Here is a 57,191-nt window from a genome sequence, read left to right on the forward strand (position 1 = left end):
TGACTGGTCCGAACGACCCGTCAACCGCGCACGAGTGTGCAGCACCTAGTCGAAGGAGGGGTCCTCGGTCCGGGTGCGCTTGAGCTCGAAGAAGTGCGGGTACGACGCCAGCGCGACGGTGCCGTCCCAGACCTTGCCCGCGTCCTCGCCGCGCGGGATGCGCGAGAGCACGGGCCCGAAGAACGCGACGCCGTTGACGTGGATGGTCGGGGTGCCGACGTCGGGGCCGACGGCGTCCATGCCCGCCTTGTGGCTGGCGCGCAGTTCCTCGTCGTAGTCGCCCGACTCGGCCGCCGCGGCCAGTTCCGCGGGCAGGCCGACCTCCTCGAGGGCCTCCGCGATGACGACGGGCAGATCCTTGTTGCCCTGGTCGTGGATGCGCGTGCCCATCGCCGTGTACAGCGGCAGCAGCACTTTGTCGCCGTGGTCGCGGGCCGCGGCGATCGCCACCCGGACCGGCCCCCACGCGCGCACCATCAGTTCCTGGTACTCCTCGGGCAGGTCGCGGCCCTCGTTGAGCACGGCCAGGCTCATCACGTGGAAGTTGGCGTCGATGTCGCGGACCTTCTCGACCTCGAGGATCCAGCGCGAGGTGATCCAGCACCACGGGCAGAGCGGGTCGAACCAAAAGTCGGCGGTGTCCTTGGCGGTCACGGGCTGGTCTCCTGTCATCTGCATCGTCGGGGCGAACCACCCCGACGCGGGTCGGTACGAACTCGAGACACGGGTCTCCTGCCATGCCAACCTGCCACGGCCCCGATTCCTTCCCGCACCACCGGGTGCGCCGCTCTCGGTCCACGGGCCGCCCACGGGCAGTAGGGTCGGGACGAAGGCCCGTTCGGATCCGATCGTTCGCCAGCACCTGGGGAAACGGAGCGTGACGCGATGTCATCGAACCGCACATTTGTCATCGTCGGCGGCGGCCTGGCCGGCGCGAAGACGGCGGAAGCCCTCCGTGAGAAGGACTTCGACGGGTCGATCGTGCTGCTGAGCGAGGAGGACCACCTCCCCTACGAACGTCCGCCGCTGTCCAAGGAACACATGGCGGGCAAGAAGTCGCTCGCGGAGTTCACCGTCCACCACGGCGACTGGTACCGCGACCACCACGTCGACCTGCGGCTCGGCACCACGGCCACCGCCCTGGACCGCGACGCCCACCTGGTCACCCTCCCCGACGGCTCGACGCTGGGTTACGACAAGCTCGCGCTGGCCACCGGGTCCCGCTCCCGGCGCCCCCCGATCCCGGGCGCCGACGCCGACGGAGTCCACTTCCTGCGCACCGTCGAGGAGTCCGACGCCCTGCTCGACGCCCTGTCCCCCGGCGCACGGCTGGTGGTGATCGGTGCGGGCTGGATCGGGCTCGAGGTCACCGCCGTCGCCCGCGACCGTGGCGTGATCGTCACCGTCCTCGAGGCGGCCGAACTGCCGTTGCTCGCCGCCCTGGGCGCCGAGATGGGCACCGTGTTCGCCGAGATGCACCGCGAGCACGGCGTCGACCTCCGGTTCCAGGCCCGGGTCGAGGAGATCACCACCGCCGACGGCCGGGCCACGGGCGTACGGCTGGCCTCCGGTGACGTGCTGGCCGCCGACGCGGTCCTCGTCGCCGTGGGCGCGCAACCGAACATCGAACTGGCCGAGTCGGCCGGACTGACGATGGACGGCGGCGTGGTCGTCGACTCCGCGCTGCGGACCAGCGACCCGGACATCGTCGCGGTCGGCGACATCGCCGCGCACTTCCACCCGGTGCTCGACACCCGAATCCGCGTGGAGCACTGGGCCAATGCGCTCAACCAGCCGGCGGCGGCCGCGGCGACCATGCTCGGTCACCCCACCGACTACACGAACCTGCCGTATTTCTTCACCGACCAGTACGACCTCGGCATGGAGTACGTCGGCTACGCACCCCACTACGCCCGGATCGTGGTGCGCGGCGACGTCGCCCGACGCGAGTTCGTCGCGTTCTGGCTCGACGGCGACCACCGGGTCCTGGCCGCGATGAACGTCAACGTCTGGGATGTCGGCGACGTGGTACGGGCCCTGATCCTCGGCCGGATGCCGGTCGACCCGGTGGCGCTGTCCGATCCGAACGTGCCGCTCACCGAGGTCGCCGCCTGAGAGTCGGCGCGAGCGGTCGTGGGGTCCGGCGCGTCGTGATGGGATGGAGGCGTACACCTTTCCCGACCCCGAGGAGCGTCCGACGTGGCCCCACCGAACCTGACCCGCGACCAGGCAGCGCAGCGCGCGGAGCTGTTGACGGTCGACAACTACCGCATCGAGCTGGACCTGACCGACGGCAACGGGGCCCCGGGCGAGCACACCTTCCGCTCCCGCACCACGGTCACGTTCGGCGCGAAGGCCGGCGGCTCGACGTTCGTGGACCTCATCGCCCAGACCGTGCGCGGCGCCACCCTCAACGGGCGCGCGGTGGACGTGAGCGGGTACGACGAGTCCACCGGCATCACGTTGACGGACCTGGCCGAGCGCAACGAGCTGACCGTGGAGGCCGACTGCGTCTACTCGCACACCGGTGAGGGCCTGCACCGCTTCGTCGACCCCACCGACCAGTCCGTCTACCTGTACTCGCAGTTCGAGACGGCCGACGCCAAGCGGATGTTCGCCTGCTTCGACCAGCCGGACCTCAAGGCCACCTTCGACGTTCGGGTCACCGCGCCCACCGAGTGGCAGGTGATCTCCAACTCCGCCGTGGTCGAGACCCTGGCCGCGACACCCGGCGAGCACCACTTCCGCACCACGCCGAGGATGAGCACCTACCTGGTCGCCCTGATCGCCGGCCCGTACGCGCAGTGGAGCGACAGCTACTCCGACGAGCACGGCCACGTCCCGCTGGGCATCTACTGCCGCGCCTCGCTCGCCGAGCACATGGACGCCGAGCGGTTGTTCACCGAGACCAAGCAGGGTTTCGAGTTCTACCACCGCAACTTCGGGGTGCCGTACGCGTTCGGCAAGTACGACCAGCTGTTCGTGCCCGAGTTCAACGCGGGCGCGATGGAGAACGCCGGCGCGGTGACCTTCCTGGAGGACTACGTCTTCCGGTCCAAGGTCACCCGGGCGTCCTACGAACGGCGCGCGGAGACGGTGCTGCACGAGATGGCGCACATGTGGTTCGGCGACCTGGTGACCATGACCTGGTGGGACGACCTGTGGCTCAACGAGTCGTTCGCGACGTTCGCCTCGGTGCTGTGCCAGAGCGAGGCCACCGAGTACACCAACGCCTGGACGACCTTCGCGAACGTGGAGAAGTCCTGGGCGTACCGGCAGGACCAGCTGCCCTCTACGCACCCGATCGCCGCCGACATCCCGGACCTGGCCGCCGTGGAGGTGAACTTCGACGGCATCACCTACGCCAAGGGCGCCAGCGTGCTCAAGCAGCTGGTCGCGTACGTCGGCCTGGAGCCGTTCCTGGCCGGCCTGCGCGCCTACTTCGCCGAGCACGCCTTCGGCAACGCCACCTTCGACGACCTGCTCGCGGCGCTCGAGAAGTCCTCGGGCCGCGACCTGTCCGAGTGGGGCGCGCAGTGGCTCAAGACCACCGGCCTGAACATCCTGCGGCCGGAGTTCACCGTCGACGAGCAGGGCCGGTTCACCTCGTTCGCGGTGCTGCAGGACGGCGCCGCGCCGGGTGCGGGCGAGACCCGGGTGCACCGGCTGGCCGTCGGCATCTACGACGACTCGGACACCGGGAAGCTGGTCCGGACCGAACGCATCGAGCTGGACGTCGAGGGCCCGCGCACCGAGGTGCCGGAGCTGGTCGGCGTCGCCCGCGGCAAGCTGATCCTGGTCAACGACGACGACCTCACCTACTGCTCGGTGCGCCTCGACGCCGAGTCGCTGTCCACCCTGATCGAGCGGATCGGCGACATCGCCGACCCCCTGCCCCGCACCCTCGCCTGGTCCGCGGCCTGGGAGATGACCCGGCAGGCCGAGCTCAAGGCCCGGGACTTCGTGGCGCTGGTACAGCGCGGCATCGGCGCCGAGACCGAGGTCGGCGTCGTGCAGCGGCTGCTGATGCAGGCGCACACCGCGCTGAGCAGCTACGCCGAGCCGGACTGGGCCGCCGAGACCGGCTGGCCCGGCTTCGCGAACCGGCTGCTGGAACTGGCCCGCGAGGCCGAGGCGGGCTCCGACCACCAGCTCGCGTTCGTCAACGCGCTGACCGGCGCGCAGCTGTCCGCCTGGCACACCGAGGTGCTGACGGAACTGCTCGACGCGGACCCGGCCGGCCTCGGCCTGCCGGGCCTGACGGTGGACACCGACCTGCGCTGGCGGCTGGTGCACGCGCTGGCCGCGGCCGGCGAGGTGGACGCGGAGTCGGTGGCGTCGCCCTTCATCGACGCCGAGGCGCAGCGTGACCCGACCGCGGCCGGGTCACGTCATGCGGCCGCCGCGCGGGCGTTGCGGCCGCAGGCGGAGGCCAAGGCGCTGGCCTGGGCGACGGTCGTCGACGACGACTCGGTCCCGAACATCACCGCCCGCGCCATCATCGGCGGGTTCGCCGGACCGGGGCAGGACGCGGTGCTCGAGCCGTACCTGACCCGCTACTTCGCGGACATCCCCGGCGTGTGGGAACGACGCTCGAGTGAGGTCGCGCAGACGGTGGTGATCGGTCTGTACCCGGCGTGGGCGATCAGCGAGGCGGCGGTCGGCGCGGCGGACGAGTTCCTCGCCGGTGAGCACCCGCCGGCGCTGCGGCGGCTGGTGGTCGAGGGCCGGGCCGGGATCGTGCGGTCGCTCGCGGCGCGGGCGTTCGACGCCGGCTGACCCCACAGACGCCGGTGACCGAATGCCGCATTCGTTCAGCTCAGCTGAATGAATGCGACATTCGGTCACATGGGGGGTGGGGACTGAACGTCCCCTCTAGCTAATAGAACTACGGGCGGGCGATGGCCGCGCTCATCACCCGGATCGCGCTGATCAGGCCGTCGACCAGGTCGGCCTCGCCGAACGAGGAGACCGCCGCGGTCACGCCGAGCTGCGCGACCCGGTCGGTGACCCGGTCTGCCACGGCCCTGCCCGCACGGATCTCCACGGCGCGCTGGTTCGGCGACACCGCGATGAGCACCGAACGCTCGGCCTCGGGCGTCGTCGGGAACAGCTCCTCCGCGCCGGCCGCCGGGTCGTCGCCGAGCGGGCCGATGTACGCGTTGAAACGCACCTTGGTCGCGCGGGTCGCGTCGGTCATGGCGTCGTCGAGCGCCACCAGCTCGTCCACGGTGAACGGCAGGTCGTCGTACGGCTCGCCGATGCGGTGCACCGACGAGACGCGACCACTGGCGGTCAACACGGACCCCACCGGGAGGTCGGCCTCGATCACTGCCGGGAAACGGTTACCACCTGCCACTTGCCGTACCTCCGATCAGATCTGCGGAACCGGCCTCGATGGCCGCATGTCCACCGTGGTGACCGGCAACGGTCACCTCGTCGACTGCGGACCACAACACCGGCTTGTGCGTCCATTCCTTGTCCAGCGAGTAGTGCTCGGGCGTCGTGCCCGCCACCGGCTTGGCAAGGTAGGACAGTCCCGCGATGATCGCCGTGATGACCACGGGGATCGCTACGAAGATCAGCACTGTCTCAAGAATGCTCACGAGGCAAACGGTAGCCCAGTCGGCGGCAATTCGTACCGTCGGGGCCAACTCCGCGCGAGCCGCCTACGCCGCGCCCTCACCCAGGTAGCGCAACCACACCGGGTCGAGCTCCTTGTTGTCCGCGAGCAACCGCCAGTGCTGCCCCTTCGGCGGCACCAATGTGGCTCGCAGCGTCCAGCCGAGCTCGCTGAGCAGCTTGTCGGCCTTGCGGTGGTTGCACGGCGCGCAGCACGCGACGCAGTTCTCCCAGGAATGGCCGCCGCCTCGGCTGCGCGGGACCACGTGGTCGATGGTCTCGGCCTTGTCGCCGCAGTAGGCGCAGCGGAAGCGGTCCCGGTGCATCAGCGCGGCGCGGGTCAAGGGGATCCGGGCCCGGTACGGGACGCGCACGTAGGTGCGCAGCCGGATCACGGACGGCACCTGCAGCGAGTACTCGGCGGAGTGGATGACCTGGCCCAGCGGGTCCTCGTGGACGGCGTCGGCCTTGGCGCAGACCAGCAGGACGACGGCCCGACGGACGGGCAGTGCGGTGAGCGGTTCGTAGGTGGCGTTGAGCAGCAGCACCCGGCGTTTCACCCAGGCGGGTACCGCGTCCTCGCCCAGGTCCGAGGGTCTGGCGCCCTCGTTGATCAATTGCAGCGGAGAAGCCCCCGGTCCCCGTGACATGCGGGAAGCGGTGGGCTCGAGTTGTCGATGCGCGCGTGCGCCCTGTCGGTGCTTCATGCGACCTCCGGAAACAAGTGCCTCCAAGTTGACCACGGATGACGGCCGTGCGCACGCCCATTTTTGACATCGGACACCGGACATCGGGTGAACACTGGGCAACGACCGTGTCACCGGCGCGGCACGTCACCACCACAATCCACACGTCACCACCCCACCCCACAGGCCGGCGCTACGACCCATGGGCACTGGCTTCGACACCGCACCCGGTGGCAGGCACAATGGTGACGCCATGACTGAACCCGAGATGAGCTTCTACGACGCAGTCGGCGGTGCCGAGACGTTCCGCCGGCTCACCGCCCGGTTCTACGAGGAGGTGGCCAAGGACGAGATCGTCCGGCCGCTGTACCCGGAAGAGGACCTCGGCCCCGCCGAACGCCGCATGCGGTTGTTCCTCGAGCAGTACTGGGGCGGCCCGCGCACCTACTCCGACGAGCGCGGCCACCCGCGGCTGCGGCTGCGCCACCAGCCGTTCCGGATCGGCCCGATCGAGCGGGACGCCTGGCTGCGGTGCATGCACGTCGCGATCGCGTCGATCGAGCCGGAGATCCTCGGCGACGCGCACCGCCGCGCCCTCACCGACTACATGGACATGGCGGCCGCGTCGATGGTGAACGCGCCGATCTGACCGACTACGCCCGCGCGGTGCCGCTCGGGTCGTGGCGGCAGCGGGTGTTTGGCACTATGTGAACCTGTGAGCACCGAGGAGAACGCGCCGCAGGCGGCAGAACCGTGGTGGACGAATGCGGTGTTCTACCAGATCTACCCGCGCTCGTTCTCCGACTCGAACGGCGACGGGGTCGGTGACCTGGGCGGCGTCCGGGAGCGGCTCGGCTACCTCGAACTGCTCGGTGTCGACGCCCTCTGGCTGAGCCCGGTGATGCGCTCGCCGATGGCCGACCACGGCTACGACGTCTCCGACCCCCGCGACATCGACCCGCTGTTCGGCGACCTGGACGTCATGACGGCGCTCGTCGAGGAGGCGCACGCCCGCAAGATCAAGGTCACCATGGACCTGGTGCCCAACCACACCAGCTCCGAGCACCCGTGGTTCCGGGCGGCGCTGGCGGCCTCCCCGGGCAGCCCGGAGCGTGCCCGCTACCTGTTCCGCGACGGCCGCGGCCCGGACGGCGCCGAGCCGCCGAACAACTGGCCGAGCATCTTCGGCGGCCCGGCCTGGACCCGGGTCACCGAGGCCGACGGCTCGCCCGGCCAGTGGTACCTGCACATCTTCGCCCGCGAACAGCCCGACCTGAACTGGGACAACCCGGAGGTCGCGGAGGACCTGGCGAAGACCCTGCGGTTCTGGCTGGACCGCGGCGTGGACGGCTTCCGCATCGACGTCGCGCACGGCATGGCCAAGCCCGAGGGCCTGCCGGACCACGACTGGGACACCAACCGGCTGATGCGCAACGACGACGACGATCCGCGGTTCAACAACCCCGGCGTCCACGAGATCCACCGCGGGCTCCGCACGGTGATGGACGAGTACCCGGGCACGGTGGCCGTCGGCGAGATCTGGGTCCGCGACAACGAGCGGTTCGGCCAGTACATCCGCCCGGACGAGCTCCACCTGGGCTTCAACTTCCGGCTCGCCGAGGCCGAGTTCGGCGCCGAGCCGGTGCGGGCGGCGATCGAGAACTCGATGGCCGCGGTCGCCGGCGTCGGCGGCACGCCCACCTGGACGCTGTCCAACCACGACGTCGAACGCGAGGTCACCCGCTACGGCGGCGGCCGGGTCGGCACGGACCGGGCGCGGGCGATGGCACTGGTCGAACTGGCGCTGCCGGGTGCCACGTTCGTCTACAACGGGGCGGAGCTGGGACTGCCGAACGTGGACCTGCCCGACGCGGCACTGCAGGACCCGGTCTGGGAGCGGTCCGGGCACACCGAGCGCGGCCGGGACGGCTGCCGGGTGCCGCTGCCCTGGGAGGGCGGCGCACCGCCGTTCGGGTTCACCTCCGGCGCCTCGCCGTGGCTCCCGATGCCGCCCGAGTGGGCCCCGCTCACCGTCGAGGCCCAGCTCGAGGACCTGGGATCGATGCTGACGCTCTACCGCACCGCGCTGGACCTGCGGGCCACCCGCCCGGAGTTCAGCGGAGCCGAGATCGACTGGTACGGAAGCCCTCCCAGCTGCCTGGCGTTCCGTCGGCGCGGCGGACTCATCTGCGCGCTCAACGCCTCCGATGCGCCCATCCCGATGCCGCCGGGCGAGGTACTGCTCGCCAGTGTCCCGCTGACGGCCGGCGAACTCCCGCCGAACGCGGCGGTCTGGCTGGTCTGAGACGCCGGGCCCCGGACCCGACCGGGCCGGGGAGCCCGGTCAGGTCGGTCGGGGTGCGGTCAGATGACGGTCAGCGGCAGCGATCCGCCGCGCCGGGCGAACACCGAACCGAAGCGGGCATCGAGCCGGAGCCAGCTCTTGGTCACCCGGATCCGCACCGTCTCGTCCGCGTCGATCCGCGCCAGGTCGGCGTCCAACGCCAGCGGCGCCGCACCGGCGTGCGGGATGAATCCCATTGCCGCCAATGCGAACACCGTGCGCATCGACACCGCGACCTGCTCCCCCGCGCCGTCGACGGTGAGTACGTCCTGCGCGAGCAGGGACGCGGGCGGGCCCTGGCTGCTGCCGAAGTCCTTGGCCACCGCCACGCCCTGCTGCGCCAACTCCACGAGCACCCGCGCCGGCACGTCGTCGACGTGCACGAATCCCTCGACCGGCGGCAACGCACCCTGCCAGGCCGAGTCCATCGAGAAACCCGGGTCGACGTGGGCACCCGTCGCCTCGGTCAGCGCGCGCAGCAGCGTGTCACCGGCCGCCGTGGTGTCTGCGGGTGCGACCCGTCCGGACACCACCCGCGCCGCGAGGGCATCGAAACCCGTTGTCGCCCAGGCCTCCAACAGATCCTCGCCGCGCTGGCGCAGTCGCACGACCACGGCCTCGTCCAACCTGATCGCCCGGGCGAGGAAGGTCGCGAGGTTCTCCCGCTCACCCCGGTCCGGGACGGTCAGGCCGCGTTCATGCACGCTTCCAGCTCTCCAGGTAGCCGCGCTCGCCGGCCGTGAGCCGACGCAGGCGCTGGGTGTCGATGTCGAACGCCGCAATCTGGGTGGACGCCACGATCGCCGGCGCCGACGCCGGGTCCGCACCGCCCGCCCGCACCTCGTACCCGATGGTGAAGTCGACCGCGCGCACCGACTCGATCCACATCAACACGTCGAGCGGGCCGTCGTCGTGCCGCAACTGGCCGCGGTAACGCACGTGCAGGTCCGCGATCACCGCGCCCTCCCGCAGTGACACCGTCGGCCGCCCCTCCTCGAACAGCCAGGGGATGCGAGCCTCCTCGAGCAGCGTCACCATGCGGGCGTGGTTGATGTGCTGGAAAACGTCCATGTCGGACCACCGCACCCCGACCTTCGTGTGGAAGCCCACCGCTCCCTCCGTCGTGGTGCCTACAGCCTCGACAGTCATCGAGTTCCTTCCGATCGGGTGCCCGCTCCGCGCACCATGCTCCGTACCTGACGCGCCGCCACCGAGAGCGTCGCCAGGTCCAGCGTCCCAGACTCGATGATCTCGGTGAGCGCGGCCCGTGCCCTGGCGAGCCGGGACGAATTCGTGGACTCCCAGTCCGCGATCTTCTCGGCCGCGCTCTCGTCCGGTTCGCCCGCGACGAGTACGTCCATGGTCAGCGACCGCAACGAACCGTACAGGTCGTCGCGCAACGCCAGCCGGGCCAGCGAGTGCCACCGGTCGCCGCGTTCGAGACCCGATACGGCCGTGAGCAGTTCGTCGATCCCGAGGTGCTCGTCGAGCGCGTAGTACAGCTGCCCGACCTCGTCGTGCTCACGTTCGGTGATGTCCGCGATATCAATGATGTCGAGCACCGGGAACACGTCGAGCAGCCGGTACACCCGCTCCGCCAGCTCGTGCGGGCAGCCCCGCTCGATCACTCCCGCCATCCGGGCGTCGAGGTAGGTCACGTGGTGCCCGGTCAGCCAGCCCGCGATCCGCGGGGTCAGCGCCCGCACCCGCGCGGCGTACCGGTTGATCTCGGCGCCGACGGCCACCGGCTGCGGACGGTTGGACAGCAGCCAGCGTGAGGCCCGGTCGAGCAGCCGGCACGACTCCAGGGTCAGCTCGTCGCTGACGGTGGAATCGACCGGCGCCGAGCCGATCTCGACCCACACCGCACGCAGGTCGAAGATCTCGGCGGCGGCGCTGAAGGCGCGGGTGGCGTCGGTGCTGTTGGCCCCGGCCTCCTCACGGAGCCGGTACACGTAACTGATGCCGCCCCGGTCGACGGTCTCGTTGGCCAGCAGGGTGGCCACGATCTGCCGCCGCAGCCGGTGCCCCCGGATCTGCGCGGCGAACCGGTCCCGCAACGGGACCGGGAAGTACCGGGGCAGGCGGCCGGCGTAGGTGTCGCTGTCGGGAAGCTCGCTGGCGAGCAGGTCGTCCTTGAGCTCGAGCTTCACATGGGCCAGCAGGGTGGCCAGTTCCGGTGAGGTGAGACCGATCCCGGCGGTGCGGCGTCGGGCGATCTCCGCGGTCGTGGGCAGCGCCTCGAGCTCCCGGTCCAGGCCCCGCTTGCTCTCCAGCCGATCGATCAGGCGCTCGTGCACCGAGAGCATCAACGGCGCGTCCGCCCGAGAGGCCCCCATCAACTCGTTCTGCAGGACGTTGTCGGCAAGCACCAGCCGGGTGACCTCGTCGGTCATCGAGGCGAGCAGCTCGTTGCGCTCCTGCCTCGGCAGCGCGCCGGTGTGCACGGCCGCGTCCAGCAGGATCTTGATGTTCACCTCGTGGTCGGAGCAGTCCACACCGGCGGAGTTGTCCACCGCGTCGGTGTTGATCCGGCCGCCGGCCAGGTCGTACTCGATGCGCCCGCGCGAGGTGAACCCGAGGTTGCCGCCCTCACCCACCACCCGCGCCCGCAGCTCGCCGCCGTCGACCCGGACCCCGTCGTTCGACTTGTCCCCCACCTGCGCGTCGGTCTCGTCGGCCGCCTTCACGTAGGTCCCGATACCGCCGTTCCACAACAGGTCCACCGGAGCCCGCAGGATCGCGCGCACCAGCTCGGGCGGGGACAGCTCGACGACCTCGTCGTCCAGTCCGAGCACCGCGCGCGCCTCGGCACTGATCGGGACCGACTTGCGGGTGCGTTCCCAGACCCCGCCGCCCGCACCGATCAGCGAGGCGTCGTAGTCCGCCCACGAGGACCGCGGCAACCCGAACAGCCGCTGCCGCTCGGCGAAGGAGCTCTCCGGCGCCGGGCTCGGGTCCAGGAAGATGTGCCGGTGGTCGAACGCCGCGACCAGGCGGATGTGCCGGCTGAGCAGCATCCCGTTCCCGAACACGTCGCCGCTCATGTCACCGATGCCGGCCACCGTGAAGTCCTCGGCGGCGGTGTCGAGCCCCAACTCCCGGAAGTGCCGCTTGACCGACTCCCAGGCGCCCCGTGCGGTGATGCCCATCGCCTTGTGGTCGTACCCGACCGAGCCGCCCGAGGCGAACGCGTCGCCGAGCCAGTAGTCGTACTGCGCCGCAACGTCGTTGGCGAGATCGGAGAAGGCCGCGGTGCCCTTGTCTGCCGCCACCACCAGGTAGGTGTCGTCGCCGTCGCGCCGCACCACCCGCGGTGCGGGCAGCACCGCGCCGCTCGCCCGGTCGACGTTGTCGGTGACGTCGAGCAGTCCGGAGACGAACAGCCGGTAGCACGCCTGCCCCTCGGCGAGGGCCGCCTGCCGGTCCGCCCCGGCGTCCCCGGTGGGCGCGGGCGGACGCTTCACCACGAACCCGCCCTTCGCGCCGACGGGCACGATCACCGCGTTCTTCACCGCCTGCGCCTTGACCAGCCCGAGCACCTCGGTGCGGAAGTCCTCCCGACGGTCGGACCAGCGCAGCCCGCCGCGGGCCACCGGGCCGAACCGCAGGTGCACGCCCTCGACCCGCGGCGAGTAGACGAACACCTCGAAACGCGGACGCGGCCTGGGCAGGTCGGCGATCTGGCTCGGATCGAGCTTGAACACCAGGACGTCCCGGTACGCGGCGTCGGCGTCGGTGACGTAGGCGTTGGTGCGCAGCGTCGCCAGGACCAGCCCGAGCATGCCGCGCAGGATGCGGTCCTCGTCGAGGCTGACGACGGCGTCGATCCGGGACCGCAGTTCGGCGACCAGGGTCTCGGCACGGTCCGCGGACGCCGCGTCGGGGTCGAAGATCGCACGGAACAAATCGCTGAGCAGTCTGGTGGTGTGCGCGTGGTCGACCAGCACACCCTCGATGTGGAACTGGCTGTACGGGAACCTGGCCTGCCGCAGGTACTTTGCGTATGCCCGCAGGACCACCGCCTGCCGCCACTCGAGGCCCGACCGCAGCACCAACTCGTTGAACCGGTCCGGCTCGGACCGACCCTGCCAGACCGAGGTGAACGCCTCGGTGAAGCGTCGCTGCAACTCGCGGGCCGCCACCGACTCGTCCAGGTCGTCGGCCTCGTCGAGTTCCCGGTCCAGGTCCTCCTCCACCGACGAGTCGATCAGTTCCGGGGCCGCGGAAAGACCGAAATCGTAGATCCAGCACCGTATTCCGTCGGGCCGGGTCACCTCGTAGGGTCGCTCGTCGATCACCTCGACGCCGAGGGACTGGAGCACCGGCAGCACCTGACTCAGGGACACCCCGTCCCCGCCCGCGATGTACAGCGTGAACCGCCACTGGCCGGGCGCGGCGTTGCGCCGGCGGTAGAGCTGCAGGTCGATCGCGTCCCCCGTCAGCGCCTCGAGTCGGACGATGTCGTGGGTGGCCCGGGCCTGGTCGAAGTCCTCCTTGTAGCCCTCGGGCAGCGCCGTGGCGTACCGCTGAGCGGTCAGCGTCGTCACTCGCGGCTCGTCCACCGTCGCGTCCATCAGATCGTCGTCCCAGGCCCGGGTCGCCGCCGCGAGCAGGCCCTCGATGCGTTCCCGGTTCTTTGCCGAGACATCCACCGCCGCACCGTCTTCCATGGTCCGGCGGATCGTGAAGTGCACCATCGCGAGGTCGGACTCGGTGACCCGCACGCTGTACTCGAGGCTGGCGCCGCGCAGCTCGCGCATCAGGATCGACTGCATCGCCAGGCGGGCCCGGGTGTTGTACCGGTCCCGGGACAGGTACACCAGCGCCGAGGTGAAGTGTCCGTAGTGGTCGTCGCGCAGGAACAACCGAGCCTGCCGGCGCACGCCGATGGCCAGCACCGACAGCACCGTCTCGTACAGCGTGTCCTCGTCGCTGGCGAACAGTTCCGCGCGGGGGAAGGACTGGATCACCTCGAGCATCGCCTGACCGGAGAACGAGTGCAGGTCGAAGCCGGCCCGCTCGATCACCGAGTGGGCCCGCCGGGCGATCACCGGGATGTCGAGGATGTTCTCGTGCAGCGCGGTGACCGTGAACACACCGAGGAAGCGGTGTTCGCCGACGGTCCGTCCGTCCTCCCCCAGCGCGGTGACCGCGACGAAGAACGGGTACACCGATCGGTGCACGGTCGCCGGGGCGGGCCCCTGCGAGAACATCAGCAGCGGGCGCTCCGGCCAGAGCACCGGCGCGGGCAGGTCGATGCCGTGGTCGGTGAGGGTGTGGGAGCCGAGCACTCCGAGTCCGCTGTCGGGGACGATGTGGGCCCGCGGGCGGACGGTGCCGGTGGTGTCCTCGAACTCGTAGCGCCGGTAGCCGAGCAGGGCGAAGTTTCCGCCCGCGAGCCAGTGCAGCAGCTCCGCGCAGTCCCGGACGTCGTCCTCCGGGTACCGGCAGTCCCCGCGGTCCGCGTGGGCCTCGAGTTCCTCGGCGAGCGCGAGCTGGCTGTAGCGCATCGCATCGGTGTCCGCGATCACCTGACGGACGTCGAGCAACACGTCGTGGACCGCCTCGCCGATCTGCCCGAGCAGGGCCGCGTCCGTGGCGGGGTGCAACTGCAGGTGCATCCACGACTCCGACCACAGCGACCCGTCCGTGCCGGTGTCGGAGCCCGCCTCCTCGGCGGCCGACGCGCCGTTGACCAGGACGTCCTCGAGGTCGCCGGCGGGGCCGCGTCGCACCCGCAGGACGGGGTGCACGATCTCCACGACGGTGACGCCGAGCCTGGTGAGCAACGCGGTCACCGACTCGACCAGCATCGGCATGTCATCGGTGGCGATCTGCACGGCCGGAGACCCGACCGCGGGGGTGAACACCCGGGACAGCGACTGGCCCGGCCGGCGGTGGCGCGCGAACATCAGATGCTCGCGGAACCCGCGCATCGCGTCGTCCGAGACCACGCCCCCGGTCCAGGCGAAATCGGTGTTGCGGAAGTAGGCGGCCGCCACCTCCTCCAGGTGGGAGACGAGGGCCGCGGGCAGGCTCATCGCCCACTGCTCGTCGAAACGATCTGCCGATACGGTCATCGCGGGCCACTCCCTGGTCGATGTGACAGGTGTGCTCCGCTGAGCCTAGCCGCGGGGCCGGGGGGGGCGACACGGACGCCGTTGCTGCTGCGCCGGGGTGGCTCGGGGTCAGTCGACGACGGCCGCGACCGCGTACTCGGCCAGCGCCGTCCGGACCGCGTCGGCGAGCGGCGTCGACTTGTCCGTCTTACGGTCGAAGCCGACCAGCACGCTGTCCGCGACCGCGCAGGTGTGGCCGTGCCGGTCCCGCATGACGTGCCGGACCTCGAACGAACTGTTCCCGATGTGCAGGATGTAGACCTCCGCCGTGAGCGGACCCGACTCGTCGGTGACCGGCCGCAGGTACTCGATCTCCATCTTGCGGACCACCGTGGCGGTGGCCTGTACGCCCGCGGTCCAGATGCAGTCGCGGAAGAACTTGACCCGCGCCTCCTGTGCGTACTCGACGAAGAGCACGTTGTTCACATGGCCGAGGCGGTCGGAATCGCCCCAGCGCACCTGGATCTCGCAGGTGTACGTCTTGTTCGGCACAGATCAGTCTCGGGTGAGCTTGCGGTGCGTGACCCGGTGCGGCCGAGCGGCGTCGGGGCCGAGGCGCTCGACCTTGTTGGCCTCGTAGCCCTCGAAGTTGCCCTCGTACCAGTACCAGGCCGCCTCGTTGTCGCCGAATCCGCCTTCCCACGCCAGGATGTGGGTGCAGGTGCGGTCCAGGAACCAGCGGTCGTGCGAGATGACCACGGCGCAACCCGGGAACTCCTCGAGCGCGTTCTCCAGCGAACCGAGGGTCTCGACGTCGAGGTCGTTGGTCGGCTCGTCGAGCAGGATCAGGTTGCCGCCCTGCTTGAGCGTCATCGCCAGGTTCAGGCGGTTGCGCTCACCACCGGAGAGCACCCCGGCCGGCTTCTGCTGGTCGTGACCCTTGAAGCCGAACGAGCTGATGTACGCCCGGGACGGGAACTCGGTCTGACCGACGACGATGAAGTCGAGTCCGTCGGACACCGTCTCCCAGACGGTCTTCTTCGGGTCGATGCCGCTGCGGTTCTGGTCGACGTAGCTGAGCTTGACCGTCTGACCGATCTTCACCTCGCCCGCGTCCGGCTCCTCGAGACCGACGATGGTCTTGAACAGCGTCGTCTTACCGACACCGTTGGGGCCGATGACGCCGACGATGCCGTTACGCGGCAGTGTGAACGACAGGTCCTTGATCAGGACGCGGCCGTCGAAGCCCTTGTCCAGGTTCGACACCTCGACCACCACGTCACCCAGCCGCGGCGGGGCCGGGATCTGGATCTCGTCGAAGTCGAGCTTGCGGGTCTTCTCGGCCTCGTTGGCCATCTCCTCGTAACGGTCGAGGCGGGCCTTGTTCTTGGCCTGACGGGCCTTGGCGCCCGAACGCACCCAGGCGAGCTCTTCCTTGAGCCGCTTCTGGAGCTTCTGGTCCTTCTTGCCGGACACCTCGAGGCGCTGCGCCTTCTGCTCCAGGTAGGTGGAGTAGTTGCCCTCGTACGGGTAGAGCCGGCCGCGGTCGACCTCACAGATCCACTGCGCGACGTGGTCGAGGAAGTACCGGTCGTGGGTGACGGCGAGGATGGCGCCGGGGTAGGCGGCGAGGTGCTGCTCGAGCCACAGCACCGACTCGGCGTCGAGGTGGTTGGTGGGCTCGTCGAGGAGCAGCAGGTCGGGCTTGCTCAGCAGCAGCTTGCACAGCGCCACGCGGCGCTTCTCGCCACCGGAGAGGTGGGTGACCATGTCCTCCGGCGGCGGGCAGCGGAGGGCGTCCATGGCCTGCTCGAGCTGGGAGTCGATCTCCCAGGCGTCGGCGTGGTCGAGCTTCTCCTGGAGCTCGCCCATCTCCTCCATCAGCTCGTCGGAGTAGTCGGTGGCCATCAGCTCGGCGATCTCGTTGTACCGCTTGAGCTGGACCATCACCTCGCCCAGGCCGTCCTCGACGTTCTGGCGGACGGTCTTGGTCTCGTCGAGCTCCGGCTCCTGCATGAGGATGCCGACCGTGGCGCCGGGCGCGAGGAACGCCTCGCCGTTGCCGGGCTGGTCCAGTCCGGCCATGATCTTGAGGATGCTGGACTTACCCGCACCGTTCGGCCCGACCACACCGATCTTCGCGCCGGGGTAGAAGCTCATCGTGACGTCATCGAGGATGACCTTGTCGCCGTGCGCCTTGCGCACCTTCTTCATCGTGTAAATGAACTCCGCCATGGGCACCAGAGTATCGCCCGCCGTGGCGGCGCCCCAATCCACGCGGGGCAGGGCCCCAATCCACCCGGGGCGGGGCCGAGAMCCGSCCCCGCCGCAGGTCAGATCAGGGCCCGCACGAACGCGGTGACGTCCGGCAGCGACTCCAACGCCGACACCCGGTGCGCGCCCGGATAGGTCCGGAACGTCACGTCCTGTCCGTTCAGCGCCAGGTCCGCGGCCAGCTTCGCGCCGAGCGGGTACGGCACCGTCGTGTCCTGCAATCCGTGCCCGACGAACACCGGCCGGTCGTAGCCCGTGGTGGGCACCGAAAGGTACTCGCGGATCGCGGTGCGGAACGTGTCGTCGCCGAGCGGCCGGGACAGCATCTCGCCCACCCCGACGTCCCCGGCCTCGGCCTCGGCCTCGGCCAGCAGTTCGGTGAAGCACAGCTGCTCGGACCTGCGGACCAGCCCGGCACCGATCGGGGTGAGGTAGTCGTCGACGCGGATGTCCGGCCGGGCCACCCGCAGCCCGTCGACCACGTAGGCGGCAAACGCGGGCAGTCCGCTCAGCCCCAGGTTCGGAAATCCCGGCCCGCCGAGCGGGAACAGCTCCTCCAGGTTCGCCGGGGTCCCGGTGGCGACTGCTCCCCGGTAGTCGAGTTCGGGTGCGTACCGGGTCGCCTCGTGCGCGGCGAACATGGCGGCGTGTCCGCCCTGCGAATGCCCGACCGCCACCCACGTGGGCGACAGCTCCGGCGTCACCGCGCGGGCGGCGCGGACCATGTCGATGACCGCGCGTCCCTCGCTGCGGCCGTGCAGGTACGCGTGTGTTCCGTCGGTACCGAGCCCGACGAAGTCCGAGGCCACCACCGCAAAGCCCTTCGCCAGCCACGTCCCGAGGTACGTGTGGGCAAAGTCGGAGATCTCCCCGTGCGACGGGGCGCAGGCGTCCGCGACTCCGGTGGTGCCGTGCGCCCAGGAGACCACCGGCCAGCCGCCGGCCGGTGTCGGGCCGTCGGGCAGGTACACGGCGCCGGTGCTGAGCGCGGGCCCGCCGGTCGGACCCTCCGTCCAGTAGGTGAGGCGCTCCGAGTCGTGGGCGCCGACGAGCTGGGCGTCGGCGGGCAGCGTCTCGACGGACACCACCGTCCCCGGCGCCCCGGCCGGAGCGGGGGCCGCCGACACCGCGGTCGGAGCCGTCAGCGCAAGCACCGCCACCGCGGCTGTCACGATGCCCAGTCGGCGGAAACGGGTGGTCTCGATGGTCGGCCTCTTCGTCGGTGTCTGCGCCACGGTCATTGTCTACCCCACTTCGAAGGCGCAGTGGGCGGTTATGTTCCCGACCTGAATCCATGCCCACAGAATCAAAACTGTGGTCGCACAACGGCGGCCGCGTCCGGCAGCGACGCCGCCGCGCTCTGGCCGGCGCGTTCGGACGCGCCGGCCAGAGAGCTCAGCGCAGTATCCGGTCGACGAAGCGCGTCGAGTCGTCGAAGGATGCCGAGAGGGTTCCGACGTGGTCGGTGCCGGGATAGGTGCGGAAGTCCACCCGGGCGCCGCGCAGCGCGAGGTCGGCGGCCAGCTTCACGTTCAGCGGGAAGGGCACAACCAGGTCCGAGAGGCCCTGACCGAGGAAGACCGGCCTGTCGTAGCCGGCGGTCGGGACGGCCAGGTAGTCGGCGAACGCGCGCCTGACCTGGGTGTTGTTCAGAGACCTCGAGAACAGGTCTCCGACCGACGCGTTGCCGATGGACGGTCGCAGGTCAACGGTGCACACCTGCTCGGCCTTCGCTGCCAGGTCCCGACCACGCGGCGAGAGATACCCGTCCAGGTTCAGATCCGGACGCACCTCGCCGAGACCCATCACCGTGTACAGCAGGAACACGGTGAGCCCGGCAACCCCGAAGTTCGGGATCCCCGGCCCGGCGAGCGGAAATATCTGCTCCAGGTTCGACGGCACACCCAGCGCGACGGCGCCGCGGTAGTCGAGCTCCGGCGCGTACCGGGTGGCCTCGTGCGCCGTGAACATCGCCGCCTGCCCGCCCTGCGAGAGTCCGGCCACCAGCCACCGCGGCGACAGGTCACCGACCGCGGAGCGGGCGGCGCGCACCATGTCTATGACCGAGTACGCAGCGGCCAGTCCGTCGAGGTAGGGCAGCGGACCGTCGGTGCCGAGCCCGATGTAGTCGGTGGCCACCACCGCGTATCCGCGGGCCAGCCACCGCGCCACGTACTGGGACTCCGGTTCGTACAGCCCGACGACGGACGGCGCGCAGGCGTCCGCGACACCGATGGTGCCGTGCGCGTACGAGATGACCGGCCAACCGCCCGCCGGTGGGTTGCCCGGCGGCACGTACACCGCCCCGCTGCTCACGGCGGGCGCCCCGAAGTGGTCGGTGGTCCGGTAGGTCAGGCGGTATGCCCGGGCCGCCCCGGGGACCGCCACGGCCGCGGGCATCTCCTGTTTCGAGAGCACTTCGCCCGGCGCCGCCGGAGCGGCACGAACGGCGGCGGGCACCGCCACCCAGGCGACCGCGAGGGTCACGAGTAGCACGGTCAGAGCGTGAATTCTGGTGCGTTCCATCGCGATCGTCTCCCGCTCGCCGGATCGGCCCACGCAGTCGGACGGACCAACAGTAGGCCTTTCTACAGCGTCCAACCTGCATATCGAGCTCAACTCGCCTCCGCGACCGCCTCGATCTCGACCCCATCGGCAGCTTCGTGTCGCATGCCGGTCCCGTCTGCGCGCCGCTCCGTGCCGCCGTCGGGCTCCGCTTCCTGACCGCTCTCCGACGCGGGCTTCACGCCGCGCGGTCCCCGTTCGAGCCGGGCGATGCACCGGGCCAGGTCAGGGCCGACCGCACTGGCGCGCATCTCCAGGTCGGCCCGCTCCACCCCGTCTCGGGTGGTGTACTCGTTGGTCCGCAGCTGCCCGTACGCGATGACGGGGTCTCCCTTCATCAGCGAGGCCCCCACCCCCGCGACCAGCCGGCGCCAGCAGGTCACCGTGAGGTACAGGGTGCCGCCGTCCGTCCAGTCCCCCGTGGCCTGGTCCCAGCGCCGGACGTTGCTCGCCATCCGGAAGCTGAGCACCTCCTCCCCGGAGTTCGTCGGACGCTTGACCGGGTTGGTGATGACGGTGCCGACCACCGCCGTGTGTGTCTCGTACATGTTCCGCCCCTTTGCCTTCGGCGGGCCACGCGGCCCTCGGCCACAACGGTGCCCCGACCGGCGCCGAGATTGTGCGCCGGAGCGAATCTGGGGATGACGAAACCGGTTGTCCACAGGAAGCCGAATTCGGATCCCGGAGAGGAATTTCCGTCTGACCCGTGTGGTAGGTCCCGAAGTCAGGTGCGACGGCCGGTGACCGACGCGGCGAGGGCGGCGGCGTAGGTCTCGAGCCGCTCGCTGGTGTAGGTGTCGGGGTCGCTGACCGCGAGCCGGCCGAGCATCTCCGCGAAGGAGAGCATCGTGTGGGCAAGTAGCACCGGGTCCAGGCCGACAAGTCCCGGCTCGAGCTCGATCCCGGCTCGGGCCAGCACCTCGGCCTGCGCCAGCACCGCGCCACGGGCGGCGCGCAGGTGCTCGCGGTACTCGCCGGGCGCGGTGTCGGGGGCGGTGAGGATCAGCCGCCACCGGGTCGGGTTCTCGAGCACCACGTGCACGAACGCCGAGACCGTGCCCGCGTAGGCCGCGGCCGGCCCCAACGGCCGAAGGTCAGTCGGCATCGCCGCGAGAACCTGCCCGATCGCGAGGTCGTGCTCACGCTGCAGCAGCGCCTCGACCAGGTCCGCGCGGGTGCGGAAGACCGTGTACAGCACGGGCTTCCCCACGCCCGCCGCGTCCGCGACGGCCTCCATGCTGAGGTCATGCAGACCGGACCGGCGGGTCACCTCGAAGGCGGCGTCAAGCAGTTGCGCGCGGCGCTGCTCCGGGGGTAGCCGCGGCGCGTACTTGCGCCGGGGCCGGTCCGCCGGGGTTGCCGACTGGGGTCGCGTCGTCACGGGAGCCGATCCTACGCATCCGTTGTATTTGCGATCGACCATTGCTACGGTCGCGTTGTATTCACTCCCGGCCGGCGGCACCACCGCGGCCGCCCTCGGCAGGAGAACACCATGAGCGAACCCCGCACGATGGCCGGCCGCGGCTGGCCGTTCGACCCGTCGCGCCGCCGCGAGGACCACGGGTTCTTCGGGCCGGGGTCGCCGACCTGGAAGGCGTGGACGCACCCGACCGCGCTGCTCGGATTCCAGCGCGCGGTCACCCTCGAGCACTTCGACCCGTTCCTCACGGCCGCGGTCGCCGATGCCCGCGGGATCTACCTGGATCCGCGCGGCCGTCTCGACGGCACCCTCTCCTACTTCCTGATCGTCGCGGTCGGCGACACCCGCTCCGCGATCGAGACGTCGGAACTGTTGATGCGGGTGCACGCCAAGGCCACCGGCATCGAGCCGATCAGCGGCCAGCGCTACAGCGCTAACAACCCCGACAGCCAGTTGTGGATCCACGTCACGGGCTGGCATTCGGTGCTCAAGTGCTACGAGATGTTCGGACCCGGCCCGCTGACCGAGGTGGAGGAGACGCAGTACTGGGCGGACTGCGCCGTCGCCGCCGAACTGCAGACCTGCCGGGCCGCGGACGTCCCACGGTCGCGCGCGGAGGTCCACGAGTACTTCGACGCGGTTCGGCCGCGGTTGTGCGTCTCCGAAAGCGCGCTCGAGGGCATGCACTACCTGCTGCGCACCCGGGCGGGGAAGGGCCGGCTCGCGTTGTGGGCGATGAGCCGGGCCATGGCGCCCGCGACGATCGCGACCCTGCCGAAGTGGATGCGCGAGCTCGGCGGCTTCGACCAGCCCGTCCTCGTGGACCGGGCCGTCACCCCGTTCGCGCGCACCGCGGTCCGTGCCGCCAGCACCCCACGGGTGGAGCTGGCCGCGATCCGGCGCCTGCTCCCGATGACCCACTCCGTCCTCGACCAGCACTTCAACGGTGCCCCGCCCGAGCGCGCCGAGACCCTGACGCCGGCCGCCGCGCGAGAGGTGCACGGGGCCCGGTCGGGCGGGCGACAACGCGGGCTCGCGGGCCGGCCGGGCTAGTCGCCCGTCGGGTCCGAGGACCGCGCGGTCACGCGGGCAGCGTCGTGGGGTCGGTGTTCGCGCCGCAGACCACGGCGACCACCCGCTCGCCCGGGGCAGGCGCGTAGGCGCCGCTGAGCAGGGCCGCGATCGGCGCGGCGGCCGAATGCTCGACGGCCAGCCGGTACTCGCGCCACAGCAGGTTCCGGGCGTCGACGATGACGTCGTCGTCGACCAGCACCGAGACCATCGCGGTGCTACGCGCGACGTCCATCGCGATGTCGCCGAGCCGGGTGGCCCCGAGCGCGTCGGCGGCGACGCTGTCCACCGGGACGTCCACGGGCCGGCCCGCGGCGAGCGCGCGGTGCAGGGTGGGCGCACCAGTCGGCTCCACCCCGACGACCGCCGTGGTCCCCGACAGCGCCGTTGCGATACCGGCGGCCAGCCCGCCGCCACCGACCGCGACCAGCACGGTGGTCGCGTCGGGCACCTGCTCGGCCAGCTCGAGCCCGATCACCCCGGCGCCCGCGACCACGTCGGGCAGGTCGTAGGCATGCAGTTGCTGGGCGCCGCGCTCGACGGCGATCGCAGTCGCCCGCGCGTACGCGTCGGTGTAGCGCTCGCCGTCGAGGACCACCTCGGCGCCGAGGGCCCGGAGCCGCTCGACCTTGACGACGGGCGCGGACGCGGGGACGACCACCGTGCAGGCCACGCCCAGCATCCGCGACGCCGTCGCCGCCGCGATCCCGGCGTTGCCGCCCGACGCGATCACCACCGGCGCGTCACGCTGTGCCGCGGGCCGGTGCAGCAGGGCGTTGAGGCTGCCGCGGATCTTGAACGAGCCGCCCAGCTGCAGGTGCTCGAGCTTGAGCGCGACCGGGAACTCACCGCCGGGCGTCGGCACGCCCACCCGCAGGACCGGGGTGCGCCGCACCCGGTCGCCCACCCGTGACCGGGCGGCGAGCACGTCCTCGCGGGTGATCACCGGCCGGCCTCGCGGTCTCGGCGAGCCAGCTCCGCGAACATCGCGTTGTGCGCGGCCAGTTCTGCGTCTTCATCGCGGACGGCGGCCCGGTCGATCCGGGTGGCCGTCTTCTTGTCGCTGCGCGACCACTGCACCAGCAGCGCCATCATCACCAGCACGAGCGGGATCTCGCCGGTGGCCCAGGCGATGCCGCCGCCGAGCTGCTGGTCACCGAGCAGGTCGTCGTTCCAGCCCAGCGCCAGGGAACGGTAGAACCAGCCGCCCATCACCTCGCCCATGCTCATCAGCGCGATGCCGAAGAACGCGTGGAACGGCAGCGAGCCGAACACCATCGCCAGCTTCGTCACCGGGGAGAGTGTTCGCGGCGCCGGGTCGATGCCGATGACGACCCAGTAGAAGAGGTAGCCGCTGAGGATGAAGTGCAGGTTCATCAGCAGGTGGGCGCCGTGCGCGTCGAGGGTCGCGCCGAAGATGCCGCCGAGGTACAGCGCGTAGAAGCCGCCGACGAACAGCACCGACGCCACCAGCGGGTGGGTGAGGAACCGTGAGACGGGGCTGTGCAGCGCGGCGAGCAGCCACTCGCGCGGGCCGGGCGGACCGTCGGATCCGGCCGGCTTGAGCGCGCGCAGCGCCAGCGTCATCGGGCCGCCGAGCACCAGCAGCACCGGCGCGAGCATCGACATCGCCATGTGCGCGCCCATGTGCACGCTGAACACCGCGGGCGAGTACCGGCCGAGGCCGGAGGAGGTGGCCACCAGCAGCACCGCGCAGCCAAGCACCCAGGAGATGGTCCGGCCGATCGGCCAGCTGTCGCCGCGCTTGCGCAGTCGGCGCACGCCGAGGACGTAGACGACGGCGGCGATGATCGCCGCGGTCCCGAAGATCAGGTCGAAGCGCCAGTCGAACGCCAGCCGCGCGAGCGTCGGCGGGCCGTCCAGGGTGTAGCCCAGGTACACCTCGGCCGGGCTGGGGCGGATGTCCGACGGCGGCGGCGGGGTGCGGCCCAGGCCGACGGCGATACCGATCGTCGCCGCGAACACGAGCGCCTCCGCGCCGGCGAACCGGATCAGCGCGCCCCGCGAGTTGGGGTCGGCGGCCAGCGCGGGCAGCGCGCGACGACGCTGCACGTAACCGAACACGCCCAGGATCACCAGCGCGACGGTCTTGGCCACCAGCAGCCAGCCGTAGGTGCTGGTGAACAGCTCGCTCACCGGGAGCCGGACCAGTCCGTTGAGGACACCGGAGATCGCCATCACCACGAACGCGCAGGTGGCGATCAGCGAGAACCGTCGGGCCGCGAGGTCGGTGTGCTCGCCGCGGCGGCGGGCATGCGCGAGCAGCGCGATCAGCCCGCCGGCCCACAACGCCGCCGCACCCAGGTGCCACAGCAGGCTGTTGGTTGCGACGTCGTGCGAGCCGCCCGAAGAGGAGTGTCCCGTCAGGCCGAGCGGGACCAGAGTCGCGAGGCCGAGCACCAGCAGCGCCGGTGTCCAGGCCCAGCGCAGCACGAGGCGGCAGCCGATCGCGAGCAGGACCGCGAGGATGGCGGTGTTGCGCCAGGCCCCGGCGAGCTCGATCTGCGGCAACGCCTTGAACAGGTTGGCGGGCTGGATGGACTCGCTCAACGGCTGACCGGAGGTGTCCGAGACGGTCAACGGCACCAGCACCAGCGCGCAGGCCGCCCACACGATCGCGGCGTGGCCGGCGATCCGCACCGCCCGGTAGCCGCCGACGTCAAGGACGCCGCTGCGCTGCGGCGGCACCAGGAACGCGGCGAGCAGCAGCGACCCGATCGCGAGCACGGCGGACACCTCGCCCGCCGCCTTGACCGCGGGCAGGCCGTAGGTGGTGAGCGGGCCCGGATCCGGGATGCCGAGCCGGATCAGGGCCTCCGACGCGGACAGCCCGACCACGATGGCCGCGACCAGACCGGCCACGATCCCGAGCGTCACGAAGATCGGTGCCGAGGTCTCACCGACCTTTCGTGGCGACGGCGCTGGTGGAGGGGCGAGCTCGGGTGATGCCATGGACACCAGGGTAGAAGTTCCGTGCGGGTGCGTTCCTCCCAGGTCGGCACGGCGTGACCCACGCCTCCCAAGAGGCGCGGAGCGGTACCGGTAGACTCCTGTGCCGATCCCCCCGGGGATCACGCCTCCGTAGCTCAGTTGGATAGAGCAAGAGCCTTCTAATCTCTAGGTCGCAGGTTCGATTCCTGCCGGGGGCACTCAATACCTGCAGGTAAAGGCCATTATTGGATTGCCGGATCGTCTACGCTCCGGCTGCGCTCCGTTAGCCCTGATCGATCACAACACCGACCCAACGGTCTGAGCCAGAATCCCCACGCCGATCACGACGACACCCCACAGCGCGGTTCGGGCATCAGCCTTGGCACTCGTCGCCTGCTCGGCCTCATCAGCCTGCAGGCGTGCAGAACGGGATTCGAATTCTCGGCGCGTCCACTTGGCGTGACCCTTCAGCTCATCCGACAGCGTCGCCACCTTGCCCTGCAGAGCCGCAACCTCACGCATCAGCCGCTCGGTATCGGATTCCTCGCCCACGACGACCGCGACGCCGCCAAACGTCGCCTCACCGTGCACAGCGGCAGCAACCGCGACGACAGCCGGTCGCGGCAGGCGTAGGAGGTTCACTAGCCACAACGGCAGCGCGTCGCGAATGCTGTCGACATGCTTCGCTGCCTGCACGACGGTCGATGCCAGACCACCCAGCTGCAGCACTCCCCCGACGACAACCAGAACCAACCCGAACGTCTCCATAGGGTGTGGACGATAGCCCGCGTTTCGGCCCACTCCCCCTCTACGACATAGATTGCCGACCAGCTACGGGCTTACGCGGATCTCATCGACCCGCTCACAAACAACTGACTCCGAAGTCGAGCACGCATGGGTATGTGGCGATCAGCCACTGCCTGAACTCCCACGGCATCGGGATGAAGTAGATGTTGTCTCCCATGTCTCATCACCTCTCAGTGGCCATACCAGAGCCATGGAACTACGGCCGCGAGCCAGTCCCGCATGCCTACGGGGAGGTCTTTCAGGTACCACCACATTCTCATCACCCCTTACGGGCCCGCTTGTCGTCCGTCAGTAGCAGTAGCCACCTAGCCAGCACGGTGCATTGTCCCGGATCCAGACTCGAATGTGGTCCGGGACAATGCCATAGGGCATCAGCCACCAGATCGGCGGGAAGTCCATTTCGATCACGCCTTTCAGGTCAAGGGCAGTGTCCGCCGAAGTCGCATCCGATGATCGACCACAGCGCGAGCCGCCACTCCATGGGGAACGGCAGTCGGTATACCCAGGTGCCTTGGAACTGCGGGTTCATCTCTGGCGTCACTGCAACCTCCGGGTGGGTGAGTCCCGACCGTTCGACCAGCGTAGTCCCCTTGATCTGGCCTCCCAATTGACCTCTATTTCTCCCTCTCTCGTTGCACTTTTGAGGCAAACCCGCAGAACAGCGCCTGAAACACCTATTCACAGGGCTTTTGACATGGCGCACTACACCTTTCGGCTGGGCCTGTTGGATTGCCATCTGAAAGTGAATGCGTGAGTTGATATCTGAGATCGTTGGCAGCTTTGTTGGGGCGTGTGCCCGTTGTAATCCCATCCTGGGGCATGCACTTAGGTCTGTCCATCAGTGCCTTGAGGTCCTACCGGGCCGAAAACTCCTAGCGGTACCGCTATAAGCAAAGGGTGCGATTACCTGCAGAAATAGGTTTTCGTAGAACAGCAATCGCCGTCTGCCGTGACCCGATTGTTAGACCAGGTTCGAGCGTTCGAACGGGCTACAGTTCGCCACGCGCCAGCTTCGACAACCGGGCCGCGATCTCGTCATCCCTGCCCTGGGCCACCGATTGGCACTTCATCGCCATCGCCGGGGTTGTGTGACCGATCCTCAGCATCAACTCGGCGGTCGTCGCCCCAGCCTGAGCCGCCAGCACAGCCCCCACATGCCGTAGATCGTGGACGCGCCAGAGTCGGGTTGCCGATCGCAGCGGCAGCAGCCAGCTGAACTCCCCCGGTGCGCTGAACTAACCCGCGGAGCCCAGCGTGTACATAGTGCCGAACAGCAAGCGCCCTAGCGCGAGGTCCAGATCGGTGATCGGCCGCAGGGGGCACGGTCGGATTCCGGTGGAGATGCCGCCTCCGGCTTCGACAGCTTCCCAGCACTCGGTGATTTGCTCCGGGGTGAAGGTCCGGTCGAACCGACCAGCGTCCCAGACGTTGTCAGAGGAACCGGGCTGGACGTAGCTGCTGCCGCTTGTGGGAAGGCTCCCGCCGCCGATGGAGTCTTGGGCGTGGGCGACTGCAGGGGTTGCTGCCAGGAATAGCCCCGCGGTCAGGATTGCGGATCGGGTCAAGGTGAGTCGCATTGGTCCGTCCTTGTTTCGTAGTTGCGTCAGGCTAAACGGGAACCGGTGACGCCGGACCGGAACCCGAACCGGCACACTGGCCGTCCCCCTCCGCCCCATTTCCACAGGCCGTCCACAGGCCCTGCTTCTCCGCGGAGCTCCCCCACCGAGATCCTGAGGGCTCTGGGTGCCCGGCCGGCAACGGTCGTCTCCGAGGATCTGAGAAGAGCTATTACTCTGGCACGTACACCGATCGAATGACATCGACCGTGGCAGTGACCAATTCGGGGATCAGGCGGACGTAGTCTCCCGGACATGACACATCTCGTACCTGGCCGGGTCGAACCCCCGGTCAAGACCAACGTCGCCGCTCAGATCGGCTTGTTCTCTGCCCTGATCGGACTGATCCCGGCAGCGCTCGTGTTCGGCTGGGTCGGTCTCCACGAGACCAACAAGAGGCCACACGAGACCGGGTCTTGGCTCGCCTGGTCCGCGGTGGTCCTCGCGATGGTCGAGATCGCCGTCATCGTCACCGTCGGCGTGATTTTCGCGGTGCAGAACGGCTCGTCTTCGACCAGCGGGTCTTACTCGCGGTACCGCTAGATAAGCCCCGATAAAGCGACCCTCACCCGCGGTGAAAATCACCGGAGAGTGGGGGATTTTTCGTGCCCGAAATTAGTGCGACCCTTTAGTAGCGCGTAAGGATTCAATTCTCCAAACTAGACATAACGGCCAACAATGGCCTGCGGGAGACGGCAGACCTCGCCCAGATCTAGTCATAGGCAAAGCAGTGAAAATTCAACAGCAGCAAGTCGCTCCTTTCCCAGGGTACCGTCACGAACCAGGTACGCATATCCGTGTCTCCGAATTGGCCGAGTGTGCCTTGAATGGCCGATGGGTCCGGGACGAGGTTCGGGAGCTCGAGTTTCCGGAGAGTGGTTCGTTCGTTTTGATCTGGTGCTCGATTCAGACCACCGATCCGGCCTTCTCCTTGTACCGCCGTGCCGCTGACGGTCGGGCGGCTTCGGATTACAGCTGGCAGCGTTTGTGCCCAGCGGCTGACCGTTGCACCGGAAATCACAGTTTGTTCCAGGTCCAGCGCGACCAGCTGCAGTCCGTCGAGGCCTACTGGGCTCAAGGCGCGGTCAAGCCTGCTGGACGTCTCCGATGAGCGCCCGAGACTTCGACGCGGTCGACATTCTGGGGACCTGCCTGTGCAAGGTGCAGCACCCCACCCTCTTCGAGTTCGCCAAGTGTGCTTTGCCGGCCGTTCGGTGGCCCAGCAAGGTCTCCGGAGAGTTCATCGTCGTAAGCCGTTGCCACGAGACACCAGTGGCAACGATGTACCGATCACTCCGCGAAGCGGTTAGTCGGTACCACCACATCAACAACATTGATTGCGGAGCGAGGCCCTGCAATAGGCACGGGCACGACCTGTGGGCGGTACTCCCGCGACGACACCGAACCGAGATCGTGAGGCTCGCATCGAGCAGTTCGAGACTCTGCTCGACAACCTGGTCCAGCAACTCGATGACCGCAAGGTCGAGATCGACCGCCTGCAGACCGTCATCGACCGCGCCCAGGCCGTCGACACTCGGGACCGAGTCGTCGCCGAACTCCACGCTCTACGCACGAAATAGCCCCCGCTGATCTTCGGATCGGCGGGGGCTCTCGGCGTTCGCGGGTTAGTTTGGCGTGCCACGACGCACGGACCGCGCCCGGATCAGCCGACTCGCTGAAGGTGTGGACCTGGAAGTCCTTCACCTGCACCTTGTTGCCCGTCGAACCGCTATCAGTACGCTGCGTTGGCTCCGTACTGAGCCTGAGCACTCGTGAAGCCTTCGAACTCCAACTGCTCGATCAGGCCGGACTGACTGAACGAGGTGTAGCCGAGGTAGTCCTTCGCCTTCTTAACCGCCTGCTCGTTGTAGTCCGTTCCCAGGCTGTCGACCGCAGAAGTCGCGTCCGAGTTGCTGAAGCCTTCGAACTCCAACTGTTCGATCAGTCCGCTGCGGCTGAACGCAGTGTAGGACAAGTAGTCCTTTGCCTTCCTGACTGCGTTGCTCTGGCTGGCGGGAACATTGGGCTTAGCCGGGACAGCCGCAGGTGCGTTCGGCGGGACATACGCCGTGGTGGCCGGAATCGGAGGAGGGGTGTACGCCGGAACCGGGGCCACGTACGGAGTGGTTGTCGGAGCAGCTGTGGTTGTCGGAGCAGCAGTGGTGGTTGTCGCTGGTGCAACCAACTTGACCGTGGTCGGCGTGACTGCCTTCGCCTCGGGCTCGTCCTTCGGTGCCGGGTTTGCGATTCCGATGATGACGAACAGTGCAATCACGGCTCCGACGATCCAGGGCCACTTGCGCTTCTTCTTCGGGCTCTCGACCGGGAGCTGCTCTGGGTAGCCAGGAGTTTGCGTCATGCGGTAATGAATACCAGGCGAATCCGACAGTCAAACGATCGACAGCGCCAAAACGACAGAGCCCCACCCTCAACCGAGGGTGGGGCTTCTTTGCTGCTCTGGCCCTAGGGGCGTACCTGCCGTAGATCCCGCGGTCCTCGCCGAGCTCCGGCCGAGCTCCACGCTCTACGCACGAAATAGCCCCCGCCGATCCGGAGATCAGCGGGGGCTATTAATCAACTCGGCCGACGCATGACCACTCGGCAGATGCCGAGCAGAGGAGGCAACACCGCGGCCACCGCGATCGGATTCGAGCTGAACGCGACCATCGCCAGGATCGGACTCGACGCCAACATCACGACGACGAAGGTAGTGCGGTCAGCAGCCAGATCTTCATGGAATACGGGATCCATTCGGACCAGAATGTGTCCATCTCGATCACCGTCCGCTGCCCGACCCGTCTAGCCATGCTAAACCCGCGGCATGCCCAGGCAGAAGCGCTTCCCGGGACCTTGAGGACAGGGCCAGAAGGTACCTCGAAAGAGCCGAGAATGTCCTCTCCAGAATCTCCATTCACGACTGCACTCGCTGGCGGAACGGAACAGCCCCCCACCTGACGATCGGTGAGGGGCTGTTCACGCTCAGCGTGCTACGCCAGTTGATCCGTCCAAACCTTGATCCGGTTCTCACGGGCCTCGTCACGTTGCCGCCTCAACTGGCCGACATTGAGTACGAACGCGGCACCACACGCGGCGGCAAGTGCAAGGTCAGACCACCCAAGTTCACGTTGGCTGGCTGTCACGAACCAGGCGGCCATCAGCAGACTTGAGATCACGGGCAAATACTTGCGCACGGCGTGGCCTTTCTCTCGGTCCCACCAGTTAGCCTAGCTCACAGACCCCAGTCTCCCGGATACGCCAAAACAGGCCCATTGCAATCCTTTCGAGATGCGGCTGCGTTGCTCGCTCAGCCAATCGCGGCGAAATCTGGTCAGAATCGACGCCCGCGGATCGATGCCAATCTCACCAATCACTCACTGATGCGGGTCCTTTGGCTCGAGATGGTTTCACGCAGCACCCGGACATGACGCTGTTCAGGCAGCAGCCAGCCCCGCCATCGCCGAACCACTCACCGCGACAACAGACTCCCCCGCAACCACCAGCCGAGGCTGCCCTCCGGACTCACCCAACTCCTCGACGGCCCACACCACCTCCCCGGTGCGCGGCGCCATCGCGAACGCCCCGCGCCCGTCTCCCCCGTACACCAGGTCGCCGTCGTAGCCGACGTACTCGGACGCGGCATCGGTCTCCCGCTGCCACAGCCGTTCGCCGGTCGCCAGGTCGAGCCCGGACGCGGTGTCGCCGGAATGCACCAGCACCGTCTCCCCCACCGCGGCAACCGAGGTGGCGTCCCGCAGTTCGTCGTTGTGCCACACCCGCTCGCCCGTGGCCCGGTCGTAGGCGCCGTCACCGATCACCATCGGAAGCTCGCGATCGACCTGCCGCTCCGGCTGCGCCGTCACTCCCGTGGCCACGCTGGTCAGCACTCGTCCGTCGGCGGCGCGGGCCTCGATCTCCCGCAGGTGGCCGGAGCAGTCGGTGCGGCCGACCAGTGTCACCGGACCGGCAACGATCGCGGCCGACTCGACGCAGTCCGGCACGACCCTGGCCCACGTCTGCCGGCCGGTGCGGGCGTCGAGTCCGACGGCATCCCCGGCCACCTGCACCAGCGCGACGTCACCGGTCACCGTCAGCACCGCCGTGCCGGGCACGGCCTCCCAGCTGCCGCTCACCTCGACGGGGGTGCTCCAGTGCGCGGCCGGGTCCGCGACGCTGCCGGCGTGCACCCGCACGTCGGCGTCCTCCGGGTTGCCCTCCACCGTGAACACCCGGTCGCCGTCGACGGCGATGCCGAACGACGTCCAGTCGGTCGCGGTGCGGGTGACCTCGCCGGATCGGGCGTCGACGGCGACGATCTCGTCCCGCCCGTCGTACCCGGCGGTGAAGCAGACGACGCTCTCGCCCAGCGGCCTCGGGGCACAGCCGCCCAGGCCGTCCGCCGGCACCTGCCAGCGCACCGCGCCGCTGCCCGCGTCGACACCGACCAGCCGCGCGTGGTCGAGCGAGTAGCCGCCGGGCTTGGGCAGCCCGATCGCGGTGACGACGGCGCCGCCCACCGCGATGCCACCGCTGTCACCTGAGTCGAACTCGGTGCCCCACACCGGGTTCCGGAACTGCGCGAACTTCCGCCCGTAGGCCTGCTCGGCGTCCAGGCGCCAGGACTCGGCGGCCGGCGGACCCGCCGGCCTTGGTTCCTCGGTCGGCACCGGCGGGTAGTCGGTGTACCCGGCGCCGGTGAACGACGGGGCGGCCCCACCGGGTGGCTGGTCCCGGCCGAGCACCACCAGGGCCGCGGTCACGGTGACGACGGCAACCACCGCCGCGACGATCAGATTCCGCGTCTCCCGCGTCACGGCAGGTCCAGACCCGGTGCGACGGCCAAGGATTCGAGTTGCTCGAACGTCGGCAACTCGGGCCCGCGCCAGCTCACGGAGACCCGGGTGCCGGACGGCCGGGTGACGGTCACCTGGCGGTAGCTGCCGAACTGGCCGCTCGGTCCGGTCCGGGCGCTGACCGAACCGTCCGGGAGCGAACGGATCTCGGTGCGGTCGTGCTCGGCCGCCGGGTCGTACGGATCGAGCGGGACGGGCGGTCTGTGACCGCCGCCGATCCCGACGGTCAGCGTCCCGGGACCGCCAGGCCCGGCGGTCCCGACCTCGACGCAGACAGCGTTGCGGCCCGCCCCGCCGAGCTGCAGGGCGTCGAGCGGCTCGTCGAGGGTGACGCCGGCCGGCGCGCCGGCCTGCCACGCGGCGTCGAGCGCGCCGCCCAGGCGGGCGAGATCCTCCCGGGTCAGCTCCCGACCGGAGGCCTCGGAGTCGGCGCTGCAACTCTCCCGCGGCGCCGGGGTGCCCGGCGGCACCGGCGCGGTGACCCGCAGCCCGGGGGCGGTCACGATCGCGGTCAGCTCGTCGAGGGTCAGTGGGAACTCCGCCGCGGCCTCCGGCTCCCCGTCGCTCCCCACCGCCACCTCGTCGCTGACCTGAGCGAGCACGGACGACCCGTCGGGCAGATAGCCCGTCGCCGACCGGCCGAACGTCCGGAACGGGCCGACCTGGTACCAGGTCTCCTGCAGGTCGACGACGGTGCCGTCGGGCCCGGCGACGCGGCGGACGAGATCGCCTGCCACACAGGTCGGCACGGCACGGTTCCAGTTGGCCACCTGCACGTTGAACTCGCCGGGCTCGGATCCGCGGTCGAGGTTGGTCCAGAGCGCGGTCCAGCCGGGGACGTCGTCCCGATCGTCCCCGCCGAAGTCGGCGATCGGGTCGAACACCAGCGGCCTCGCGAGGTCCACCTCCGCGTCCGGCGGCAACGCCGCGGCCAGCGCCTGCGCCATCGCCGTCGCCTTGGGCCCGGAGAACCACGGCTCACGGGGATTGTCGTACGTCTGCTCCCCGAAGCTCGAGTAGGCCGCCCACTCCGTTGTGGACGGGGGCTCGACCGCGTCGCAGCCGGGAATCTGCGCCGGGTACCGCACCGGCGGGGTGAGGTAGTCCTCCGCGGCCGCCCGCGGGTCCTCGGTCGGCCGCTCCGGCGGACGCGTCAGCCCGGCGACCACCACCCCGACCGCCACGATCGACACCACCACCAGTGTGTTCGTCCAGAAGGCCGGCCTGCGCCACCACGGCCGTGTCATCGCCTCGTCCACCCGTTCCCCGTCCCTCGACTCGTCGTCCCTCATGTCCCTTTCGTCACATTCACCCCCTGCGTTACCGGCGAGTCGCTCCCCCCTCCAGCCGTTCGTTTCCTGTATAGGGACACCGCTCCCGCGGTAGAGTCAGTCAGGCATTTGGCGACTTCTCGAGGAGCGCTACATGGAACCAGCCGGGGGCCTGGGCCTGAAACACCCGGGCTGCAACACCTCTCACGAGAACCCGTGCGCGATCAGCAGGCGCAGCGGGAGTACGCATCAACCGCGATACGACGCCGCGCGAACTGCGGCACTGCCGTCGAGTGGCCCCCGACCGGGCCGCCGATACGAGGTCCATCGTCGAGTTCACCATTGGGGATTGCCATGAAAATGGCCAAGGCTCTTGTCATGCCCGTGCTCGTCTTTGCCGCCGTCGCCGTCGCCGCGGGCTCGGGCACCGCCGGCGCGCAGCCGATCCTGCCGGGTCTACCCGAAATGCCCGCGCTTCCGGCGCTGCCGCCGCCACCTGAACTGCCGCCGCTTCCGCCGCTTCCGCAGTTCACTGTCGCGGATCCGGTGCTGCCCGGTCTCCCCGCGATCCCCGGCCTGCCCCCGCTACCCACGATCCCCGGACCACCGGCGGTCCCCGGACCGCCCGCGGTCCCCGGAATCCCCGCGGTCCCCGACGCTTCGCAGGTGACCACGATGATCGCGGACCAGGCCTGGCCGGAGAACCAGGCCAAGCAGGAGGCCTTCCAGCACGCGGCGGACGAGGTCAGCATCGGCTGGGCCAACGGCGGTCAGCAGAAGATGATGGTCGGCTCGGTCGTCGGCATGCTCGTCGGCTGCGTGTCGATCTTCCCGAACTTCATGGCCGGCTGCATGATCGGCAACGTCGTGGGCGCCGGCGTCGGCGCCATCATCGGCATCGACGAGGGCAACCCGAACGCGAAGGTCGCGGTTCAGGAATTCATGGCCACACCGTGACGCACTGACCATCCGGCGGGGTGCGCAGGGGCGAGCGCCGTCAGTTCGACGCGCCCTTGCGTACCACCGTCAGCTTGGACAGCCGCGACGAGATCCGGCGGTCCTCGCCGTCACGCAGCAGGGCAATGCCGGACCGGACCTCCTCGACCGCCCAGGTTCCAGCCGTGTCGGAAATGTGCACCAGGTCTCCGACCTGCACGGTCTCGCTCATCGAACTCTCTGCCTCCACGCTCGCTGGGGCACGCGAGGGCGCGCCCGCCGACACCTCGGTCGACACAGACAATTATCGCGCGCGATGTAACCGCGCTCACGCGCGGACCACCCGAACCCGCCGGATGTCGCGGATCGACGCCGCTACTCGCCGGTCGTGCCGTCGCCTGCCGCCGATTCGCGGTCTGCCTTCGCCTTCGCGGCGGCCTCCCGCATCTCGAGGCCGTCGGTGATCCAGTCGCCGATCTCGCGGGTCACGTCCCGGACGGCACCGGCGATGATCACCGCGATGTTCCCGACCCGCTCGGCGCCGGACTCTGCCAGCTCCTGGACGGTGTCCTTGCCCAACTCGAAGTCGATCCCGATTCGGTGTTCCATTAGTGATCCCCCTCAGACGGTGGCCTTCTGGCGCTCGACGATAACACCGGGCGGACGCCCGGGACGGGCGATGAACGGCGGCAGGGCCAGGGCGAAGATCTTGCCCCACACCGATCCGATCTGCTTGAAGAAGCCGCCGGTGTTGTAGGGCAGGCCGTGCTTGGCGCACAGCGCCCGGACCTGCGGCGCCATCTCCGGGTACCGGTGCGCGGGCAGGTCGGGGAACAGGTGGTGCTCGATCTGGTGGGAGAGGTTGCCGGACATGACGTGGAACGGCGGGCTGCCCTCGATGTTGGCGCTGCCGAGCATCTGCCGCACATACCACTGACCCCGCGTCTCGTCGGCGGTCTCGTCCTCGCTGAAGGTCTGCACCCCCGTCGGGAAGTGACCGCAGAAGATGATCGAATAGGTCCACACGTTGCGCACCAGGTTGGCGGCGGCATTGCCGAGCAGGGTGCTGACGAAGAGCGGGCCGGTCAGCGCCGGGAACAGCACGTAGTCCTTGAGCACCTGGCGGCCGGCCTTGCGCCACATCCCCTGCAGCAGCGGCTTCACGTCGTACCAGGACCGCTTGCCGCTCACGATGTTCTCCACCTCGAGGTCGTGCAGCATGACGCCCCACTCGAAGAACGTCATCAGCGCGAACGCGTAGACCGGGTTCCCCAGGTAGTAGGGGTTCCACTTCTGCCCCTCGTCCATCCGCAGGATGCCGTACCCGATGTCCCGGTCGCGGCCGACGATGTTGGTGTACGTGTGGTGCATGTAGTTGTGCGAGTGCCGCCACTGGTCGGCCGGGCAGACGGTGTCCCACTCGAACACCCGGGAGTTGAGCCCGGGCTCGCGCATCCAGTCGTACTGGCCGTGCATGACGTTGTGCCCGATCTCCATGTTGTCGAGGATCTTGGAGATCCCGAGCGCGCCCACGGCGGCGAGCCAGAACGGCGGCAGGAAGCCGAGGTACATCAGGCCCCGGCCGGCGACCTCGAAGCCGCGCTGCGCCTTGATCACCCTGTAGATGTACTCGCGGTCCGCGGCGCCGAGGTCGGCGACGACCCGGGCGCGCAGTTCGTCGAGTTCGCGGCCGATCTCCTCGACCTGCTCGTAGCTGAGTACAACCGGCCCGTCGGACGTGCCGGTGTCGGACTTGCCGCCGCCCAGGAACGGCAGCGTGCGGATGGACAGACCGAGCATTGGACTTCTCCTGACGATTCGACGAAGTTTCGGTGGTGTGGGGCTCAGAGGTCGAGGCTGACGTCGCCGACCGCTGCCGAGACGCACAGTTGGATCGGCCGGTCCGGGTCGGCGTCGACCTCGCCGGTCCGCAGGTTTCGGGTGCATCCGCTGGTCTTGACCGTGGTGCAGGTGAAGCAGATGCCCATCCGGCAGCCGAAGTCCGGGTTCAGGCCCGCCGACTCGGCCTGCTCGAGCAGGCTGGCGCCCGAGTTCGGGGCGCTGACTCCGGACGCGGCGAAGGTCAGCTCGCCGGTGGCGTCCGCGTCGGCCGCGGCCGGCGCGATCGTGAACTCCTCGCTGTGCAGCCGGTCGGCGAGCCCCCGGCCGTCGTAGAGTTCGCGCACCGAGCGCATCAGCGCGGCCGGCCCGCACAGGTAGGTCTGGGCCCGGCCGGCCCACAGCGCGACGGCGTCGAGGTGCGCGGGCCCGAAGTGTCCGTGCAGGTCTCCCCCGCCGCCGTCGCCGGTGTACACGAGCTCGAGCGTGAGGTTGGCGTGCCGGCCGGCCAAGGCCGTCAGCTCCGGCAGGTAGGCGACGTCGCCGGCGGTGCGGGCGTAGTGCAGGAACGCGATCGGGCCGGCGTGGCCCTCCGCGAGGAGGGTCCGCAGCATCGCCAGCACCGGGGTGATGCCGCTGCCGCCGCTGATCAGCAGGACATGCCCCGGCCGCCGGTCCGGGAGCCGGAAGGTGCCGTCGGCGGGCGAGAGGTCCACCACCAGCCCCACCCGGGCCTCCCTGTTCAGGTAGCCCGAGACCACACCACCCGCATGCTCCTTGACGGTGAGCTCGAGGCCGGCGTCGTGCTGCGAGCCGGCGGGCGAGTAACAGCGGGTGTGCCGCACGCCGTCGACGACCACGCCCACCTGGACGAACTGCCCGGCCTCGAAGCCCCGCCACTGGCGGGTCGGCCGCAGGGTGAGGGTGACGGAGCCGGTGCCGCGCCGGACCGCGGTGACCTCGGCGCGCAGGTCGCGGACCGTGACCATCGGATCGACCAGTTCCAGGTAGCGGTCGAGGCGGTGCGGGGTCACGAGCGACTCGAGCAACGAGACCAGCGAGGGCCGGCGGGCGGGCCGTGACGGGCGGGACTGCAGGGCCACTGCGACCTCCTGGGCCGTAGAAGGGAAAGGGTCGGACACGGGGATCAGACTTCGACACTTTCAGTGAACAGTCGTACTCCAATTAGTGTGACAGGAAGTGGCAGGTAGATGTCAACAGTCCGGGCCGAACTCGTGTCCCACGACACACCCGTGCACAAATTACGGTGCACACCCGGACACCGGTCCGAGCTCACCTACACTCGGAGCCGTGACGGAGCCGGAAACCAGAGCCGAACGCAAGGAACGCACCCGCCAGGCCCTGCTCGACGGGACGCTGGAGATGCTCGCGGACCGCGGCTTCGCGAGCCTGAGCCTGCGCGAGGTCGCCCGCTCGGCGGGCATCGTGCCGACGGCCTTCTACCGGCACTTCAGCTCGATGGAGGACCTCGGGGTGACCCTCGCCGAGGACGGCATGCGGGTGCTGCGCCGGATGCTGCGGGAGGCCCGACGCGACCGCGGCGCCGCGGGCACCACCACCGTCCGCGCGTCGCTGGACATCCTGCTGCGTGAGGTGCGCGCCCACGAGGGCCAGTTCCGGTTCCTCGGCCGCGAACGCCAGGGCGGCGCCCCCGCGGTGCGCCGCGCGATCTCGACCGAGCTGCGACTGTTCGCGAGCGAACTGACCATCGACCTCTCCCGGATGCCGGCGCTGGCGAGCTGGCCGGTCGAGGACCTGGAGATGGCGGCCGACCTGATCGTCGCGGTGATGATGACGACCGCCGTCGACGTGCTCGAGGTCCCCGCGGGCAGCCGCGAGGAGCGGGCCGTGGTCGCCCGTGCCGAGCGCCAGCTGCGCCTGATCCTGGTCGGCATGGGGTCGTGGCGCACGAACCCGGAGGCCGGCTGACAGCGGCATGGACGGCGTGCTGGAGGAGAATCCACTGTTGTGGCAGCAAAGAAGGACGTTCCGACCGATCCGGCCCGCACCCTGGCACTGCTGTGGGGCCTGGAAGGCAAGGCCGGGCGCAAGGGTCTGAGCGTGGATTCGATCGTGGCGGCCGGCATCGCCCTGGCCGACGCCGAGGGACTCGATGCCGTCTCCATGCGGCGGGTGGCCGAGCGACTCGACGTCGGCGCCATGTCCCTCTACACCCACGTGCCGGGCAAGGCCGACCTGATGGACCTGATGCAGGACGCGGCGCTCGCCGGGCTGTACGCGGACCTCGACGAACCCGCCCGCGCGCCGGGCGGGTGGCGCGGCGGCATCGAGTTCGTCGCCGAACGCAACTGGGCGCTCTACCAGCGACACCCGTGGATGCTGTACCTGGCCGGGGCCCGCCCGGTCCTCGGGCCGAACACGAGCCGCAAGTACGAGGCGGAACTGCGGCCGCTCGACGGCATCGGCCTCACCGACGTCGAGATGGACTCGGTCCTGACGCTGGTGCTGGCGCACGTCGTCGGCACCGCCCGTCAGCTGGCCAGCGTGGCGGCGACCGTGGAGGAGTCCGGGCTCACCGACGCGCAGTGGTGGGGCATCGTCGGCCCGATCCTCGACCGCGTCATGGACGGCGAGCAGTTCCCGGTCTCCGGCCGGGTGGGCACCGCCGCCGGTACCGAGTTCGATGCCGCGTCCGACCCGATCCACGCGCTGCGCTTCGGGCTGGACCGCATTCTCGACGGCGTCGCCGAGCTCATCGGCTCACGCGCGCATCGGGACTCCGCCTCGCCGCGGCCGGATCAGTCCGGCGCGGAGTAGCCACCGGCCGGGTGCACCGCCACGGTCGCGACCACCCCGCGGTGGTCCGACCCGGGCAGTTCGACCGCCTCGGCGCCGGTGGCGCTCGCCCCGGCGACCAGGATGTGGTCGATCGCGAGCAGCGGCGGCCACCAGCGGTCCGCGGGGTAGGTGCGCAACACCCCGGCACCGGACTGCTCGGCGGCGTCCCGGAACCCGTCGTCGATCAGCGCCCGGTACTGCGCGTGGTCGAAGGTCGCGTTGAAGTCCGCTCCCACGACGACGGGCGCGCCGCCCGCCCGCAGGTCCCGCAGGATCCCCCGGACCTGCCCGAGTTCGCGCGACCAGATGTCGGTCTGCGGCCGCGGCACCGGCGGCAGCGGGTGCGCGGCCACCAGCACGAACGCCGGCCCGGTCGGCGGCTGCACCCGCGCCGAGACCATGTTCAACACGAACCCGAGATGCTCGGCCTCCTCCGACAACGGGTGCCGGCTCCAGATCCCGGTCCCGCCGCCCAGTTCCATCGGGCGCAGGTACCGGAACGGCAACTCCTCGTCGAGGCCGGCCGCGCCGAGCGCCGGCACCGCCCCGGGCGTGAGCTCGTTGACCGTCAGCACGTCTACCTGCCTCGACCGGACCTGCGCGACCACGCCGTCCAGGTCGTCGTTGCCGAAGAAGATGTTCGCCTGCATGACCGTCAGCTCCGCGGCCGCGTCGGCGACGCGGTCGGCGGTGTAGAGCGGCAGTTGCGTCCAGGCGGCGGCCGCCAGCACCGCCGCCGCGACCGCGGCCCCCGCCCACTGCCGGGCCGCGGCGAACGCGGCCAGCCCGACGACGCCGCACGCCATCAGCAGCGGCGCCGCCGAGGCCAGCACCACCAGGGTCGTCACGGTGGTGTCGAGGTAGTGCGCACCGACGCCGACCGCGGCCACCAGCACCGCCAACGACCCGAGCGCCACCGCCGCACGCCGAACCCACCGCATCGAATTCCCCCTCGAGATCGTCGCCCGAGTGTGCCCTACGGGCGAGAGGTCGCGGCAACACCCGGGCCGGGCGGGACGCCACGGCCCCGACCGGGGTCGGCGTTCCGGCCGGTCAGCCCAGCGCGCGCTTGGCCACCAGCGCCGCGCCGACCTGCGGCAGATCCGACGGATCCGACGGATTCAGTCCCGTCAGCTCGAAGACCCGGCGCATTCGGTAGTCGACGGTGTTGGCGTGGACGTGCAGCGTGGCGGCGGTGGCGCGACGGTTCAGCCCGCTGGCCACGTACGCCTCGAGGGTCTGCATCAGCTCCGGCTTCGAGGCCAGCGGTTCGAGCAGCCGGGCCAGTTCGAGGTGCGCCGGACTCGGCCGGCTCAGCTGGTACTCGAGCAGGACGTCGGAGAGCCGGTACAGCCCGGGCGGGCGGCCGGAGCGGGCGACGAGCGCGATGATCTCCGAGGTCTCGTGCACGGCGGCGGGCACGGCGGCGGGTTCGGCGATCGCGCCGGCGACCCGCAGGTCGGCGCCGACGACCACCCGCGCCCGCTCGACCATCTGCCGCAGTTCCTCCCAGTCCGGCGGCGAGGCCGGGCAGGGGATCAGGGCGGTACCGCCGCCGCTGTCGATCACGGTGAGCGCGGGCTCGCCGGTGATCCGGTCGAGCTCGGCCTGCAGCCGGCGCAGCTTGCGGCGGGCGGCGACGGTGCCGCTCACCCCGTAGCCGCGTTCGTCGGTGTTCTCGTCGATCGCCAGGCTCAACGCGAGGTAGTGCGGCGCCACCCGGAGGCCGGTGCGGCGCACCACCGCGTCCACCGGCTCGCCGGCCACCAGCGCCGACATCAGCGAGCGCCGCCCCGAGTTCTCCTGACTCTCCATGATCTGGCGTTCTTCGAGGTACGCGGCACTGACCGCGATGGTGAGCCGGCGCAGGAAGTCCAGGACCATCCCGATCACCACCTGGGTGTCGCCCATCTCGTCGGGGTCGGCGCCGGCGAACAGTTCCTCGGCGGCCAGCCCGATGCCCACGTGGTAGGCGTGCAGGATCGCGTCGAGCGGGACACCCTCCTCGGCGCGGCGGGCGGCCGAGTTGCGCTGCTCGACGAGCTCGGAGTCGTACGCGGCGCGGCGCTCACGGATCAGGGTGGCGAACAGCTCCATGTTGTGCTGGATGATGCCGGAAATCTCGCCGTAGACCTCTTCACGCGGCAACTCGCGATAGATCGGCAACTCGTCGATGAGCCGGGCGATGACCCGCGCGGTGAGCTCCGATGCCGACGCGTTCAGCCAGTTCGCGATCGGCCGTCCGCCGATTCGCAGGGGTTCATCTCTCCAAACGACCTTGTTGTTATCTGTCACAATTCGACCCCGACGTTTCTCATGAATAGCGCTGCTCACCGCGATACATGTGATGCATACCATGTTGCCGATTCCACAGACAACGGAACCGTCCCGATCATCCGGACGCCACACCTCAAGCGCCGGTACGGTTTTCGACCATGAGGCCACGCAGCGCCAGGAACGATGTCCGGACAGGCGCGGTCGAGGTGGGAGATTTCACCTTCGAAATCACCTCCGCGGGGCCACCCGAGGGCCCTCCGGCGGTCCTGTTGCACGGGTTTCCCGAGACCCCGGCGTGCTGGCTGGAGCTGACCGGGTACCTCACCGCCGCCGGACTGCGGGTGATCGCCCCGGCGCAGCGCGGCTACTCCCCCGGCGCCCGCCCCGTCGGCGTCGAGCACTACGCGATGCACCACCTCGTCGGCGACGTCGTGGGCCTGTTCGACGCCCTGGGACTGGACTCGGTCCACCTGATCGGCCACGACTGGGGTGCCGCGGTGGCCTGGGCCGTCGCCGCGACGCACCCCGACCGCATCCGCACCCTCACCGCGGTGTCGGTCCCGCACCCCACCGCGTTCAGCCGCGCCCGGCGCGAGGACGACGACCAGCGCGACCGGTCCCGCTACATCGACCTCTTCCGCGACGGCGACCGCGCCGAGACCCTGCTGCTGGCCGACGACGGCCGCCGGCTGCGTGCCGTGTTCGGCGACGTCGATCCGGCCCGGGTGGACGCGCACCTGCGGGTACTCACCGAGCCGGGCGCCCTCACCGCGGCACTGTCCTGGTACCGGGCCATGACCCGGGAGGCGAACTCGCTGCCGGCGGTCCGGGTACCCACCACCTTCGTGTGGAGCACCGGCGATGCGGCGATCGGCCGCGCCGGGGCGCAGATGTGCGGCGAATTCGTCGAAGCCCCGTACCGTTTCGTGGAACTGGACGGGGTCAGCCACTGGATCCCCGAGGTCGCCGCCCCAGCGCTCGCCGAGGCGGTACTGGCACGCGTCGAAGGGAATGAGCGATGAGCGGAATTGCGGTACTGCTGGTCGGAATCGTCCTCTGTTTCTGGGGAATCGGATCGCTGCACGTCGCGGTGCTGGCGGCCGGCTTCGGCCTCGGCTGGTTGATCGCCGACCTGTTCAGCGCGTCGCTCGCCACCCTCTTCCTGTTCGCCCTGATCGGGGCCGTCGCCTCGTGGGTAGTCACCACGCTGGTCTTCAAGTTCTCCGCCTACTTCATCGGCGGCCTCACCGGCGCGATGGCGGGCGCCAAGATCGCGGACGTGCTACAGCCGGGCGAGAACAACTGGGCCCTGAGCGGCATCGTGATCGTCGCGGTGGCGGTGGCCGCGGCCTTCCTCGCCGACAAGTACCGCGCCCGGGCGCTGCTGTGGCTGACCTCGATCGGTGGCGCCAGCATGATCCTGAGCGGCCTCGGCCGGACCACCAGTTCGCTCGACTTCCTGGCGCACCCGAGCCAGGGCTGGGAGCAGGTCACCTCGACGGTGCTGTGGATCGCGCTCGCCGCGGCCGGCTGGCTCGTGCAGCGCCGACTCTTCCCCGACAAGCTCCGGGTTCAGTCCGACGAGGGCGCCAAGAGGTAGCCCGGCCGCGGCGGACGGACCGGGAGCAGCGCGGCCAGCCCCACCGCCAGCACGATCAGCAGCCCCAGGATCCCGGCGCGGTCGCTGCCGAAGAGCCACGCACACAGCCCGAACAGGGTCGGCGCCAGGAACGACGCGGCCCGGCCGGTGGTCGCGTACAGGCCGAACATCTGCCCCTCGCGGCCCGGCGGGGTGATCCTGGCGAGGAAGGTGCGGGCCGCGGACTGCGCCGGACCGACGAACAGGCACAACACCAGGCCCAGCACCCAGAAGGCGAACGGACCCGACACCACGAGCAGGACGGCGCCCGCGCCGAGCATCGCGATCAGGGACCCGACGATGACCGGCTTGGGCCCGAGCCGGTCGTCGAGACGGCCCGCGGCCAGCGCGCCCGCCGCCGCCACCACGTTCGCCGCCACCCCGAACAGCAGCACGTCGGCGGTCGCGATGCCGTAGACGTTGACCGCGAGCACCGCACCGAAGGTGAAGACGCCGGCCAGCCCGTCGCGGAACAGCGCGCTGGCCCCGAGGTAGTAGACGGTGTGCCGGTCGGCGTCCCACAGCTCGCGCAGGTCCCGCCACAGCACCCGGTAGGAGCCGAGGAAGCCGATCTGTCCCGCCTGCACCTCGGATCGGGGCAGTTCCGGGACCGCGAGCAGCACCGGGATCGCGAACGCCGCGAACCAGACCGCGGCGAGCAGCACCACCAGCCTGATGTTCAGCCCGCCGTCGGTGCTGACGCCGAGCAGTCCCCGAGCGTCGCCGTCACCGGCGATGAAGCCGACGTAGCAGATCAGCAGCAACGCGATGCCACCGAAGTAGCCCATCGCCCAGCCGAACCCGGAGACCCTGCCGATGTTCTGCGGGGTGGACACCTGCCGGAGCATCGCGCTGTAGGGCACCTGGGCGAGCTCGAAGAGCACCGTCGCCGCACCGAGCAGGGTCAGGCCCAGCCACAGGTACTGGTACCGGTCCTGCACCAGGCTCATCGCCGTCATGGCGACCACCACCGCCCCGGTGAGCAGCGCGAGCGAACGCCTGCGGTGTCCGGTGGCGTCCGACCGCTGACCGGTCACCGGGGCCAGCACCGCGATCAGCAGGCCCGACGCCCCGAGCGCCCAGCCGAGCCAGCTGCTGGCCGAGACCGGGCCCGGCAGGTCCGCGCCCACCGAGTCGGTGAGGTACACCGAGAACACGAACGTCACGATCACCGCCGAGAACGCGGCCGAGCCCCAGTCCCACATCGCCCAGGCCAGCACCTGCCCCCTGGAAGTCGCCGACCCGATCGCCGCCGGCCCGATCGCCGCTGTCGCCATAGCGCGAGCCTAGGGCGAGGCGTGGCCCGTCGCCGGGACGTCACTTCGGAGTAACGATTACCCCGGAGTGCGGCGCCGCCCACCGCGCCGTTCCTAGTCTTTCGGGCAGCCCCTCTGTGTCGGTCCGTCGCCAAAGAACGGGAGTCCACGCATGCGCTGCCCGAGACTGCTGTCCCTCGCCGTTCCCGTCGCGGCCGCCTCGGCGGCGCTCGCGGGTTCGCCCGCCGTCGCCGATCCGGCCGCCGGCACCGGTCGGCCCGCCGACACGTACTACCTCTCGCTCGGCGACTCGTTGGCCGCCGGCTACCAGCCGGACACCGACCGGGACGAACCGGTCTCGTACAGCGACGACCTGTACGCCACGCTCCGCCAGTCCGATCCCAACCTGAAGTTCGTCCGGCTCGGATGTTCCGGCGAGACCACCGAGACGATGATCAGCGGCGGCAGGTGCACCTACCCCGGCGCGAGTTCCCAACTCGCCTACGCCACCCAGTTCCTGCGAGAGCACCCGGGACAGGTCCGGTACGTCACCGAGGACATCGGCGCCAACGACATCTACCACTGTCTCCGTGACTCGACCGGTTCCGCCGGCTCGTCCGGGGTGCCCGACATCGGCTGCGTCACGCAGAGCCTCGGCACCATCGGTGGCAACCTCACCACGATCAACGGCCAGTTGCGCGAGGCCGGCGGCGAGGGCCCCCGCTACGTCGGGATGAACTACTACGACCCCGCGCTCGCCGGCTGGGTCGACGGCGGGGCGGGCCGCGCGACGGCGGCGGCGACCGCGGCCGCCGCCAACGTCCTGTCCGCGACCATCGCCGGCGCCAACAGCGCGGTCGGATGGCAGACGGCCGACGTGGCCGGCGCGTTCTTCAACAACGACTTCGGCAATCCGGTCGACGTCCCCGGGTTCGGGTCGCTCCCCCGCAATGTCGCGTCGATCTGCACGTGGACCTGGATGTGCACCGACCAGGACATCCACGCGAACCCGACCGGACACCGGGTGATCGCGCAGGCCTTCCTGCCGCTGCTGACCGCCGCGCCCGCTCCCGGCACGGCGTCCGCCGGCGCCTCCTGAACCCGGGTCGTCGGCACGCGGCCGACGCCCGAGCGGATGCACCGCGTTGCATAGTCACCTCGTTGCATAGATACTCCTACCCGTGGCACTCGAACACGCGCTCCTGGTCTCGCTCTCCGAGCAGTCCGGCTCCGGCTACGAGCTGGCCCGCCGGTTCGACAAGTCGATCGGCTACTTCTGGAGCGCCACCCACCAGCAGATCTACCGGGTACTGAAGCGGATGGCCGCCGCCGGCTGGGTCGACGGCGAGGTCGTCGGCCAGGACGGCCGCCCCGACAAGCGCGTCTACCGCGTCAGCGACGCCGGCCGCGCCGAGCTCCGACGGTGGATCGCCGAGCCGACCGACGCCGGGCACCTGCGCAACGAGCTGGCCGTGAAGATCCGGGCGGCGGCACACTGCGACCTCGACGAACTGCGCACCGAGGTCGCCCGGCACCGCGACGCGCACGCCGGTCGCCTGGACCTGTACCGGCTGATCGAGAAGCGCGACTTCCCCGCCCCGCAGCAGCTCGCCGGCACCGACCTGCACCAGTACCTGGTGCTGCGCGGGGGCATCCGGGTGGAGGAGGGCTTCACCGCCTGGTGCCAGGAGGTGCTCGATGCCCTCTGACCTTCCGACCGCCCCCGACGTTCCGGCGCGCCACCAGCCAGCCGACCCCGACCCCCGAAAGGCCCCACCCGTGAGCAACCCGTACCCGAACCTGCTCTCGCCCCTGGACCTCGGCTTCACCACCCTGCGCAACCGCGTGGTGATGGGGTCGATGCACACCGGGCTCGAGGACCGCACCCGCGACGTGCCGAAGCTGGCGGCCTACTTCGCCGAACGCGCCCGTGGCGGGGTGGGGCTCATCGTCACCGGCGGCTACGCACCGAACCGCACCGGCTGGCTGCTCCCGCTCGGCGCTGACCTGATCACCAAGTCGCAGGCCGCCAAGCACCGCACGATCACCGACGCCGTGCACGCCGAGGGCAGCAAGATCGCCCTGCAGATCCTGCACGCCGGCCGCTACTCCTACCAGCCGCTGAGCGTCTCCGCGTCCTCCATCAAGGCCCCGATCAACCCGTTCCGGCCGCGGGCGCTGACCGGCCGCGGCGTCGAGTCGACGATCGACGACTACGTCCGCTGCGCCCGGCTGGCCCAGTCCGCCGGGTACGACGGCGTCGAGATCATGGGCGGCGAGGGCTATCTCGTCAACCAGTTCCTCGCCGCGCGCACCAACAAGCGCCGCGACGAGTGGGGCGGCAGCGCCGAGAACCGGCGTCGCCTCGCCGTCGAGATCGTCCGCCGCACCCGCGCCGCGGTCGGGCCGAACTTCGTCATCCTGTTCCGGCTCTCCATGGCCGACCTGGTCGAGAACGGGCAGACCTGGGACGAGATCGTCTCCCTCGCACGCGAACTCGAGGCCGCCGGCACCACGATCCTCAACACCGACATCGGCTGGCACGAGTCCAGGGTGCCGACGATCGTGACCTCTGTGCCGCGCGCCGCCTTCGCCGACTTCACCGCCCGGCTGGCCCGCGAGGTGGCCATCCCGGTGTGCGCGTCGAACCGGATCAACATGCCCGAGACCGCCGAGGAGATCCTCGAAGGCGGTGCGGTGCAGCTCATCTCGATGGCCCGGCCGATGCTGGCGGACCCGGAGTGGGTGCGCAAGACCGCGGCCGACCGCGGCGACGAGATCAACACCTGCATCGCCTGCAACCAGGCCTGCCTCGACCACGCGTTCGTGAACAAGCCCGTGTCCTGCCTGCTCAACCCGAGGGCGGCCCGCGAGACCGAACTGGTGCTCTCGCCCACCCGCCGGGCCAAGAACGTCGCGGTGGTCGGCGCCGGCCCGGCCGGACTGTCCGCGGCGCTGAACCTGGCCGAGCGCGGCCACCGGGTCGAGCTCTTCGAGGCGGGCGAGGAGATCGGCGGCCAGTTCGGGATCGCGCGCCGGATCCCCGGCAAGGAGGAGTTCGCCGAGACCATCCGCTACTACACGCGCCGGCTCGAGCTGGTCGGCGTGAAGGTGCACCTGGGCACCCGCGTCACCGCGCGCGAACTGCTCGACGGCGGCCACGACGAGGTGGTCCTCGCGACGGGCGTCACCCCGCGCATCCCGGCGATCCCCGGCATCGACCACCCGAGCGTGCTCTCCTACGCGGAACTGGTCCGCGAGGGGCGCCCGGTGGGGGCGAAGGTCGCGGTGATCGGGGCCGGCGGCATCGGCGTCGACGTCTCCGAGTACCTCACCCACGACGCCTCGCCGACCCTCGACCTGGCCGAGTGGAACCGCGAGTGGGGCGTCACCCACGACGAGTCGGCGCCCGGCGCCCTCACCGAGCCCCGGACCGAGCCGTCGCCGCGGGAGGTGTTCCTGCTCCAGCGCAAGGCCGGGCAGATCGGCAAGTCGCTGGGCAAGACGTCCGGCTGGGTGCACCGGGCGGCGTTGAAGAAGAAGGGCGTCGAGCAGATCTCCGGGGTGAACTACGAGCGGATCGACGACGACGGCCTGCACATCACCTTCGGGGACAAGCGCGAGCGGCCGCGGACCCTCGCCGTGGACAACGTCGTGATCTGCGCCGGCCAGGAGCCGGTGCGCGACCTCGCGGCGGAACTGCAGGCCGCCGGGATGACCACGCACGTGATCGGCGGCGCCGACGTGGCCGCCGAACTCGACGCCAAGCGGGCGATCGAGCAGGGCACCCGGCTCGCCGCGTCGTTGTGAGAACACAGGCGGCTCCGCCGCTCGTGCGCGGCCACCGTCCCCCTGGACCCGCAAACCGCGCACGAGCCGTGGGCCGGCTCGGCAACCCGCTAGCCTGACCCCGTGAGCCTGCCTACCCCCACCCCCGACACCCGCGCGGTCGTGACCGGCGCCTCCTCCGGCATCGGCGAGGCGCTGGCCGCCGAACTGGCCGCGCGCGGCCACTCGCTGATCCTCGTCGCCCGGCGCGGCGAGCTGCTCGAGGCGCTGGCGCAGCGCCTGACCGAGGCGCACGGCGTCACGGTGGAGGTGCGGGCGGTGGACCTGTCCGACCGCGACGCCCGCGCCGAGCTGACCGCCGAGCTCGCCGACCGCCCGGTCAGCATCCTGTGCAACAACGCCGGCGTCGCGACGTTCGGCCCGATCGCGGAGCTGGACCCCGGCTACGAGCGGGCCCAGGTCGAGCTCAATGCCGTTGCCGTGCACGACCTCACGCTCGCCGTGCTGCCGGGGATGCTGGCCCGCAACAGCGGCGGCATCCTCATGGTGGGGTCGGCGGCCGGCAACATGCCGATCCCGAACAACGCCACCTACGCCGCGTCGAAGGCGTTCGTGAACACCTTCTCCGAGTCGCTGCGCGGCGAACTGGCCGGCACCGGCGTCCACGTCACCCTGCTGGCGCCGGGCCCGGTGCGCACCGTGGAGCCCGATCCCGCCGAGGCCTCCATCGTCGACAAGCTGGTCCCCGACTTCCTGTGGATCTCCAGCGAGTACACCGCGAAGCTCTCTCTGGACTCGCTGGCCAAGAACAAGATGCGCGTGGTGCCGGGCCTGATCAGCAAGGGCATGTCGGTGGCCGGGCAGTACACGCCCCGCGCCGTCATCGCGCCGATCGTCGGCACGTTCTACAAGAAGCTCGGCGGGTAGCGGCGTAAGCCTTTGCCCCGCGGCCGTCAGGGTCCCGTCAAGGACGGCGGATCGGGCGGCCGCGGCGGGTACTCCGGAGGGTGAACCCCACCGTCAGGAGACACCGTGACCCTGCTCGAGATCTTCCCGTCGCTGCGTCAGGCGATGACCCCGCGGCTCGACCCCGCGGTGTGGCCGATCGGCACCCACGTCGACGACCGCGGCCGCATCACCGTCGCCGGGGTCGCGCTGGCCGACGTCGCCGACGAGTACGGCACCCCCGCCTACGTGCTGGACGAGGCGGACGTGCGGCACCGCTGCCGCACCTACCGCGAGGTGTTCCCGGATGCCGAAATCGCCTACGCCGGCAAGGCGCTGCTCACCCGCGCGGTCGCGCGCTGGGTGAGCGAGGAGGGCCTCTCGCTCGACGTGTGCTCGGCGGGCGAACTGGCGATCGCGCTGTCGGCGGGCGTCGACCCGCGCCGGATCATCCTGCACGGCAACGCCAAGACCCCCGGCGAGCTGAGCGCCGCCCGGGCCGCGGGCGTCGGCCGGGTGGTGGTCGACTCGTTCACCGAGATCGCGCTGCTCGGCTCGTCGCGGGCCCCCCGCCAGGACGTCCTGGTGCGGGTCACCCCCGGGATCGACGCGCACACCCACCGGGCCGTCACCACGGGCGTCGCCGACCAGAAGTTCGGCTTCCCGATCGAGCACGGCCAGGCCGACGACGCGGTCCGCCGGGTCCTCGGCCAGCCCGGACTCAATCTCGTCGGCCTGCACTGCCACCTGGGCTCGCAGATCACCGACCCCGCCCACTTCGCCGCCGCCGTGCACCGCATGGTCGGGCAGATGGAGCAGGTCCGGCGCGACCACGGGGTGATCCTCACCGAGCTGAACCTCGGTGGCGGCCACGGCATCTCGTACCGCACGGGCGAGCGCGACCTGGACCTGACGGCGCTGTCCGCGACCCTCGACGACGCGCTCGACGACGCCTGCGCGCGCAACCGGTTCCCACGCCCGCAGCTCACCCTCGAGCCGGGCCGCGCGATCGTCGGCCGGGCCGGGGTGACGGTGTACCGGGTGGTGTCGGTGAAGAAGATCGCGGGCGGGCGCACCTTCGTCTGCGTCGACGGCGGCATGAGCGACAACCCGCGGGTGGCGCTGTACGGCGCCCGCTACAGCGTCGCGCTGGCCAACCGGCACCCGCTGGGCGCGTCGAGCACGGTCACGGTCGCCGGCCGGCACTGCGAGTCCGGCGACGAACTGGCGGTCGACGTGGAACTGCCCGACGACCTGCGCCCCGGCGACGTGCTCGCGATGCCCGGCACCGGCGCGTACCACCACAGCATGGCGTCGTCGTACAACGCGGTCGGGCGGCCGCCGGTGGTCGCGGTCCGCGGCGGCGGCAGCCGGGCGCTGGTCCGACGGGAGACGGTCGAGGACCTGCTGCGGCGCGAGGTGTCCGGGTAGGCGTGGCGCCAGTCCTTACCGGCAAGTAAGTTGGGTTCCGTGTGGCGGGCGACACCATCGTCGCCGCCGGACACATCTCACCGCCACCAGGAGGACACCAGCCGATGCCGCGCCTTTCCGGAGCCACCGACCTGATCAAGGGCCTGGTCCCCATCACCCGCGCCGGCATCGTCGGGCCGATCGGGCCGGGCCGGCTCGCCGGGGTGGTCTCCGCCTGGTACCAGTGGGACTTCACCGCCGGCGGGCTGCTGGCGGTGGCCGCGCGCCGCGACGGCGACCGGGTGGCCGTCGTCGACGACCTCGGCGCGATCAGCTACCGCCGGCTCGACGCCGACGCGCACGCCCTCGCCGTCGCCCTGCACGACCGGGGCCTGCGCGAACGCGGGCGGATCGGCATCCTCGCCCGCAACCACCGCGGCCTCCTCGTCGCGATGGGCGCCTCGTCACGGCTCGGCACCGACCTGGTGCTGCTCAACACCGGGGCCTCGGCCGCCCAGCTCGCGGAGGTCGCCGCCGAGCAGAAGTTGGACTGGCTGCTGGTCGACCCCGAGTTCGCGGCACTGATCCCCCATTCGACGCTGCGGGTCGCCGTCTTCGACGACCCCGACGCGGCCCCCGACGACACCCGCGCCGACGGCTGGGCGCGGTTCGACGGGCTCCTCGAGGACGGCCGGCGCGGCGGCGTCTCCGGGCTGCCCACCCGCCCGCGCCGCGGCCGGATCGTCGTCCTCACCTCCGGCACCACCGGCACCCCGAAGGGCGCCAACCGACCCGAACCGCGCAGCTGGATGCCCGCGTCGGCGCTGCTGTCGCGGCTGCCGCTGCGCAGCGCCGAGACGACGGTGGTCGCGTCGCCGATCTTCCACACCTGGGGCCTGGCCGCCGTGCAGATCGCGCTCGCGCTGCGCTCGACCATGGTGCTCAGCCGGCGCTTCGACCCCGCCGCCACCGTCGCGCTGGTCGCCGAGCACCGGGCCAGCGCGCTCTGGGTGGTGCCGACGATGCTCCAGCGCATCACCGACCTGCCCACGGGCGAGCGCGCGGCGGACCTGTCGACGCTGCGGGTGATCGCGGCCAGCGGCTCCGCCATCCCGACCGGCGTCGTGCACCGGACCCGCGAGGTGTTCGGCCCGGTCCTCTACAACTTCTACGGCTCCACCGAGGTGAGCTGGGCGTCGATCGCGCAGCCCCACGAGCTCGACGCGCACCCGACCACCGCCGGCCGTCCCCCGCTCGGCACGGTGCTGCGGATCCTCGACGACCGCGGCGCCGAGGTGCCCCGCGGCACCGTCGGCCGGGTGTTCGTCGGCAACGGCATGCTCTTCGAGGGCTACACGCGCGACGGCGGCGAGAAGGAGGTCCGGGACGGCCTGATGTCCACCGGCGACCTCGGCCACTTCGACTTCGGCGGCCTGCTGTTCCTGGACGGGCGCAGCGACGACATGATCGTCTCCGGCGGCGAGAACGTCTACCCGCGCGAGGTCGAGGACCTGCTCAGCCTGCTGCCCGGGGTGCTGGAGAACGCGGTGGTCGGCGCCGAGGACGCCGAGTTCGGCGCCCGCCTGGTCGCCTACGTGGTGCGCAGCGGGGATGCCGACGGCGAGACGCTCAGCGAGGACGGCATCCGTACCCACGTGAAGGCCCACCTGGCCCGCTTCTGTGTGCCCCGCGAGGTCGTCTTCCTCGACGAACTGCCCCGCAACCCCGCGGGCAAGGTGGTCCCCCGCCTGCTCCCGCCGGCCTAGGCGGCTCCGCCACCTGTGCGGGGGGGGGGGGGGGGGGGGGGGGGCGGCGTTCTCCATGATCCGCTCGACGGCGCTCGGCTCGTCCGGCGGCGGGGGCGGCAGGTCCGGCAGGTCCGGCAGCAGCGGCGGCAGGTCCAGGCCGTCCGCGTTCGGCGCGCCGGAGACCTTGGCCGTGAGCCGCTCGTAGGCCGACTCGCGGTCGACGGTCTGCCCGTACTTCGCGTTCAGCGGGCTGGCCGCGGCGGCGGCCCGGATCGCGGGCTCGCCGACGGTGTCCATCAGCGACCGCGGCGGCGGGATCATCGCCCACGCCACCGGCGTCGGTGCGCCCTTCTCCGAGAGCACGGTCACCACGGCCTCGCCGGTGCCCAGCGAGGTCAGCGCCTTCTCCAGGTCGTAGTGCGCGGTCTTCGGGTACGTCCGGACGGTCTTGTTCAGCGCCTTCTGGTCGTCCGGGGTGAACGCGCGCAGCGCGTGCTGGATCCGGGCCCCGAGCTGCGAGAGCACGTTGTTGGGCACGTCGGTGGGCAGCTGGGTGCAGAAGAACACGCCGACGCCCTTGGAGCGGATCAGCTTGACGGTCTGCTCGACCTGCTGCAGGAACGCCTTCGACGCGTCCGCGAACAGCAGGTGCGCCTCGTCGAAGATGAACACCAGCTTGGGCTTGTCCACGTCGCCGACCTCGGGCAGCGTCTGGAACAGGTCCGCGAGCACCCACATCAGGAAGGTGGAGAACATCACCGGCCGGGCCGCCTGCGCGCCCAACTCGAAGAGCGTGACGACGCCCTTGCCGTCCGGCCCGACCCGCAGGAGGTCCTCGGTCTCGAACTCGGGCTCGCCGAAGAAGGTGTCGCCGCCGTCCGCCTCCAGGTTGACCAGGGCCCGCAGGATCACCCCCGCCGTCGCCGAGGACACGCCGCCGATCCCCTTCAGGTCGGCCTTGCCCTCGTCGGAGGTCAGGTGCGCGATGACCGAACGCAGGTCCTTGAGGTCGAGCAGGGCCAGGCCCTGGGTGTCGGCCCAGTGGAAGATCAGCCCGAGGGTCGACTCCTGGGTCGCGTTGAGCCCCAGCACCTTGCTCAGCAGGATCGGACCGAAGCTGGTGATGGTGGCGCGGACGGGGACGCCGATCCCGCCGGTGCCGAGCGAGAGGAACTCGGTGGGGAATGCGGTGGGCGCCCAGTCCGCGATGCCGGTCGACGCGGCACGGGCGGCGATCTTCTCCCCCGCCTCGCCGGGTGCGGACAGCCCGGACACGTCGCCCTTGACGTCCGCCATCACCACCGGCACGCCCGCGGCCGAGAGCTGCTCGCAGATCCCCTGCAACGTCTTGGTCTTGCCGGTGCCGGTCGCACCGGCCACCAGGCCGTGCCGGTTCAGGGTGGCCAGCGGGATCCGCACTCGCGCAGTGGGATCGACGACGCCGTCCACCATCACGGTGCCGAGCTCGAGCGCGGCACCGGCGAAGGCGTAACCGGCGGCGATTTCCTGGGCGGCCGATGTCGACGACGCCGGAGCCGGAGCCGAGCCACCCGCGGCGGACCCGCCGGCGGATTCGGCAGGCGCGGGAACGGATTCGGCCGGAGCCGGGCTGGTTTCCGCGGTGGCCGTGCTGCTTTCGGCGGGAGCCGGGGTCTCGACCTGCGTCGGCCCTGCCTGCTGCGCCGCGGCCTCCGCCTCACGCAGGGCCGCCGCGGCCGCGGCCGCCGCCTCCGCCGCCACCCGGGCAGCCTCCTCGGCCGCGGCCTGCGCCACCTTCGCCCTCTCCGCCAGCGAAACCTGGTCGGGCTTCGGCTCGGATGCTCCGGATGCGGTCGGATCCACCGTCATTCACGTCCTCCTGGTCGGGACTTCAATGCGTCGAATGTGTCCACCGGGACCCTATCCCGAGAACCCCGTGACTACTGTGGACCCAGTGCAGGACAAACTCGTGTGGATCGACTGTGAAATGACCGGACTGCGGCTCGGCTCCGACAAGCTCATCGAGGTGGCCGCGTTGGTCACCGACAGCGAGCTCAACGTGCTGGGCGAGGGAGTGGACATCGTCATCCACGCCGACGACGCCGCGCTCGCCGACATGCCCGACGTGGTCAAGGAGATGCACGCGCGCTCCGGGCTCACCGAGGAGGTGCGCGCCTCCACCGTCACCCTGGCCGAGGCCGAGGAGCGGGTCCTCGCCTACATCAAGGAGCACATCCCGAACGCGGGCACGGCGCCGCTGGCGGGCAACTCGATCGCCACCGACCGCGGCTTCATCACCCGGGACATGCCGCTGCTCGACGACTACCTCCACTACCGGATGATCGACGTCAGCTCCATCAAGGAGCTGTGCCGGCGCTGGTACCCCCGGATCTACTTCGGCCAGCCCGAGAAGGGCCTCTCGCACCGGGCCCTCGCGGACATCAAGGAGTCGATCCGCGAACTGAAGTACTACCGCCAGACCGCGTTCGTCGCCGACCCCGGCCCCTCCACCAGCGAGATTGCCGAAATCGTCAAGGTTCTCGAAGCCGAGTAGAAACCGATTGGCTTTCCGGCGGGGAGTCAGGCTAATATCGTTCTCGCTGCTGCGGAACAGCCCGAGAGGGCGAAGCCGTGGAAGTTATGGTGACTGTAGTTCAGTTGGTAGAGCACCAGGTTGTGATCCTGGCTGTCGCGGGTTCGAGTCCCGTCAGTCACCCGAAGAGAAGGCCCCCGATTTCGGTCGGGGGCCTTCTCTCGTTTCCGGCCAAGCCGGCGACCCCGTGACAACCACCCCCAAGCGACCGAATGCGTCATTCGTTCACTTGGAGTGAACGAATGACGCATTCGGTCAGTCGAGGCGGACCCGGATCTCCGCGGAGACGCCGGGCGTACCGGTCAGGCGTTGCCGGCGTTACCGGCCTTCCACGTGGCCCACGGCACGTTCCAGTCGCCGAGCCCGTCCGTCCCCGACAGCGTGCCGCCGAGGGTGTTCTTCACGATCGTGATGTCGCCGCGCTTGGTGTTGTCGAACACCCACTTCGCGTTGGCGGGACTCAGATTCAGGCAACCATGGCTGACGTTGGAGGACCCCTGGTCCCCCACCGACCACGGTGCGGAGTGGAAGAAGATGCCGCTGTACGACATTCGGGTCGCCCAGTCGACGGGCGTCTTGTAGCCCTGCGGCGAGTTCACCGGGACGCCGTACGTGGACGAGTCCATCACCAGGTGCGAGAACCGGTCCCCGATGATGTAGACGCCGTTGTCGGTCGGCGTGCTGTCCTTGCCCATCGAGGTCGGCATCGTCATCACCACCTCGCCGTTGCGCTCGAAGGTGACCTGCTTGGTGCTGTCGTCCGCGGTCGCGATCATCGCGTCACCGATCTTGAACTGCGAGCGCTCGTCGACCTGACCGAACAGGCCGCCGCCGAGGTCCTTGCCGAAGACGTTCACGTCGACCGTCACGGTGGTGCCGGGCGCCCAGTAGTTCTCGGGCCGCCAGCGCACCTCGCGGTTGTTCACCCAGTAGAAGGCGCCCTCGACGGGCGGGTCCGTTGTGACCTTGATCGCAGACTGGGCCGCCAGCCGGTCCGGGACGTTCTCGTCGAACTGCACGGCGACGGGCTGACCGATGCCGACGACGTCACCCTGACCGGGCAGCACGTACGGCTTGGTGAGGTTGCCGGGCGAACTCGTGGTGAACTCCGACGTCATGGTCGTCTCGCCGCCGAGACCGAAAGCGGCGGCCGTGATCCGGTACCGCCCGTTGTACGCGAGCGGCGCGGTGTTCATCCAGGACAGCCCGTCCGCGGCGACCGCGCCCGGCACCGCGGTGCCCGCGGCGTCGGTCAGCGTGACCGCGGACAGCAGCCCGTCGGTCACCCGGACCGCGACCGGGTCGGCCGGCGAGTGCCCGATGGCACCGTCCGCAACCACCGCGGTGAGCTTGGGCTTGACCATCTCCGTGACGGGGTTGAGGTCGATCGCCACCTTGGTCGGGGCCGCCTCCGCGGTACCGCCCGAGGGGACCGTGCACCCCGTGACCACCAGTGCCATTGCCGCCGCCCCCAGCGCCCACGCGCTCAGCGAGACCCGCACCATCTCCACCCCACTTCTCCTGCTTGTAGACCGCCACCGACGTCGAGAAAAACGCTCGTCACCTGTGCGGACCTGCCGAACTGCCATGATGCCAGCAGTTAGCTGGACGAGCCAACATCGACTCGGTGCAACCGGTCACGTTCGTATTTCAATCGCAGCGATCCCCCGAAGCGTTACCTGACCTGCGAGAACTTTGCAGATTTGCATTCGATCGAGGCGCTCGTCTAATGTTCTCCACGTCGCAGCGAGCGGGTCTGACCCGGTCGAGTGGCGATGCGCCTATAGCTCAGTTGGTAGAGCAAGTGACTCTTAATCACTGGGTCCGGGGTTCGAGTCCCTGTGGGCGCACCCGAAAAGCCCCCCTGATCTTCACGATCAGGGGGGCTTTCGCGTTTCTCCGTCCACCAGGCCGATTCGCTCCGGCGGTGCACGCGCAGCGATTACCCTGAGGCCACTACAGGCGCCGAACGGCGTTCCGATGCATTGCCAACGGAATGTGAGCAGCCATGGTGGACCGGGCCGATCGTCGCGAGGTACTTCCGATTCCGGATCGGCCGCATGTCGGCCTGCTGACCTACGACGCAAAAGACCCGGACACGGCGTTCCCACCGATCGAGCCGTTGCTGCCACCGGCGGGCGCACCCAATGTCCTCGTGGTCCTGCTCGACGACGTCGGGTACGGCGCCAGCAGCGCATTCGGCGGGCCGGCGAACACGCCGACCGCGGAGCGACTGCAGCGGGGCGGGCTCACCTACAACCGCTTCCACACCACCGCGCTGTGCGCGCCGACCCGGGCCGCGCTGCTCAGCGGGCGTAACCACCACTCGGTCGGGATGGGCATGATCACCGAGACCGCGACCTCGGCGCCCGGCTCGTCCGGGCTTCGCCCGAACACCAAGGCCGCACTGCCGATGACGT

Annotated in this window: 50 protein-coding genes, 3 tRNA genes and 2 pseudogenes (1 of these 55 running past the window's edge); 23 read left to right on the forward strand and 32 right to left on the reverse strand. The window is 70.2% G+C overall.

Translation table 11 applies throughout. The features are described from left to right. Positions 1-45: 45 nt before the first annotated feature. Positions 46-654, reverse strand: coding sequence for a mycothiol-dependent nitroreductase Rv2466c family protein (locus tag AC1DWC_RS15425; protein ID WP_477909378.1), 609 nt, complete (start codon positions 652-654; stop codon positions 46-48). A 231-nt stretch (positions 655-885) separates the two neighbouring features. Between AC1DWC_RS15425 and AC1DWC_RS15430 the strand changes: the two genes are divergently transcribed. Together AC1DWC_RS15430 and pepN are read left to right on the forward strand one after the other, a co-directional pair. After that, a complete protein-coding gene (locus AC1DWC_RS15430) occupies positions 886-2,115 on the forward strand; it encodes an NAD(P)/FAD-dependent oxidoreductase (RefSeq protein WP_072844921.1) in 1,230 nt (409 codons plus the stop codon). A gap of 84 nt (positions 2,116-2,199) precedes the next feature. Then, positions 2,200-4,779, forward strand: coding sequence for an aminopeptidase N (gene pepN, locus AC1DWC_RS15435; RefSeq protein ID WP_477909381.1), 2,580 nt, complete (start codon positions 2,200-2,202; stop codon positions 4,777-4,779). Between the two features lie 109 nt (positions 4,780-4,888). Here the strand turns inward: pepN and AC1DWC_RS15440 are convergent, their stop codons facing one another. The 3 genes from AC1DWC_RS15440 to AC1DWC_RS15450 all read right to left on the reverse strand — a co-directional run bounded on the left by AC1DWC_RS15440 (position 4,889) and on the right by AC1DWC_RS15450 (position 6,329). Continuing rightward, the gene (locus tag AC1DWC_RS15440) at positions 4,889-5,359 is read right to left on the reverse strand and encodes a DUF5130 domain-containing protein (RefSeq protein WP_477909383.1); all 471 of its coding nucleotides are present in this window, start codon (positions 5,357-5,359) and stop codon (positions 4,889-4,891) included. Then, complete coding sequence (ctaJ, locus tag AC1DWC_RS15445; protein ID WP_072844918.1) at positions 5,346-5,606, reverse strand: aa3-type cytochrome oxidase subunit CtaJ; 261 nt, start codon at positions 5,604-5,606, stop codon at positions 5,346-5,348. Before ctaJ ends, AC1DWC_RS15440 begins: the two co-directional genes overlap by 14 nt. 63 nt (positions 5,607-5,669) lie before the next feature. After that, positions 5,670-6,329, reverse strand: a complete 660-nt coding sequence (locus AC1DWC_RS15450; RefSeq protein WP_083577330.1) for an HNH endonuclease — start codon at positions 6,327-6,329, stop codon at positions 5,670-5,672. 232 nt (positions 6,330-6,561) lie between these two features. Between AC1DWC_RS15450 and AC1DWC_RS15455 the strand changes: the two genes are divergently transcribed. Next, a complete protein-coding gene (locus tag AC1DWC_RS15455; protein ID WP_477909386.1) occupies positions 6,562-6,957 on the forward strand; it encodes a globin in 396 nt (131 codons plus the stop codon). A 66-nt stretch (positions 6,958-7,023) separates the two neighbouring features. Next, entirely contained in the window at positions 7,024-8,613 is a 1,590-nt protein-coding gene (locus AC1DWC_RS15460; protein WP_477909388.1) for a glycoside hydrolase family 13 protein, read from the forward strand. Positions 8,614-8,672: 59 nt separating this feature from the next. Here AC1DWC_RS15460 and AC1DWC_RS15465 read toward each other — a convergent pair whose 3' ends face one another. The 9 genes from AC1DWC_RS15465 to AC1DWC_RS15505 all read right to left on the reverse strand — a co-directional run bounded on the left by AC1DWC_RS15465 (position 8,673) and on the right by AC1DWC_RS15505 (position 20,934). After that, positions 8,673-9,356, reverse strand: a complete 684-nt coding sequence (locus AC1DWC_RS15465) for a DUF8010 domain-containing protein (protein WP_477909390.1) — start codon at positions 9,354-9,356, stop codon at positions 8,673-8,675. After that, positions 9,349-9,801, reverse strand: a complete 453-nt coding sequence (locus tag AC1DWC_RS15470; protein ID WP_477909392.1) for an acyl-CoA thioesterase — start codon at positions 9,799-9,801, stop codon at positions 9,349-9,351. The genes AC1DWC_RS15465 and AC1DWC_RS15470 overlap by 8 nt, the downstream gene beginning before the upstream one ends. Next, a complete protein-coding gene (locus AC1DWC_RS15475) occupies positions 9,798-14,735 on the reverse strand; it encodes an NAD-glutamate dehydrogenase (RefSeq protein ID WP_477909394.1) in 4,938 nt (1,645 codons plus the stop codon). Before AC1DWC_RS15475 ends, AC1DWC_RS15470 begins: the two co-directional genes overlap by 4 nt. 108 nt (positions 14,736-14,843) lie before the next feature. Next, on the reverse strand, positions 14,844-15,266 hold the full coding sequence (locus AC1DWC_RS15480) for an acyl-CoA thioesterase (RefSeq protein ID WP_072844911.1): 423 nt from the start codon (positions 15,264-15,266) through the stop codon (positions 14,844-14,846). A 3-nt stretch (positions 15,267-15,269) separates the two neighbouring features. Further along, complete coding sequence (gene ettA, locus AC1DWC_RS15485) at positions 15,270-16,949, reverse strand: energy-dependent translational throttle protein EttA (RefSeq protein ID WP_477909396.1); 1,680 nt, start codon at positions 16,947-16,949, stop codon at positions 15,270-15,272. Between the two features lie 98 nt (positions 16,950-17,047). After that, the gene (locus AC1DWC_RS15490) at positions 17,048-18,229 is read right to left on the reverse strand and encodes a lipase family protein (protein WP_477909398.1); all 1,182 of its coding nucleotides are present in this window, start codon (positions 18,227-18,229) and stop codon (positions 17,048-17,050) included. Positions 18,230-18,383: 154 nt separating this feature from the next. Next, positions 18,384-19,514, reverse strand: a complete 1,131-nt coding sequence (locus AC1DWC_RS15495) for a lipase family protein (RefSeq protein ID WP_477909400.1) — start codon at positions 19,512-19,514, stop codon at positions 18,384-18,386. Between the two features lie 89 nt (positions 19,515-19,603). Then, a complete protein-coding gene (locus AC1DWC_RS15500; RefSeq protein WP_477909402.1) occupies positions 19,604-20,101 on the reverse strand; it encodes a single-stranded DNA-binding protein in 498 nt (165 codons plus the stop codon). 176 nt (positions 20,102-20,277) lie between these two features. Then, complete coding sequence (locus AC1DWC_RS15505) at positions 20,278-20,934, reverse strand: TetR/AcrR family transcriptional regulator (RefSeq protein ID WP_477909404.1); 657 nt, start codon at positions 20,932-20,934, stop codon at positions 20,278-20,280. 111 nt (positions 20,935-21,045) lie between these two features. Between AC1DWC_RS15505 and AC1DWC_RS15510 the strand changes: the two genes are divergently transcribed. Beyond that, positions 21,046-22,026 (forward strand): oxygenase MpaB family protein, encoded by a 981-nt coding sequence (locus tag AC1DWC_RS15510; RefSeq protein ID WP_477909406.1) that lies wholly within the window; start codon positions 21,046-21,048, stop codon positions 22,024-22,026. A gap of 28 nt (positions 22,027-22,054) precedes the next feature. Here AC1DWC_RS15510 and AC1DWC_RS15515 read toward each other — a convergent pair whose 3' ends face one another. After that, positions 22,055-22,990: a serine/threonine dehydratase gene (locus AC1DWC_RS15515; RefSeq protein WP_477909408.1), complete on the reverse strand. Its 936-nt coding sequence runs from the start codon at positions 22,988-22,990 to the stop codon at positions 22,055-22,057. After that, positions 22,987-25,017: a bifunctional copper resistance protein CopD/cytochrome c oxidase assembly protein gene (locus AC1DWC_RS15520; protein ID WP_477909410.1), complete on the reverse strand. Its 2,031-nt coding sequence runs from the start codon at positions 25,015-25,017 to the stop codon at positions 22,987-22,989. The genes AC1DWC_RS15515 and AC1DWC_RS15520 overlap by 4 nt, the downstream gene beginning before the upstream one ends. 123 nt (positions 25,018-25,140) lie before the next feature. On the opposite strand from AC1DWC_RS15520, the gene AC1DWC_RS15525 reads away from it, so the two are divergent. Then, positions 25,141-25,214: transfer RNA gene (locus AC1DWC_RS15525), tRNA-Arg, on the forward strand. 79 nt (positions 25,215-25,293) lie between these two features. On the opposite strand, the gene AC1DWC_RS15530 is transcribed toward AC1DWC_RS15525, so the two are convergent. Beyond that, positions 25,294-25,764 (reverse strand): hypothetical protein, encoded by a 471-nt coding sequence (locus tag AC1DWC_RS15530; RefSeq protein WP_477909412.1) that lies wholly within the window; start codon positions 25,762-25,764, stop codon positions 25,294-25,296. A gap of 1,028 nt (positions 25,765-26,792) precedes the next feature. Next, positions 26,793-26,978, reverse strand: a pseudogene (locus tag AC1DWC_RS15535) (tyrosine-type recombinase/integrase); the annotation flags it as partial. 696 nt (positions 26,979-27,674) lie between these two features. Here AC1DWC_RS15535 and AC1DWC_RS15540 point away from each other — a divergent pair. Together AC1DWC_RS15540 and AC1DWC_RS15545 are read left to right on the forward strand one after the other, a co-directional pair. Next, positions 27,675-27,962 carry a hypothetical protein gene (locus tag AC1DWC_RS15540; RefSeq protein ID WP_477909414.1) on the forward strand — a complete coding sequence of 96 codons (288 nt, stop codon included), beginning with the start codon at positions 27,675-27,677 and terminating at the stop codon, positions 27,960-27,962. Positions 27,963-28,795: 833 nt separating this feature from the next. Further along, on the forward strand, positions 28,796-28,999 hold the full coding sequence (locus AC1DWC_RS15545; RefSeq protein WP_477909416.1) for a hypothetical protein: 204 nt from the start codon (positions 28,796-28,798) through the stop codon (positions 28,997-28,999). 152 nt (positions 29,000-29,151) lie between these two features. Here AC1DWC_RS15545 and AC1DWC_RS15550 read toward each other — a convergent pair whose 3' ends face one another. From AC1DWC_RS15550 to AC1DWC_RS15570, 5 genes are all read right to left on the reverse strand, one after another. After that, positions 29,152-29,778: an Ltp family lipoprotein gene (locus tag AC1DWC_RS15550; RefSeq protein ID WP_477909418.1), complete on the reverse strand. Its 627-nt coding sequence runs from the start codon at positions 29,776-29,778 to the stop codon at positions 29,152-29,154. 215 nt (positions 29,779-29,993) lie between these two features. Beyond that, complete coding sequence (locus AC1DWC_RS15555) at positions 29,994-30,170, reverse strand: hypothetical protein (protein WP_477909420.1); 177 nt, start codon at positions 30,168-30,170, stop codon at positions 29,994-29,996. A gap of 236 nt (positions 30,171-30,406) precedes the next feature. Further along, positions 30,407-30,610 carry a hypothetical protein gene (locus AC1DWC_RS15560; RefSeq protein ID WP_477909422.1) on the reverse strand — a complete coding sequence of 68 codons (204 nt, stop codon included), beginning with the start codon at positions 30,608-30,610 and terminating at the stop codon, positions 30,407-30,409. A 240-nt stretch (positions 30,611-30,850) separates the two neighbouring features. Then, positions 30,851-32,230 carry an outer membrane protein assembly factor BamB family protein gene (locus tag AC1DWC_RS15565; RefSeq protein ID WP_477909424.1) on the reverse strand — a complete coding sequence of 460 codons (1,380 nt, stop codon included), beginning with the start codon at positions 32,228-32,230 and terminating at the stop codon, positions 30,851-30,853. Further along, positions 32,227-33,561 (reverse strand): hypothetical protein, encoded by a 1,335-nt coding sequence (locus tag AC1DWC_RS15570; protein ID WP_477909426.1) that lies wholly within the window; start codon positions 33,559-33,561, stop codon positions 32,227-32,229. Before AC1DWC_RS15570 ends, AC1DWC_RS15565 begins: the two co-directional genes overlap by 4 nt. 333 nt (positions 33,562-33,894) lie before the next feature. Here AC1DWC_RS15570 and AC1DWC_RS15575 point away from each other — a divergent pair, with 333 nt between their 5' ends. After that, positions 33,895-34,497, forward strand: a complete 603-nt coding sequence (locus tag AC1DWC_RS15575) for a hypothetical protein (RefSeq protein ID WP_477909428.1) — start codon at positions 33,895-33,897, stop codon at positions 34,495-34,497. A 40-nt stretch (positions 34,498-34,537) separates the two neighbouring features. Here AC1DWC_RS15575 and AC1DWC_RS15580 read toward each other — a convergent pair whose 3' ends face one another. The 4 genes from AC1DWC_RS15580 to AC1DWC_RS15595 form a co-directional block, all read right to left on the reverse strand. Further along, positions 34,538-34,708, reverse strand: a complete 171-nt coding sequence (locus tag AC1DWC_RS15580; RefSeq protein WP_169888300.1) for a hypothetical protein — start codon at positions 34,706-34,708, stop codon at positions 34,538-34,540. Positions 34,709-34,851: 143 nt separating this feature from the next. Then, complete coding sequence (locus tag AC1DWC_RS15585) at positions 34,852-35,085, reverse strand: hypothetical protein (protein WP_477909430.1); 234 nt, start codon at positions 35,083-35,085, stop codon at positions 34,852-34,854. Between the two features lie 12 nt (positions 35,086-35,097). After that, positions 35,098-36,276, reverse strand: coding sequence for a fatty acid desaturase family protein (locus AC1DWC_RS15590; protein WP_477909432.1), 1,179 nt, complete (start codon positions 36,274-36,276; stop codon positions 35,098-35,100). Positions 36,277-36,320: 44 nt separating this feature from the next. Then, entirely contained in the window at positions 36,321-37,418 is a 1,098-nt protein-coding gene (locus AC1DWC_RS15595) for a ferredoxin reductase (RefSeq protein ID WP_477909434.1), read from the reverse strand. 208 nt (positions 37,419-37,626) lie between these two features. Between AC1DWC_RS15595 and AC1DWC_RS15600 the strand changes: the two genes are divergently transcribed. Next, positions 37,627-38,265 (forward strand): TetR family transcriptional regulator, encoded by a 639-nt coding sequence (locus AC1DWC_RS15600; protein ID WP_477839846.1) that lies wholly within the window; start codon positions 37,627-37,629, stop codon positions 38,263-38,265. A gap of 39 nt (positions 38,266-38,304) precedes the next feature. After that, complete coding sequence (locus AC1DWC_RS15605; RefSeq protein ID WP_477909436.1) at positions 38,305-39,114, forward strand: TetR/AcrR family transcriptional regulator; 810 nt, start codon at positions 38,305-38,307, stop codon at positions 39,112-39,114. On the opposite strand, the gene AC1DWC_RS15610 is transcribed toward AC1DWC_RS15605, so the two are convergent. Then, a complete protein-coding gene (locus AC1DWC_RS15610) occupies positions 39,096-40,076 on the reverse strand; it encodes an endonuclease/exonuclease/phosphatase family protein (protein WP_477909438.1) in 981 nt (326 codons plus the stop codon). The two genes, AC1DWC_RS15605 and AC1DWC_RS15610, sit on opposite strands and share 19 nt — an antisense overlap. Positions 40,077-40,188: 112 nt before the next feature. After that, on the reverse strand, positions 40,189-41,430 hold the full coding sequence (locus AC1DWC_RS15615; RefSeq protein WP_477909440.1) for a PucR family transcriptional regulator: 1,242 nt from the start codon (positions 41,428-41,430) through the stop codon (positions 40,189-40,191). A 140-nt stretch (positions 41,431-41,570) separates the two neighbouring features. Between AC1DWC_RS15615 and AC1DWC_RS15620 the strand changes: the two genes are divergently transcribed. Together AC1DWC_RS15620 and AC1DWC_RS15625 are read left to right on the forward strand one after the other, a co-directional pair. Continuing rightward, entirely contained in the window at positions 41,571-42,434 is an 864-nt protein-coding gene (locus AC1DWC_RS15620; RefSeq protein ID WP_477909442.1) for an alpha/beta fold hydrolase, read from the forward strand. Further along, entirely contained in the window at positions 42,431-43,012 is a 582-nt protein-coding gene (locus AC1DWC_RS15625) for a DUF4203 domain-containing protein (RefSeq protein WP_477909444.1), read from the forward strand. Before AC1DWC_RS15620 ends, AC1DWC_RS15625 begins: the two co-directional genes overlap by 4 nt. Here AC1DWC_RS15625 and AC1DWC_RS15630 read toward each other — a convergent pair. Continuing rightward, positions 42,985-44,328 carry an MFS transporter gene (locus AC1DWC_RS15630; protein ID WP_477909446.1) on the reverse strand — a complete coding sequence of 448 codons (1,344 nt, stop codon included), beginning with the start codon at positions 44,326-44,328 and terminating at the stop codon, positions 42,985-42,987. The two genes, AC1DWC_RS15625 and AC1DWC_RS15630, sit on opposite strands and share 28 nt — an antisense overlap. Positions 44,329-44,479: 151 nt before the next feature. Here AC1DWC_RS15630 and AC1DWC_RS15635 point away from each other — a divergent pair, with 151 nt between their 5' ends. The 5 genes from AC1DWC_RS15635 to lysA all read left to right on the forward strand — a co-directional run bounded on the left by AC1DWC_RS15635 (position 44,480) and on the right by lysA (position 50,472). After that, positions 44,480-45,406: an SGNH/GDSL hydrolase family protein gene (locus AC1DWC_RS15635; protein ID WP_477909449.1), complete on the forward strand. Its 927-nt coding sequence runs from the start codon at positions 44,480-44,482 to the stop codon at positions 45,404-45,406. Positions 45,407-45,488: 82 nt separating this feature from the next. Further along, positions 45,489-46,016, forward strand: coding sequence for a PadR family transcriptional regulator (locus AC1DWC_RS15640; protein ID WP_477909451.1), 528 nt, complete (start codon positions 45,489-45,491; stop codon positions 46,014-46,016). 70 nt (positions 46,017-46,086) lie between these two features. Beyond that, positions 46,087-48,117, forward strand: a complete 2,031-nt coding sequence (locus AC1DWC_RS15645) for an FAD-dependent oxidoreductase (protein WP_477909453.1) — start codon at positions 46,087-46,089, stop codon at positions 48,115-48,117. A 102-nt stretch (positions 48,118-48,219) separates the two neighbouring features. Further along, the gene (gene cmrA / locus AC1DWC_RS15650; protein ID WP_477909455.1) at positions 48,220-49,023 is read left to right on the forward strand and encodes a mycolate reductase; all 804 of its coding nucleotides are present in this window, start codon (positions 48,220-48,222) and stop codon (positions 49,021-49,023) included. Between the two features lie 105 nt (positions 49,024-49,128). Beyond that, positions 49,129-50,472 (forward strand): diaminopimelate decarboxylase, encoded by a 1,344-nt coding sequence (lysA, locus tag AC1DWC_RS15655; protein ID WP_477909457.1) that lies wholly within the window; start codon positions 49,129-49,131, stop codon positions 50,470-50,472. Between the two features lie 77 nt (positions 50,473-50,549). Here the strand turns inward: lysA and AC1DWC_RS15660 are convergent, their stop codons facing one another. Next, on the reverse strand, positions 50,550-50,885 hold the full coding sequence (locus tag AC1DWC_RS15660; RefSeq protein WP_477909459.1) for a hypothetical protein: 336 nt from the start codon (positions 50,883-50,885) through the stop codon (positions 50,550-50,552). Between AC1DWC_RS15660 and AC1DWC_RS15665 the strand changes: the two genes are divergently transcribed. After that, positions 50,781-52,217 (forward strand): AMP-binding protein, encoded by a 1,437-nt coding sequence (locus AC1DWC_RS15665; protein WP_477909479.1) that lies wholly within the window; start codon positions 50,781-50,783, stop codon positions 52,215-52,217. The genes AC1DWC_RS15660 and AC1DWC_RS15665 overlap by 105 nt on opposite strands. Positions 52,218-52,259: 42 nt before the next feature. Here the strand turns inward: AC1DWC_RS15665 and AC1DWC_RS15670 are convergent. Continuing rightward, positions 52,260-54,047, reverse strand: a pseudogene (locus AC1DWC_RS15670) (helicase HerA-like domain-containing protein); the annotation flags it as partial. Positions 54,048-54,132: 85 nt separating this feature from the next. On the opposite strand from AC1DWC_RS15670, the gene orn reads away from it, so the two are divergent. Then, positions 54,133-54,732, forward strand: coding sequence for an oligoribonuclease (gene orn, locus AC1DWC_RS15675; RefSeq protein WP_477909461.1), 600 nt, complete (start codon positions 54,133-54,135; stop codon positions 54,730-54,732). 89 nt (positions 54,733-54,821) lie between these two features. After that, a tRNA-His gene (locus AC1DWC_RS15680) sits at positions 54,822-54,894 on the forward strand. A gap of 179 nt (positions 54,895-55,073) precedes the next feature. On the opposite strand, the gene AC1DWC_RS15685 is transcribed toward AC1DWC_RS15680, so the two are convergent. After that, positions 55,074-56,276: a L,D-transpeptidase gene (locus tag AC1DWC_RS15685; RefSeq protein ID WP_477909481.1), complete on the reverse strand. Its 1,203-nt coding sequence runs from the start codon at positions 56,274-56,276 to the stop codon at positions 55,074-55,076. A gap of 272 nt (positions 56,277-56,548) precedes the next feature. Here AC1DWC_RS15685 and AC1DWC_RS15690 point away from each other — a divergent pair. Beyond that, positions 56,549-56,621, forward strand: a tRNA-Lys gene (locus tag AC1DWC_RS15690). Positions 56,622-56,779: 158 nt separating this feature from the next. Continuing rightward, positions 56,780-57,191: the 5' end (the start) of an arylsulfatase gene (locus AC1DWC_RS15695; RefSeq protein ID WP_477909463.1), read on the forward strand. 1,952 nt of this gene lie beyond the right edge of the window; 412 of the gene's 2,364 nt are visible here — the first part of the coding sequence; the start codon lies at positions 56,780-56,782; its stop codon lies beyond the right edge, outside the window.

Source organism: Rhodococcus sp. P4_C10 (assembly GCF_056402135.1).

Bases quoted from the DNA above. Each gene is read 5' to 3' on its own strand.
- AC1DWC_RS15580 (WP_169888300.1), bottom strand. From the start codon at position 34,708: ATGAGCGAGACCGTGCAGGTCGGAGACCTGGTGCACATTTCCGACACG.
- AC1DWC_RS15510 (WP_477909406.1), top strand. From the start codon at position 21,046: ATGAGCGAACCCCGCACGATGGCCGGCCGCGGCTGGCCGTTCGACCCG.
- AC1DWC_RS15520 (WP_477909410.1), bottom strand. From the start codon at position 25,017: ATGGCATCACCCGAGCTCGCCCCTCCACCAGCGCCGTCGCCACGAAAG.
- AC1DWC_RS15575 (WP_477909428.1), top strand. From the start codon at position 33,895: ATGAAAATGGCCAAGGCTCTTGTCATGCCCGTGCTCGTCTTTGCCGCC.
- AC1DWC_RS15570 (WP_477909426.1), bottom strand. From the start codon at position 33,561: ATGAGGGACGACGAGTCGAGGGACGGGGAACGGGTGGACGAGGCGATG.
- AC1DWC_RS15450 (WP_083577330.1), bottom strand. From the start codon at position 6,329: ATGAAGCACCGACAGGGCGCACGCGCGCATCGACAACTCGAGCCCACC.
- AC1DWC_RS15685 (WP_477909481.1), bottom strand. From the start codon at position 56,276: ATGGTGCGGGTCTCGCTGAGCGCGTGGGCGCTGGGGGCGGCGGCAATG.
- AC1DWC_RS15500 (WP_477909402.1), bottom strand. From the start codon at position 20,101: ATGTACGAGACACACACGGCGGTGGTCGGCACCGTCATCACCAACCCG.
- AC1DWC_RS15625 (WP_477909444.1), top strand. From the start codon at position 42,431: ATGAGCGGAATTGCGGTACTGCTGGTCGGAATCGTCCTCTGTTTCTGG.
- AC1DWC_RS15610 (WP_477909438.1), bottom strand. From the start codon at position 40,076: ATGCGGTGGGTTCGGCGTGCGGCGGTGGCGCTCGGGTCGTTGGCGGTG.
- AC1DWC_RS15635 (WP_477909449.1), top strand. From the start codon at position 44,480: ATGCGCTGCCCGAGACTGCTGTCCCTCGCCGTTCCCGTCGCGGCCGCC.
- AC1DWC_RS15540 (WP_477909414.1), top strand. From the start codon at position 27,675: ATGACACATCTCGTACCTGGCCGGGTCGAACCCCCGGTCAAGACCAAC.
- AC1DWC_RS15620 (WP_477909442.1), top strand. From the start codon at position 41,571: ATGAGGCCACGCAGCGCCAGGAACGATGTCCGGACAGGCGCGGTCGAG.
- AC1DWC_RS15495 (WP_477909400.1), bottom strand. From the start codon at position 19,514: ATGGAACGCACCAGAATTCACGCTCTGACCGTGCTACTCGTGACCCTC.
- AC1DWC_RS15555 (WP_477909420.1), bottom strand. From the start codon at position 30,170: ATGGATCCCGTATTCCATGAAGATCTGGCTGCTGACCGCACTACCTTC.
- AC1DWC_RS15590 (WP_477909432.1), bottom strand. From the start codon at position 36,276: ATGCTCGGTCTGTCCATCCGCACGCTGCCGTTCCTGGGCGGCGGCAAG.
- AC1DWC_RS15470 (WP_477909392.1), bottom strand. From the start codon at position 9,801: ATGACTGTCGAGGCTGTAGGCACCACGACGGAGGGAGCGGTGGGCTTC.
- ettA (WP_477909396.1), bottom strand. From the start codon at position 16,949: ATGGCGGAGTTCATTTACACGATGAAGAAGGTGCGCAAGGCGCACGGC.
- AC1DWC_RS15490 (WP_477909398.1), bottom strand. From the start codon at position 18,229: ATGACCGTGGCGCAGACACCGACGAAGAGGCCGACCATCGAGACCACC.
- AC1DWC_RS15430 (WP_072844921.1), top strand. From the start codon at position 886: ATGTCATCGAACCGCACATTTGTCATCGTCGGCGGCGGCCTGGCCGGC.
- AC1DWC_RS15455 (WP_477909386.1), top strand. From the start codon at position 6,562: ATGACTGAACCCGAGATGAGCTTCTACGACGCAGTCGGCGGTGCCGAG.
- AC1DWC_RS15550 (WP_477909418.1), bottom strand. From the start codon at position 29,778: ATGACGCAAACTCCTGGCTACCCAGAGCAGCTCCCGGTCGAGAGCCCG.
- AC1DWC_RS15630 (WP_477909446.1), bottom strand. From the start codon at position 44,328: ATGGCGACAGCGGCGATCGGGCCGGCGGCGATCGGGTCGGCGACTTCC.
- AC1DWC_RS15530 (WP_477909412.1), bottom strand. From the start codon at position 25,764: ATGGAGACGTTCGGGTTGGTTCTGGTTGTCGTCGGGGGAGTGCTGCAG.
- AC1DWC_RS15475 (WP_477909394.1), bottom strand. From the start codon at position 14,735: ATGACCGTATCGGCAGATCGTTTCGACGAGCAGTGGGCGATGAGCCTG.
- AC1DWC_RS15585 (WP_477909430.1), bottom strand. From the start codon at position 35,085: ATGGAACACCGAATCGGGATCGACTTCGAGTTGGGCAAGGACACCGTC.